The sequence below is a fragment of the Acetomicrobium sp. genome (assembly GCF_059026225.1).
This window is the reverse complement of the sequence record NZ_JBWQOQ010000002.1, coordinates 224856-282526: the sequence shown is the minus strand read 5'-3', so window position 1 is coordinate 282526 and position 57671 is coordinate 224856. Positions and strand designations below refer to the sequence as shown.

Annotated in this window: 50 protein-coding genes and 1 pseudogene (2 of these 51 cut by a window edge); 32 read left to right on the top strand and 19 right to left on the bottom strand. The window is 43.6% G+C overall.

Annotation, left to right across the window (positions count from 1 at the left end; all coding sequences use genetic code 11):
* Nucleotides 1–1166, top strand: the final stretch of a protein-coding gene (locus AC5SXE_RS02450; protein ID WP_493916485.1) for a hypothetical protein. It extends 2152 nt beyond the left edge of the window; 1166 of the gene's 3318 nt are visible here — the last part of the coding sequence; the start codon falls outside the window, past its left edge; its stop codon occupies nt 1164–1166.
* A gap of 96 nt (nt 1167–1262) precedes the next feature.
* Here AC5SXE_RS02450 and AC5SXE_RS02445 read toward each other — a convergent pair whose 3' ends face one another.
* From AC5SXE_RS02445 to larE, 6 genes are all read right to left on the bottom strand, one after another.
* Nucleotides 1263–2900 (bottom strand): MBL fold metallo-hydrolase RNA specificity domain-containing protein, encoded by a 1638-nt coding sequence (locus AC5SXE_RS02445; protein WP_493916484.1) that lies wholly within the window; start codon nt 2898–2900, stop codon nt 1263–1265.
* A 23-nt stretch (nt 2901–2923) separates the two neighbouring features.
* Nucleotides 2924–3598 carry a nitroreductase family protein gene (locus tag AC5SXE_RS02440; protein WP_493916483.1) on the bottom strand — a complete coding sequence of 225 codons (675 nt, stop codon included), beginning with the start codon at nt 3596–3598 and terminating at the stop codon, nt 2924–2926.
* Nucleotides 3599–3723: 125 nt separating this feature from the next.
* Nucleotides 3724–4200, bottom strand: a complete 477-nt coding sequence (locus AC5SXE_RS02435) for a TlpA family protein disulfide reductase (protein ID WP_493916482.1) — start codon at nt 4198–4200, stop codon at nt 3724–3726.
* Nucleotides 4201–4258: 58 nt separating this feature from the next.
* The gene (locus AC5SXE_RS02430; RefSeq protein ID WP_493916481.1) at nt 4259–4966 is read right to left on the bottom strand and encodes a cytochrome c biogenesis CcdA family protein; all 708 of its coding nucleotides are present in this window, start codon (nt 4964–4966) and stop codon (nt 4259–4261) included.
* Between the two features lie 142 nt (nt 4967–5108).
* A complete protein-coding gene (gene larC, locus AC5SXE_RS02425; RefSeq protein ID WP_310848362.1) occupies nt 5109–6227 on the bottom strand; it encodes a nickel pincer cofactor biosynthesis protein LarC in 1119 nt (372 codons plus the stop codon).
* A complete protein-coding gene (gene larE, locus AC5SXE_RS02420; protein WP_310848364.1) occupies nt 6214–7038 on the bottom strand; it encodes an ATP-dependent sacrificial sulfur transferase LarE in 825 nt (274 codons plus the stop codon). The genes larC and larE overlap by 14 nt, the downstream gene beginning before the upstream one ends.
* Nucleotides 7039–7323: 285 nt before the next feature.
* Here larE and AC5SXE_RS02415 point away from each other — a divergent pair, with 285 nt between their 5' ends.
* On the top strand, nt 7324–10932 hold the full coding sequence (locus tag AC5SXE_RS02415; protein WP_493916480.1) for a hypothetical protein: 3609 nt from the start codon (nt 7324–7326) through the stop codon (nt 10930–10932).
* 103 nt (nt 10933–11035) lie between these two features.
* Here AC5SXE_RS02415 and AC5SXE_RS02410 read toward each other — a convergent pair whose 3' ends face one another.
* Nucleotides 11036–12010: a threonine ammonia-lyase gene (locus AC5SXE_RS02410; RefSeq protein WP_310848367.1), complete on the bottom strand. Its 975-nt coding sequence runs from the start codon at nt 12008–12010 to the stop codon at nt 11036–11038.
* Between the two features lie 278 nt (nt 12011–12288).
* On the opposite strand from AC5SXE_RS02410, the gene AC5SXE_RS02405 reads away from it, so the two are divergent.
* The 5 genes from AC5SXE_RS02405 (at nt 12289) to AC5SXE_RS02385 (ending at nt 15861) form a co-directional block, all read left to right on the top strand.
* Complete coding sequence (locus tag AC5SXE_RS02405; RefSeq protein WP_493916479.1) at nt 12289–12447, top strand: hypothetical protein; 159 nt, start codon at nt 12289–12291, stop codon at nt 12445–12447.
* 93 nt (nt 12448–12540) lie between these two features.
* Complete coding sequence (gene cobT, locus AC5SXE_RS02400) at nt 12541–13539, top strand: nicotinate mononucleotide-dependent phosphoribosyltransferase CobT (RefSeq protein WP_493916478.1); 999 nt, start codon at nt 12541–12543, stop codon at nt 13537–13539.
* Nucleotides 13536–14096, top strand: a complete 561-nt coding sequence (locus tag AC5SXE_RS02395; RefSeq protein ID WP_310848372.1) for a bifunctional adenosylcobinamide kinase/adenosylcobinamide-phosphate guanylyltransferase — start codon at nt 13536–13538, stop codon at nt 14094–14096. The genes cobT and AC5SXE_RS02395 overlap by 4 nt, the downstream gene beginning before the upstream one ends.
* A 24-nt stretch (nt 14097–14120) precedes the next feature.
* Nucleotides 14121–14867, top strand: a complete 747-nt coding sequence (locus AC5SXE_RS02390) for an adenosylcobinamide-GDP ribazoletransferase (RefSeq protein WP_310848374.1) — start codon at nt 14121–14123, stop codon at nt 14865–14867.
* A 181-nt stretch (nt 14868–15048) separates the two neighbouring features.
* Nucleotides 15049–15861: an HAD family hydrolase gene (locus AC5SXE_RS02385; protein ID WP_493916477.1), complete on the top strand. Its 813-nt coding sequence runs from the start codon at nt 15049–15051 to the stop codon at nt 15859–15861.
* Here AC5SXE_RS02385 and AC5SXE_RS02380 read toward each other — a convergent pair.
* From AC5SXE_RS02380 to AC5SXE_RS02370, 3 genes are read right to left on the bottom strand one after another with little or no spacing between them, the layout of a single operon-like run.
* On the bottom strand, nt 15842–17014 hold the full coding sequence (locus tag AC5SXE_RS02380; protein WP_310848378.1) for an aminotransferase class V-fold PLP-dependent enzyme: 1173 nt from the start codon (nt 17012–17014) through the stop codon (nt 15842–15844). The two genes, AC5SXE_RS02385 and AC5SXE_RS02380, sit on opposite strands and share 20 nt — an antisense overlap.
* Nucleotides 17015–17042: 28 nt before the next feature.
* Complete coding sequence (locus AC5SXE_RS02375; RefSeq protein ID WP_310848380.1) at nt 17043–18161, bottom strand: MGDG synthase family glycosyltransferase; 1119 nt, start codon at nt 18159–18161, stop codon at nt 17043–17045.
* A gap of 4 nt (nt 18162–18165) precedes the next feature.
* A complete protein-coding gene (locus AC5SXE_RS02370) occupies nt 18166–19182 on the bottom strand; it encodes a DHH family phosphoesterase (RefSeq protein ID WP_310848382.1) in 1017 nt (338 codons plus the stop codon).
* Between the two features lie 39 nt (nt 19183–19221).
* Here AC5SXE_RS02370 and AC5SXE_RS02365 point away from each other — a divergent pair, with 39 nt between their 5' ends.
* The 8 genes from AC5SXE_RS02365 (at nt 19222) to AC5SXE_RS02330 (ending at nt 27810) form a co-directional block, all read left to right on the top strand.
* Complete coding sequence (locus AC5SXE_RS02365; protein ID WP_310848384.1) at nt 19222–20025, top strand: metallophosphoesterase family protein; 804 nt, start codon at nt 19222–19224, stop codon at nt 20023–20025.
* A gap of 376 nt (nt 20026–20401) precedes the next feature.
* Nucleotides 20402–21739: a chromosomal replication initiator protein DnaA gene (dnaA, locus tag AC5SXE_RS02360; protein WP_310848386.1), complete on the top strand. Its 1338-nt coding sequence runs from the start codon at nt 20402–20404 to the stop codon at nt 21737–21739.
* 218 nt (nt 21740–21957) lie between these two features.
* Nucleotides 21958–23112 carry a DNA polymerase III subunit beta gene (dnaN, locus tag AC5SXE_RS02355; RefSeq protein ID WP_310848387.1) on the top strand — a complete coding sequence of 385 codons (1155 nt, stop codon included), beginning with the start codon at nt 21958–21960 and terminating at the stop codon, nt 23110–23112.
* Entirely contained in the window at nt 23102–24157 is a 1056-nt protein-coding gene (gene recF, locus AC5SXE_RS02350) for a DNA replication/repair protein RecF (RefSeq protein ID WP_323721426.1), read from the top strand. The genes dnaN and recF overlap by 11 nt, the downstream gene beginning before the upstream one ends.
* Before the next feature lies 1 nt (nt 24158).
* Nucleotides 24159–26045 (top strand): tRNA uridine-5-carboxymethylaminomethyl(34) synthesis enzyme MnmG, encoded by a 1887-nt coding sequence (gene mnmG, locus AC5SXE_RS02345; protein WP_310848394.1) that lies wholly within the window; start codon nt 24159–24161, stop codon nt 26043–26045.
* On the top strand, nt 26042–26551 hold the full coding sequence (locus AC5SXE_RS02340) for a DciA family protein (RefSeq protein WP_310848396.1): 510 nt from the start codon (nt 26042–26044) through the stop codon (nt 26549–26551). Before mnmG ends, AC5SXE_RS02340 begins: the two co-directional genes overlap by 4 nt.
* A 29-nt stretch (nt 26552–26580) precedes the next feature.
* Nucleotides 26581–27363: a cell division protein FtsL gene (locus AC5SXE_RS02335; RefSeq protein WP_310848398.1), complete on the top strand. Its 783-nt coding sequence runs from the start codon at nt 26581–26583 to the stop codon at nt 27361–27363.
* Between the two features lie 54 nt (nt 27364–27417).
* Complete coding sequence (locus AC5SXE_RS02330; RefSeq protein WP_310848400.1) at nt 27418–27810, top strand: class II SORL domain-containing protein; 393 nt, start codon at nt 27418–27420, stop codon at nt 27808–27810.
* Nucleotides 27811–27973: 163 nt separating this feature from the next.
* Here the strand turns inward: AC5SXE_RS02330 and AC5SXE_RS02325 are convergent, their stop codons facing one another.
* A complete protein-coding gene (locus AC5SXE_RS02325) occupies nt 27974–28672 on the bottom strand; it encodes a lytic transglycosylase domain-containing protein (protein ID WP_493916476.1) in 699 nt (232 codons plus the stop codon).
* A 382-nt stretch (nt 28673–29054) separates the two neighbouring features.
* On the opposite strand from AC5SXE_RS02325, the gene AC5SXE_RS02320 reads away from it, so the two are divergent.
* Nucleotides 29055–30524, top strand: a complete 1470-nt coding sequence (locus tag AC5SXE_RS02320) for a leucyl aminopeptidase (RefSeq protein ID WP_310849287.1) — start codon at nt 29055–29057, stop codon at nt 30522–30524.
* Between the two features lie 96 nt (nt 30525–30620).
* Here AC5SXE_RS02320 and AC5SXE_RS02315 read toward each other — a convergent pair whose 3' ends face one another.
* Entirely contained in the window at nt 30621–31259 is a 639-nt protein-coding gene (locus tag AC5SXE_RS02315) for a M48 family metallopeptidase (protein WP_310848404.1), read from the bottom strand.
* Between the two features lie 224 nt (nt 31260–31483).
* Between AC5SXE_RS02315 and AC5SXE_RS02310 the strand changes: the two genes are divergently transcribed.
* Nucleotides 31484–32257, top strand: coding sequence for an ADP-ribosylglycohydrolase family protein (locus AC5SXE_RS02310; protein ID WP_310848406.1), 774 nt, complete (start codon nt 31484–31486; stop codon nt 32255–32257).
* A gap of 213 nt (nt 32258–32470) precedes the next feature.
* Here AC5SXE_RS02310 and AC5SXE_RS02305 read toward each other — a convergent pair whose 3' ends face one another.
* Both AC5SXE_RS02305 and AC5SXE_RS02300 read right to left on the bottom strand, forming a co-directional pair.
* The gene (locus AC5SXE_RS02305; RefSeq protein ID WP_310848408.1) at nt 32471–33277 is read right to left on the bottom strand and encodes a family 1 encapsulin nanocompartment shell protein; all 807 of its coding nucleotides are present in this window, start codon (nt 33275–33277) and stop codon (nt 32471–32473) included.
* A 13-nt stretch (nt 33278–33290) separates the two neighbouring features.
* Nucleotides 33291–33668 carry an encapsulin-associated ferritin-like protein gene (locus AC5SXE_RS02300; protein WP_303883192.1) on the bottom strand — a complete coding sequence of 126 codons (378 nt, stop codon included), beginning with the start codon at nt 33666–33668 and terminating at the stop codon, nt 33291–33293.
* Between the two features lie 259 nt (nt 33669–33927).
* Between AC5SXE_RS02300 and AC5SXE_RS02295 the strand changes: the two genes are divergently transcribed.
* From AC5SXE_RS02295 to AC5SXE_RS02275, 5 genes are all read left to right on the top strand, one after another.
* On the top strand, nt 33928–34836 hold the full coding sequence (locus AC5SXE_RS02295) for a DMT family transporter (RefSeq protein WP_310848411.1): 909 nt from the start codon (nt 33928–33930) through the stop codon (nt 34834–34836).
* Between the two features lie 130 nt (nt 34837–34966).
* On the top strand, nt 34967–35944 hold the full coding sequence (locus AC5SXE_RS02290) for a Mur ligase family protein (protein WP_310848413.1): 978 nt from the start codon (nt 34967–34969) through the stop codon (nt 35942–35944).
* The gene (locus AC5SXE_RS02285; protein WP_493916637.1) at nt 35929–36342 is read left to right on the top strand and encodes a poly-gamma-glutamate biosynthesis protein PgsC/CapC; all 414 of its coding nucleotides are present in this window, start codon (nt 35929–35931) and stop codon (nt 36340–36342) included. Before AC5SXE_RS02290 ends, AC5SXE_RS02285 begins: the two co-directional genes overlap by 16 nt.
* 49 nt (nt 36343–36391) lie before the next feature.
* On the top strand, nt 36392–37405 hold the full coding sequence (pgsW, locus tag AC5SXE_RS02280; RefSeq protein WP_310848415.1) for a poly-gamma-glutamate system protein: 1014 nt from the start codon (nt 36392–36394) through the stop codon (nt 37403–37405).
* A 226-nt stretch (nt 37406–37631) separates the two neighbouring features.
* Nucleotides 37632–38762, top strand: coding sequence for a M20 family metallopeptidase (locus AC5SXE_RS02275; protein ID WP_310848418.1), 1131 nt, complete (start codon nt 37632–37634; stop codon nt 38760–38762).
* Nucleotides 38763–38889: 127 nt separating this feature from the next.
* Here AC5SXE_RS02275 and AC5SXE_RS02270 read toward each other — a convergent pair whose 3' ends face one another.
* Complete coding sequence (locus AC5SXE_RS02270; protein ID WP_310848420.1) at nt 38890–39342, bottom strand: GNAT family N-acetyltransferase; 453 nt, start codon at nt 39340–39342, stop codon at nt 38890–38892.
* A 94-nt stretch (nt 39343–39436) separates the two neighbouring features.
* Nucleotides 39437–40399 (bottom strand): UDP-N-acetylmuramate dehydrogenase, encoded by a 963-nt coding sequence (gene murB, locus AC5SXE_RS02265; protein WP_310848422.1) that lies wholly within the window; start codon nt 40397–40399, stop codon nt 39437–39439.
* 985 nt (nt 40400–41384) lie between these two features.
* On the opposite strand from murB, the gene gyrB reads away from it, so the two are divergent.
* The 5 genes from gyrB to AC5SXE_RS02240 all read left to right on the top strand — a co-directional run bounded on the left by gyrB (nt 41385) and on the right by AC5SXE_RS02240 (nt 48286).
* Entirely contained in the window at nt 41385–43298 is a 1914-nt protein-coding gene (gene gyrB, locus AC5SXE_RS02260) for a DNA topoisomerase (ATP-hydrolyzing) subunit B (RefSeq protein WP_493916475.1), read from the top strand.
* A gap of 50 nt (nt 43299–43348) precedes the next feature.
* Complete coding sequence (locus tag AC5SXE_RS02255; protein WP_493916474.1) at nt 43349–45523, top strand: methyl-accepting chemotaxis protein; 2175 nt, start codon at nt 43349–43351, stop codon at nt 45521–45523.
* A gap of 116 nt (nt 45524–45639) precedes the next feature.
* Nucleotides 45640–46839: a M20 family metallopeptidase gene (locus AC5SXE_RS02250; protein WP_310848432.1), complete on the top strand. Its 1200-nt coding sequence runs from the start codon at nt 45640–45642 to the stop codon at nt 46837–46839.
* A gap of 32 nt (nt 46840–46871) precedes the next feature.
* Complete coding sequence (locus AC5SXE_RS02245) at nt 46872–47840, top strand: threonine ammonia-lyase (RefSeq protein WP_493916473.1); 969 nt, start codon at nt 46872–46874, stop codon at nt 47838–47840.
* Nucleotides 47837–48286 (top strand): 2-thiouracil desulfurase family protein, encoded by a 450-nt coding sequence (locus tag AC5SXE_RS02240; protein WP_332636503.1) that lies wholly within the window; start codon nt 47837–47839, stop codon nt 48284–48286. The genes AC5SXE_RS02245 and AC5SXE_RS02240 overlap by 4 nt, the downstream gene beginning before the upstream one ends.
* A gap of 135 nt (nt 48287–48421) precedes the next feature.
* Here the strand turns inward: AC5SXE_RS02240 and AC5SXE_RS02235 are convergent.
* Nucleotides 48422–49663: pseudogene (locus AC5SXE_RS02235) on the bottom strand (IS256 family transposase).
* Between the two features lie 722 nt (nt 49664–50385).
* Between AC5SXE_RS02235 and AC5SXE_RS02230 the strand changes: the two are divergent.
* The 5 genes from AC5SXE_RS02230 to AC5SXE_RS02210 all read left to right on the top strand — a co-directional run bounded on the left by AC5SXE_RS02230 (nt 50386) and on the right by AC5SXE_RS02210 (nt 55389).
* Entirely contained in the window at nt 50386–50907 is a 522-nt protein-coding gene (locus AC5SXE_RS02230; protein ID WP_416358730.1) for a DUF6305 family protein, read from the top strand.
* 55 nt (nt 50908–50962) lie between these two features.
* The gene (locus AC5SXE_RS02225) at nt 50963–52291 is read left to right on the top strand and encodes a C4-dicarboxylate ABC transporter (protein ID WP_493916472.1); all 1329 of its coding nucleotides are present in this window, start codon (nt 50963–50965) and stop codon (nt 52289–52291) included.
* Nucleotides 52292–52296: 5 nt separating this feature from the next.
* Nucleotides 52297–52461 carry a hypothetical protein gene (locus AC5SXE_RS02220; RefSeq protein WP_310848446.1) on the top strand — a complete coding sequence of 55 codons (165 nt, stop codon included), beginning with the start codon at nt 52297–52299 and terminating at the stop codon, nt 52459–52461.
* 17 nt (nt 52462–52478) lie between these two features.
* Nucleotides 52479–53648 carry a succinylglutamate desuccinylase gene (locus AC5SXE_RS02215; RefSeq protein WP_310848448.1) on the top strand — a complete coding sequence of 390 codons (1170 nt, stop codon included), beginning with the start codon at nt 52479–52481 and terminating at the stop codon, nt 53646–53648.
* Between the two features lie 97 nt (nt 53649–53745).
* Nucleotides 53746–55389: a dipeptidase gene (locus AC5SXE_RS02210; protein WP_493916471.1), complete on the top strand. Its 1644-nt coding sequence runs from the start codon at nt 53746–53748 to the stop codon at nt 55387–55389.
* A 106-nt stretch (nt 55390–55495) separates the two neighbouring features.
* Here the strand turns inward: AC5SXE_RS02210 and AC5SXE_RS02205 are convergent, their stop codons facing one another.
* Both AC5SXE_RS02205 and AC5SXE_RS02200 read right to left on the bottom strand, forming a co-directional pair.
* Nucleotides 55496–56275 (bottom strand): hypothetical protein, encoded by a 780-nt coding sequence (locus AC5SXE_RS02205; RefSeq protein WP_493916470.1) that lies wholly within the window; start codon nt 56273–56275, stop codon nt 55496–55498.
* Nucleotides 56276–56299: 24 nt separating this feature from the next.
* Nucleotides 56300–57671, bottom strand: partial view of an ASKHA domain-containing protein gene (locus tag AC5SXE_RS02200; protein WP_310848454.1) — the 3' portion only. It continues 452 nt past the right edge of the window; the window shows 1372 of its 1824 coding nt (coding positions 453–1824); its start codon lies beyond the right edge, outside the window; the stop codon is at nt 56300–56302.

Sequence of the window (57671 nt, the reverse complement as noted above, 5' to 3'; positions counted from 1 at the left end):
TTGCCTTTGCCGGCTTTTCGCTGACGGACGTGTCGACGGGCGTTGAAGGGCTTTGGAATTCGCTACAAATTAAATCATTTAATGCCAAGGCAGGTGGGGGATCATTAACGGCAAGCGGTGATATCAATTACGATAAATCGCTTAAGTTAAAGCTCGACGTCTCCGGTAATGGCCTGGATCTAAAAGAGATGGCAAAAACAATGAAGGGCGCCGATAAATTAAAATTGACTGGCGCCATGGATGTTAAAGCAAACATCATCTACGATGAAAGAGGCTTCGAGGGAACAGGAGAAGCGACGTCCCCAGAAGCAGGAGCTTATGGTCTTAAGGCCAGTAGCATAAAGATTCCCTTTAATATTAAGGATAATAAAATAACTAGTCAAAGCATAAGCGCTGAGCTTTACGAAGGCAAAGCTTCGGGGAAGGGTTCTTTTGCATTGACCAATTTTAATTGGGATACTTCCTTGAACGTCACAGGCGTCAACATAGATTCATTATTACACGACTTATTCCCCTTGGAAGGACACATTTCCGGAAAGGGCAATTTTCAATTCGCGGGTAACGGTGTTTTAGGCAAAAACATAGACGGTAACGGCTCTTTCAGCATTGGCGAAGGGAAAATCTCTGATTTTAAGATCGTAAAAATCGTATCCGCAGCATACGGCAAAAGTTCCATAAATTACCGAGCGATAGAAGGAAGATACATCTTGGATTCAATGGCATTGACGCTTCTTCCGGGCACGCAAGTGTATGCTCCAAAGGGCGATCCCATGTATACTTACTTCGGAGCCGATGGCACCATAAGATACGATGGGAAACTTAACCTCTCATGTTACGGTCACTTGAACGTACAAGCCATAAACGCCATTGTTGGGGGAGTAAAAGGTGGCATACTTGCCGGAGAGGGCTTAGAAACGGCCGTAAAGGGATTCTTGAGTGGTTTGCTGGAAGGATCGAAGCAGTCCGATTTCAGAGATGTGCGCTTTAAGTTAGCGGGAACCCTCGATTCCCCAAAGATTTCCGATTTTAACGTCTCAAGGCCGGAGGGAGAAAAGGATGCTTCAGAAAGCATCGTTCCCGAAGAAGACAAAGCACCTGTAGAAAAGCAAGAAAGCCCCGAAGACGTGATCAAAAAGACCATTCTTGAAAAGATATTCAAGAATTAATCTAATAACTAAACAGAGGATTGCAACACAATAGGGGTCATCGTCCGGTTACGTTTAAAACGATGGCCCCTATTTGCTTGACAGCGAAAATTTACGTTAAAAGGTTGAGGGGGGATAATTGTCTTTTGTCTCGCTTTGTGTAACTTCGATTTTGGTTGCAACCCTCTGGTTGGCCACTTCAAGCAATACCTTGGCTGAAAGAAGGAGCGCTTCCATGTCTTCGACAATTTCTACGCCTTCAAGCGCATCGCTCAAACTTGCCAACAAAATGTCCATGTCCTTGACAATGCCCTGGAGATCCTTAAAAGGCCTTTCGGCAAGGGCCTCGATCTTTCTTTCTACGGTCGGCCGCCCGCGAGCAAGAAGCATTTCATAGCCCTTCTGAGGAACGAGGGCCTCGAACCCAATTTTTTTTAGCTCTCTAGCTAAAAAGTTTGAGGCCTTTCTTTCGCCATGGGTGACGAGAAATACCGGGTTTGTTTTAAAGTTCGAAGCCCAGGCAAGAAGGTCATCTTGTCCGCCATGAGCGGAAAAGCCTCCAATAGTATGTGCTTTGCATTTGACAGCCACTTCTTCGCCTGCAACTTTGACAAACCTTGCTCCGTCTATTATTCTACGGCCCAGTGTCCCTTCAGCCTGATAGCCCACAAATATAAGATGACTTCGAGGATTCCACAGATTATGTTTTAAGTGATGAACAATCCTTCCACCATTTGCCATGCCGCTTCCGGCTAATACTATGGCAAAGGAAACGTCATTGATCTTCTTGGATTCTTGTGGCGTTATGACCTCTTTTAATCCCCTCGGGCTAAAGGGATCTAAATTTTTTAGGAGTCTGTCTTGAACCTCAGAGGAGAGTAGGGAAGAATACTTTCTGTATACTCTGGTCGTCTTTACACCCATCGGAGAGTCAAAATATATGGGAATATCATCGCTTAATATGCCTTTTTCTTGAAGTAATGTCAACTCGTATAGCAATCTTTGCACCCTGTCAACTACAAAGGTGGGGATCAAGATCTTCGAGCGATCCCTCAAGGATTCCTCAATTATGGAGGCAAATTCATTCCTCGTATCATCGAGACTTTTATGGTTTCGATCTCCGTAGGTGGACTCTATTATTACATAGTCCGCGTCATTGATGACAGCAGGGTTTCTATCCAAAACCGTGACCTGCTGTCCTAAGTCACCGGAAAAAACCAACTTCACGCTTTCTTTACCAATCCAAACTTCAATGATGGAGCTTCCTAAAATGTGACCTGCATCTCGGAAGCGTACTTTAATTTCGGGTACAATCTCAAATATATCGTCGTAAGAAAGTGGAGCAAAAAACTCTAAAGCCTTGTCTACTTCCTCTTCCGTGAAAAGAGGCGAAACTGGGGGAAGGCCCTTTCTTTTATTCTTTCTCGTTTTCCATTCGGCTTCCTCCCACATCAAACGGGCGGAATCTCTCCACAAAATTTCGCACAACTCAAGCGTCGGCGTGGTTGCATAAATTTTCCCCCGAAACCCTCTTTTAACGAGCAGGGGAATGCGTCCAGAATGGTCTAAGTGGGCATGGGTTAACAATGCAGCATCAATTGTACTTGCATCAAAGGGGAAGGGTTCGCTGTTTTTCTTGTCCTCGTCCTGTCCCTGAAAAGTTCCGCAATCTACGAGAACTCTTCTTCCGTCGTGCTCCAATAAATATAACGACCCGGTTACTTCTTCAGCAGCACCATAAATCCCAAGACGCACGAAAAACACTCCTTTCTAAAGAGTTAGGCAAATGGATTGCGGTACCTTTCCAAGGAGACGACCTCATCAAAGGGCTTGCGGGGTCGAGGTTGCGGATCTTCCAGAGGATACCCCAGCGTCACTAGGGTTAAAATCATCATATCTTGAGGAAGTCCCAGATCACGACAAGTTTTATTGTAGAGATCCATATTGACGGCAGTAATTTCATTCGCAAAAGCTCCAACGATGCAACTTCCAACTCCTTCGTGTTTAGCCTGCAGGATCATAAAGGCTATCGCCAAAGACAGCTGCTCATACAATCTAGCAACCAAGACATCCTTGCCCCTTAAAAGGGGATTATAGGCCGGATCATTAAGCGATTCCTTTGCCTTTTCTTCGTTGAAGCTTCGTCCTAAAGCTTGCGATAAGGAGCGCATCTGTTTCAACCTTTGCTCCTTGGACCAAGCCGACATATCGCCGCAGCAAACTACAACGCTATCGGCGGTCTCAACGAAGGGTTGGCCCACAGCTAATTGGCGCAACTGCGACTTCATTGCCCTTTCCCTGACTACTATAAAATGCCAGGGCTGGACGTTGGCCCAGCTGGGAGCGCGCCTTGCCGCCTCCAAAATTCTTTTTATGACGTCCTTTGGAACAGGACGAGTGTCATACCTTCTAATACTCGCCCAGCCTGCTATCTCAGGAAGCAGCCCGTTCATCGCCCTATCATCTCCTCGTTTAAGCTTAACCTTTATTTAAAGTATAACATACAACTATCCTATGTCCACGAAATCTTTGGTGAAAATATTAAAGGGATAAAGTTAGAGCTCTTAGGTCAAAGCAGTCACAAGCCAAATTTCTGCACTATTTCTTCATACCTTAAAGGCCCGATATGAATCTCTTTTACTTCGAGGTTCTCGTCCAAAAAGTAGCTGGTTGGGACATAGCGCACAAGATAATGTTGCGCTGTTAAACCATGAGAGTCCAGATAAACAGGGAAGGACAGATTCTTATCTTCTAAAAACCTCTTAACGTAATCTACGGATTTTTCGGAGACGGTCAAATTTACGGCAACCAGATGCACTTCTTGCCCATGTTCTTTGAAGAAACGCTCAAACTCAGGCAGCTCGGACAAGCAGGGAGGACACCAAGTTGCCCAAAAATTGAGCAATACAGGCTTCCCATTGAAATCGGAGAGCTTAAAGGTATTGCCTTTTAAATCAACCACCTCAAAATCAGGCGCTATTTTTCCTTTTTGAGCATTCGCTAGAGCCACCACATTGGGAAAAAGGACCAAAGAAATGATTAATGCCAGTGACACAAAAGAAACCCCTCGGTTTATTTTCATAACATATCACCTCGCGATTATGATTCTCTAACTACAAAAGGGGCGTCCATAGGTATGACCTTGAAAAGAAATCGAAAAACATCAAGATCCCAACTGCGACTAGAATCACACCCGCCACTTTTTTAATATGTATTATCTTGGTTGTATGTTTCTTGATTAAGCTTTCAAATATATCCACGAACAACGCAACGGCCAAAAACGGCAATCCAAGCCCCATGGAGTATGCAAGTAAAAGCAGTACGCCTTCCTTAACGGTCTCGCTATTGCTTGCCATGACCAATATCGAAGCCAATATGGGGCCAACGCAAGGCGTCCAACTGGCAGAGAAGGCTATTCCCATAAGGAAAGCCCTCACCCAAGAGGTTTTGACCGGCTTTATCCTGAAATGTCGCTGGCGCTCGAGAAAAACTAGATCAAATAAGCCCATCATATAAAGCCCAAGAAATATAACTATCACAGCTCCCAACCTTTTGACCAAGACTTGATTCTTGATCAGTTGTTTGCCAAGAGCAGTGGCGGAGGCACCAAAAAGTACAAAGATAACGGAAAAACCGGCGACGAAAAGCAAGGCGTGCAAAAAGGCCTTAAGGTTAATTGGACTTTCCCTTCTATCTGACGGTGCTACAGTATCTCCGGCCAGATAGGCGATATAAACCGGGACCATGGGCAAAAGACAGGGTGAAAGAAAGGACAATAAACCTGCAATAAAAGCAATCGTAAAGGTAATTTCTGGCATCATCTCAACCCCCCCTTTATACCTATACCTGGATATGTATATCCTACAACACCCAAGCATTTTTGTCATCACCCAGGGACGCTAAAAAATAGGGGAACACTGGAGAGGTTCGCCTGCAATGACACATCTCCATAAGCTATGGGGTTCACTGATCGCCTTTGTCAGCCATTAAATCGTTGAACTCAATTTTTTCTTTCTGTAGGTCACCGTGACGAGAGACCTTGACGCGCACGAAACCATCACCATAAGGAATCGCTTCAACGGCCCTTTCCATCTTTGCCCTCGAAACGGGCCAATACCTTACACCAATGGTGGTGGTATGTTCGAACAAAGCCTTTATTGCCAGATCTAATTCTTTTAAATCTACCAAAAGTCTTAAGACAAAGACGGGCCTGTTTTTCTTGCCCAAGCCTTGAAGGAGGTGAACTTCCTTTGATGTTTCTTGCAGCTTGGAAATGGCATACCCAATTTCCTCGCCCGTTATATCGTCCAAGGTAGTCTCAATCAAAATCGTTTCTTCTACGTTTTCCTCACTGGCAACTGTCGCCCTGAGCACGTTTGACACTTCAAGGTTTTTACTGCCGGCACCATATCCAACCTTTAACGGCACAATCGAAGGAAGGGCCTTACAAAAGACGGCCGAGACGGCAAGAAGCGCGACTCCGGTTGGCGTGGCCAACTCTTCTTCGACTTTGCTTCCGACGATGGGAATGCCCTTACTGCAAGCCATAGCAGTTACTGCAGGTACGGGCACAGGGAGCAACCCGTGACAAGTGTTTACAACTCCGCTTCCTACGCAAATGGAGGTGGAAAGGATTTCTTTTTCGCCCAAGCTTTCAAGGAGCATGAAATAGCCCAAACAGTCCAAGATGGTGTCAAAACTGCCAGTCTCATGCAGGTGAACTTCTTTTGCGTTTTCTCCGTGAACATTTGCCTCGGCTTCAAGCAAACAAAGAATCGCTTCTTTTGCCTTTTGCTGTGCCCAGCTTGAAGCACTTACGGCTTCTGAGGCATGATCTAAAATTTCAAACATCTCGTGTCCGTGTCTCCCGCGAGCCTGTTCATCAAGGATAATTTCGATCCTGGTAGCAGATATTCCTTTCTTTTTTAACTTCTCTTTTTTTATCTCAAGGCCCGACAGGCCCTTCACATTTTTTACGGAAACAAAACGTTCAAGCAGGGAAAAATCAGCGCCAAGGTCCACGAGTGCGCCCAAAAGCATATCCCCGCTTACTCCTGACAAGTGAGGTTCAAATATTATCACGCTCCACGCCTCCCCTTAAAATGTAATCCATCTTACCGCTTTTATGACCCTCTAAATCGACGGCCACCACTAGAAAGCCCAACTCGAAGAGGGCGCTCTTGACATCGTCTTTTATGGCCCATACTTTTTCTACGTCATTTGGCGATACCTCCACAACAGCAACACTGCGTTGGTAGCTTCTGACCCTTACATTTCTAAAGCCAAGAGAAATCAAATATTCTTCAGCCTTGGCAACTCGAGTTAGATCTTCTTCGTTTAAGGTCGTACCGTAGGGGAATCTGGTAGCAAGGCAGGGCGAAGAAGGTTTGTCCCAAAAGGAAAGGCCGAACTCGCGTGCCAACTTTCTTATCTCTTCTTTTTTAAAACCCATCTCCCTCAGGGGATGAAGCACCCTGTCTTCTTCCGCTGCCTCAAGGCCGGGCCTGTATTCGCTAAAGTCCGAATCTGTCGCGCCATCCATTATGACAAAGTTTTTTGAGGCAAAGCAGCCATCCATCCATTTTTTAACCAAATTATCTCTGTGCTTCCTGCAAAAATAGCATCGCCTGTGATGGTTGTGTCTTACTTCACTTACGCTCAAATCATCCGAATTGATTACGAAATGTTTAATCCCGAAGTCTTTCGCCACTAGCGCTGCATCTTCTACCTCCTTCTTGGGCATAAGGGGAGAAGAAAATGTGACGGCTACAACGTTGCTTTTAGCTTTAAAGCATGCGTACGTCAAAAATGAGCTATCCAGCCCACCCGACAGCAGGACAACAATATCTCGATGGCTGCCTATATAATCTAACAACGAAGTCCATTTTGACACCTTTCGTCCCTCTTTTCTGTTGCGAAGTTACCTTGAAATTTATTATACATTTTCATCGTATAATGAAGGTAGCAATATGAACAAAGTATAAGGCATATCAATGCGCACCATAATTGGCCTATAATTAAATGGCGTCGAAAGAGACGGTTTTTTAGTAACCTATTAAGCAAAAATACGCTTTTCGCCGGCGAAATTAAAAATTAGTGTTAAGGACAAAGTTCGCTAATGAAATTTGCAATTCCCGTTGTGGGCATGTAATAATTTTTTTGTCAAAGGACTGCTTCAATGTTGAAAATAAATTTGAGCAAAAAGGGCGTCAAAGTTTTTGTAATCCTTGCTCTTGTTTTAATATTATTTTCCTTTTTAGCCATTGAAATGCTATGGAAAAACAAGGACAATCTGGGGGCAGATTTTGTCGCCCAAAAGTTTAGACATGCCGTTAAAAGCAATATAGGTGTGGATGTCATTTTTTCGTCCATTTCAGGCAATCCCTTGGTCGGCTACGTTGGCAAAGAGGTTAAACTAGACATCGACGGCAATATAACAAACCTCGCCAAGTCCATTAACATCAAGCCCTCGCTTAGATCACTGTTAGCGGGAAAACCGAGGGTTACAAGCATTGAGATAAACTCCGCTAGAATCGCAAGCGAAGATGCTTTAAAGCTCTTCAACCTCCCCTTGGCTGACAAAGAGCCGAAACAATCCATATCGATCGAGAATATAAGTTTATATGACACGGAAATATTGGGCAAAAGAAGAATTTACATCGAGAGGGCTCATCTCAAGCCTGAAGACAATCTAATGGAATTTGACGTTCACGGCGCGATTAACTTACTTAAATTTCAGGCCAAAGGACGCCTTTCTGCTTCCGATGGCAGGGTTTCTCTGGAAGATTGTTTAATCAAAACCAATGAAGGAAACGGAGTCTTAGAAGGAGAAATAACGCCCCTCTTTGGCTTAAGGGGTGAGCTTCATAACATAAGTACTGACGAAATAGCAGCAATATTTCCCAGATTCACATCGACAAAACCGAAAGGCACCATTTCGGGTTCAATAGGCTTCACCATGGGCGAAAAAAGATCGCTCAAGATCGATGGACAATTTTACCTGCCCTCGGGCGAGATAGTGGGCATTCCGCTAAATGACACTTCCTTTACCCTTCTTTTCAGCAATGGAGTGCTTGATTTTAAAGTACTGCAAAATAAATCCTTTGAATCAGAGGTTACGGGATCGGTAATGGTCTTTTTTAACCCCTTAAGGTTGAAATTGGAGCTAAATTCAAAGGTAGCATCGATCGAGGCGTGGAAAAATCGATTTGATTGGCTTTCCCCCCTGAGCGGAACTGCCGAAAATATCGCTTTGTCCTTGGAAGGACCCCCAAAATATTTATCGGGAAGGGTGAAATTCGGATCACCCGAGCTGAAGATTATGAACCTCGCTTTAACAAATGCCGATATGACCGCAGAAGTGTCCGGCAGTCAAATTTGCTTTAACGGCAAGGGCTTCTGGAAGGACATACTGCTTGAGCTTCAAGGAGCAACTTCACACGACGGTTCGCCAATGCTTGACGCTACTATCAGTGCCAGATCTGTGGACGCAAAAAAATTAAAAAATTGTTTTAAAGATAGCGGAGAACTCGAACTGGAAGGCAATTGTGATATCTTTTTAAGCATGCACGGCAAAGCCGGTAGCTTCGCCATTGATGGCACTGCACAATCCGACCGACTTAAAGCGGGGTATTTGAACTTAAAGGATTTAAAGGCCGAGTTTGCATTGCAAAAGGGAAATTTAAACATCGCAACTTTGCGCGCAAAACTTTACAGCGCTGATCTTAATGGCAAAGGGATCGTGTCAGATATTTTTTCCTCAAATCCAACCTTTGGCATATCTGGAGTCATTAGAAACCTCGAGTTGGGCGAGATATTCGATTCAACAAATACAAAAATTTCCGGTGAGTCCGAAATAGAATGGAAGATTACGCGAAACGGCGCAGATACTTCTTTAACTGCTCATATCAATGCACCGTTGCTTTGCTTTGACGATTTACTATCGCTCACTGATATGTCAGTTGCGGTAAAATCTGTTAAAAATGGGTTATTTCTTTCCGGTGAAAGTCTTTGTTCGGAAGGCAGGATTGATTTTGAGGGCAACATAACATTTGCAAACAATTCTCCTCTGATGGATATTTCTGGCAAGATGACAAACATAAAACTCGAGTCACCGGACTTTGCACTAGATGGAACAATTAGGGGCGATTTTCAGATAACGGGACATCCCGGCAAATTGACGTTATCTTCAGAAGTAATTAGCGATGACATCGCTATGCGAAACATACCTTTAAAAAACTTCAAAGCCAATGTGGAAGTGCGCGATTCTTTTGCAGAGGTAAAGACTTTGTCCTTCGATTTATGGGAAGGGATCGTCATGCTAAGGGGAACTGCGCAAAAAGATGCATTAGATCTTAACGGACAGTTCAATGCCATCAATTTGTCACATCTTCCGCTACCCCCTAAGTGGTTTCCGCAGGGTCTGGCGGGCGGCATGTTAGAAGTAAAGGGAAATATTGCTTCACCTCAAATAACGATTGAGGGCGTCATAAGAGAAGCAGCTATCGGCGGTCTTTCATTTGATAAAATTAACTTTTTGGCAAAAAGCGATATGACAAACTTCAAGGTTGACTATTTCGAAGCATGTAGCGAGGAAGGAGTTTTAAAGGGCGAACTTGAAGGCACTTTTAAGCCAAGGCCTTCCCTTAAATTTGACCTTCAAGGAAAGAAATTGCCCACAAGCATGCTAGCACATCTTTTTTCGCCAAACCTCAAAAACGCACTGCAGGGATTGGTACAAGTTAATCTTAAGGGCGAATATAAAGACACATTAACGGTACGCGGCAACATTGACGCTGATGAACTGTTGCTTTTCGGCTTGAAGATCCAAAAGGCAAGCATCCCCATCCAATTTACTGGTGATGCATGCCAGATTGGCGATTTAAGGGCTAAGATTTCTGGGGGCAGATTGCAAATGCACCTGACTGCTAAAAGAAACCGACCTCTACAATGGAAAACTATGATTTCCGTCGAAGACGTACCTCTGGAATTTCTCCTTCAAGACTTTTTAAAAGAGGCTTACTCGGTTTGTGGCTCTACAAACCTTTACTTAGACTTAAAGGGCGAAGGGGCGCGTTTGGTGAACATGTCAGGATTGGGCAAGCTAGAAATTACCGATGGTCAGATTCTTGCATTTCAAAAGTCTGCTAAAACCTTAGAAGACCTCGGTATTGAAGGTTTTAAGTTTCATCGAGCTTTATTGCACTTCAATATAAACGGGCCTTCCCTTTACATCTTGCCTGGAAGCATGATTACTTCTCATCCTAACGATTCGCTATATCGTTATATCTCTTTCGACGGAGTCATAGCTTCAGATGGCAAAATTGACCTTTTTTGTTTAGGGAACGTCAACGCTAAGGCTTTAAATGCCTTGACAAAAGCCTTAAAAGAGGTAGCGGCGCTTGAAAATCCGACGGAACAGGAAATTGCGCAAAATTTGCTCAAAGGCTTTATTGGAGGGTTTTCAGTAAAAGATTTCAAGGACGTCTCTTTGCGCATCAAAGGTACATGGCCTTCGGTAACGCTTTCCAAATTAAGCGTCGGCGAACCTTCATTGGGCAAAGACGCCACTTCCCACAGATTAAATGGTGATGAAGACGAGTGGAACGTTAAGTTGTTCTTTACCTTTCCCACCGGTGACGGGAGCTCGTCCGATTACGATTTTGGCGATCAATTTATATCACAGCTATTACAGGGCCTTTTAGATCAACTTTTCAGCCCTGCGTCTCATGATAATGAGAAAAAGGGAACCTTCTCTACAGTCAACGAGTTCAACGGCAGTCATTAAAGCCTATCAAAAACACAAAAGCACATGGATGAAGCATGTGACGCTTCAGTTTAATTGACGAAGGATCAACCATCGACTAAAGCTAAATGCCTATTTAAGCCTTTTAAGGTTGGTTGTTTAGTAGAACATTTAACAAAACATCGTGATCGATGTTGCCTCCCGATATAACCACTCCTACATTTCGCCCCAAAGCCGAAATGCGACCCGATAGCAAAGCCGCTACGCCTACAGCACCTGCCCCTTCTACTACTTGATGGTGTTTTTGATGGAGGAAGGCAATCGCCTTGGCTATTTCTTCTTCCGTGACCGCTATAAAATCATCAACGCATGTTCTAGCCAGGTCCAGCAGAGACTGTGGTATCGTGCCTGTAAGACCGTCTGCCAACGTCTCGGAATAACAGACATTCACCACCCTGCCGGACTGCCATGACACCACCCATGGCATTGAGGCAACTGATTGAACCCCAATGATCTTTATGCCAGGCGATAATGCCTTCGCAGCGATGGCAATGCCCGTTATCAAACCTCCGCCCCCGGCCGGAACCACGATCATATCAAGATCCGGTTCATCAAGCAACATCTCCAATCCAACAGTACCAGCGCCGCTCACTATGTAGTGATCTTCGTAGGGAGACACATAGGTCAAGCCTTCCTTTTTTGCGAGATCCATGGCTGCTAGTTCAGCATCATCGTAGAGATGCCCAACGACTCGTAAGTCGACCGCATCGCCGCCCAATCGCTTTATAGCCTTCTGCTTGGTAGCGGGACATACGCCTGGAACGAAAATTACAGCCTTGACATTGAGCATCTTTGCGGCAACCGCCACGCCTTGTGCGTGATTACCGCTTGAAGCCGTAACAACCCCCCGCTTACGCTCTTCCTCTGACATGTGAAATATCTTGTTCAGAGCCCCCCTAATCTTGAAAGAACCGCAGAATTGTAAATTTTCCCATTTCAAGTAAACATTCCCTCCGGTAACTTCGCTCAAATCAAGGGACATTTCCACAGGCGTGCGTCTTACCTTTCCATTTAAAAAGCTGGCTGCCAATAAGACATCTCTAACTTTGGGCCATATCATTTATTAATTTCTCCCCTTTTTCGCAAACTTTATTAAGACTTTTTTCACCAGTTCATGTTAACATTATAATGGCTCTTAACCCATATCAAAATCATAAAAAACAGAGGTCCAATACTTAGGCATAATGCGAGAGATCCCTTTAACTTTCAAGAGCTGATAACAGCATTTAGAGACCATCTAATTTGTTTTCTGTGTCTTTAACGTGATTGCAGAGACGAGTTTGTTTGCATTCAAACAAAAACTTTATCGTGTCAACCGTAGAGGTGAACTTCACCTAAATGAAGCTAGTAAATGCTGATGAGCCCAAAACTGATACGGCAGTAGCCCGCCCGATAATTTCCGATAGGGGCGCCCTTCTTTTAAATAAAACCGTCTTCCGGCCTTGTAGGGCCGGCGACATAAATAAAAACCTGGCGAGGTCTTATGTCCAAAGGTGACCATATAATGCATCGTTGGCAGGAAATGCCTTTTTATCGATAAAAGAAGTAATTAAGCAACCAGTATAACGATCTTTGAAAGGAGCTTTTGTCATGTTCTTATTATGTATAGCCAACACCGAGCTTAGCAAGATACCGAACCTTTCTGCGGCTGGAGAAAACCCTGAAGCTATCCGATACACGGTCCCTTCCGATGCAGAACTTCTTTTTTGGGGGAAGTGCCTCACAGCCTCTACTTTGCCTCTCGATCCAGAGGGACATCCCACTCCAGCTATTTTTACGAGAGCAGCCTATATAAAGGCAAACTTCCCCGTCATGGTAGTAAGGACGGGAAGCTTCCTGCCTCCGGCCTGTCCTTATATAGAAATCCCCTCGAGCCCGGGATCCAATCCTCTAGAAAAACCGGCAGTAGAGGAAGCAAAAAGAATATATTCCTGGGCAAAAGCCCTGGGCGATCATTTATCCTCCTTGGATTCTCTTATGGTGATTGGAGAATCCGTACCTGGCGGTACTACCTCTGCCTTTCTGGTTTTAAAGGCTCTTGGTTATGACGGCATGGTATCTTCTGCAAGTCCCAACAATCCGTCAAACTTAAAGATAAAAATTTGGGAAAGTTGTCGCAAACGTTACAATATCACAGAAGGCACTTTTTGTAACAAAGGACTCGATGCGGTAACGCTTCTTGGTGATCCAATGCAGGCAACAGTAGCTGGTATAGCAATGGGGTCTTTTAATAAATCCAGGGTAATACTGGCCGGAGGAACGCAGATGCTTGCCGTGGCCGCCGTATTGAGACACGAAGGGTATGACGGAGATATCGAAATTGCAACGACAAAATACATAGCTTTAGACAAATCAGCCCACTTTGCCAGTTTGGCCGAAAATCTCCGCGTGAAAGCTCACGTAGTTCCCATGGATTTATCCAGATCTGCTTATAAAGGGCTCTCGGACTACGAGAAAGGCTACGTCAAAGAGGGGGTGGGCGCAGGAGGAGCTTTATGGTACGCCAACCACCTTGGAGTTCCAACAGAAGTAGTCGTAAACGCGGCAGAGCAGATTTACGCTAATTTGTTAGAAGGTATCTCATCATGAAATTAATACTTGTACTTGGAGGAGCAAGAAGCGGTAAGAGCAATTTTGCCAAAAAAATAATCTTGGACAATTATGAGGGCCCTGCCACCTTTCTTGCCACCGCCAGACCCGGGGACGAGGAAATGAGACGACGTATATCATTACACAAAAAAGAAAGGCCCGCTACGTGGAGCACTTGGGAGGGAAATCCGAGCGATTTGATTGATTTTTTGTATACTGTTAGTGGTGCAGCACTGATGGATTGTCTTACCACCTGGTTATCGGAACTGATCTTCGATAAATACGATGACATGGAAAAATTATCGGAGGACGAATGGAGCGCAGCGCAAAAAAACCTTCTTCGAAAAGTTGAGGAGCTATGCAAAGTAACGGGACCGGAAGTTTTAGTGATTGTGAGCAATGAAATTGGCATGGGAATAGCGCCCGCCTTTATAATGGGCCGAAGGTTTAGGGACCTACAGGGCAGGGCCAATCAAATGGTCGCTTCCCGAGCTGAAAGTGTAGCAATGATGATAGCTGGACTGCCCTTGTGGTTAAAGGGAGGCAGAGTAGAGTAAATCAATCCGAAAGGAGGCGCAACCTTGCGTTTTATTGAAATATTAGCGGCCTCATTTTCTTTTTTTAGCAGGATTCCCGTACCGAAGATCCTTTTGCCCGAAAGGGAGCCGCCTTACCCCATGATGCTCGCCGTCTCTCCTTTGGTAGGAGGCATTTTGGGCGCGATATGGGGAGGAATAGGGGCAATTCTCAGTTTGAGGTTTGCAGCCCTCGGTGCTGCATGGGCATCGGCATTGATATACGTATTATTGGGTTGGGGATTGCATTTAGACGGGCTTAGTGATGTAGCAGATGGCTGGGGAAGCGGAGAAAGCGGGGCAACGCTTAAGGAAGTGATAAAAGACTGCCATTGTGGGCCCTACGGTGTTGTAGCGTTAGTATTGACATTGGGCTTCTGGACATCGCTTCTTTTTGCCCTTCCAACATGGCGCTGGATAACGATAGGCATAATGGTGGGGGCATCAGGCAGGTGGGCGATGTGCTGCGCATCGTGTATAGGCCGTTATCCTTGGAAAAGTGGTATGGCGCTTCCATTTGTTCAAGACTTTTCGGTAAAAGAAATTCTTTATGCCTTTTTGTGTTTTGCTCTATTTTTTCTACTTGGACCGTGGCTGTGGATCTTATCATTCTTTTCAACCACCTTCATTAGCGCTCTTGTCGCATTATGGGCACATAGGCGAATTGGAGGGGTTAGCGGTGACGTACTAGGTACCATAGAAGTGTTGGCGGAGCTTTGTGCACTTGCGGCCATTGCTTTGTTTACATCGTAATTAAACAAGAGATTACAAAGGATCCATATTTTACCCCGACTCTTTTTGTTGCTTTACCTAAAGTTAATTTATGGTAAAATTACGCATATTGTGGACAATGTTAAATGGCATCTTTATGATGTTGGATTTTTTAATGTATTTTTTAAAGATTCTTAAAGCAGGGTAAAGAGTGAGGTAAAAATTGAGGAATAAAATTAAACTAATAGCTATTGATTTGGACGGTTCACTTCTTACATCAGAAAACACCATTACGGAAAACACAATCAGGGCTATTAAAGACTTAATCTCTCGAGGTGTAACCTTTCTCATAGCTACAGGAAGGATGTTTTGTTCTGCCCGAAAGTTTGCGCTAATATTTGGGCCGCAAACACTCATCATCTCCTACAATGGAGCTTTAATAAAAAGAGCTCAAGGCAAAACATTGTTACATAGGCCAATCGCTTTAAGCCTGGCCAAGGAGGTCTTAAGCTTCTTCAAAGAAAAGGGTTGGTATGTCCAAAGTTATATCGATGATGTGCTTTATGTCAAGGAATTAAACGAGAAGGCGATAGCTTACGCCAAAAACTCAGAGGTAACTCCGATCGTCGTAGGAGACAAACTATATGATCCTCCGAAGGAACCAACAAAGCTACTTGCCATGACCGATGACGAGAATTTAACAGAGACAATGAGAGATGAGATAAAATCGCAATTTAACGCTCGCTTATTTGTGGCAATTTCGTCCCCCACCTACATAGACATGGGAAATCCCGAAACAAGCAAAGGAAAGGCATTGACTTATATCGCAAAACTCCTTGGGGTTAAAAAAGGGGAAGTATGTGTCATCGGCGATTCGGAAAATGATGTAGAGATGTTTGAGGCAGCGGGATTATCTATTGCTATGGGAAACGCGCGAGAAGATGTGAAAGCGAAAGCTTCTTTCGTGACTGCTTCGAATGACGAAGAGGGGGTAGCCATCGCCATCAAAGACATAATCATTCCCGATTTTCTTTAGCGAGATTAGACAAGGCATCAAGTAAAAGCTCTATTTCGCTCTCAGTATTAAACGGTCCAAGCGAAACTCGAAGAGAACCTTGTGGGAAAGTGCCAAGCGTTTTATGGGCAAGCGGAGCACAATGCAGTCCCGGGCGTGTCTCGATGCCCCATTTCTCGTACAGCTCAAAGGCTAACTCGGCATTATCCCATCCTCTTAGGTTTAGGGCAAAAATTGGCAACCTATTCTTCATCTCCTTGGGCCCATAGAGGCTAACTTCTTCCATTCGAAGTAATTCCTTCAACAACTTCTTCCCAAGCTCGTCCGCTTTCTTTGTCACCTTCTCCATGTCCTCAGCCTCGATCCATTCGAGCGCCGCCTTTAGTCCCGCAATGCCCGGTAAATTAGGGGTACCGGACTCAAATTTATCTGGCATTTTTTGAGGTTGCACCTCTTGGTGAGAAAAACTTCCCGTTCCTCCCTCTATTAAAGGCAATACGATATCGGCGAAATCGGGCCTCCATACTATCCCTCCGGTGCCCTGCGGTCCCAAAAGTCCCTTATGTCCAGTAAAACAGAGGGCAGCGATATTATTTTTCGATACGGAGATTGGAACGCTACCCGCGGTTTGAGCTACATCTACCACAACAGGAGCATCGTTTTTATTGCAAATTTGACACAACGCTTCTAAATCTTGTAAAGTTCCACAGACGTTACTCGCGTGATTTAATACCACCAGGTCGGGTTTATGTATATTTATTTCTCTTTCAAGAGCAAATTCAGACATACGCCCATCTATATCACACTTAACAACGATGACCTTGACGCCCTGCTTTTCTAAGCCCCTGAGAGGCCTGATCACGGCGTTATGTTCCATTGAAGAGGTCAGGGCAATCATGCCCGGCTTCAAGAAACCCTTAATGACTATATTTAAGGCTTCCGTAACATTTGAGGTAAAAGTAACATAGCGTGGATCTTGATGTAAGTATCCATCGAACATCCTTGAAAGCGTGACACGGCAATCGGTAACCAGATCCAGCGTTTCAATGTCCCTGGAAGAAGCACCGCCTCTTGCAAGGTTGCCACCGGTCCTCAAGATGAAATCTGCCATTCTCTCGACTACAACTTTCGGCTTGGGCCAGCTCGTAGCGGCGTTGTTGAGATATACTGCCATAACCACCACTTCCTTTAAGTTTTTAGCATCAAATAAATTCTAAAACTTTTTTAACAATGGCCTCGCCGGCTTTTGGCCTTGCCAGTTTTTCCGATGCCTCTAATAACTTGGCCTGCTCTCCTTCGTCTCCGAGGACTTTTAAAAGCGTATGGGCTGCTCTCCTGGGTTCAAATATAGTTTTAGCAGCCCCTCGATCGAGGAGATAATCGCTGTTCCTCTGTTCCTGCCCCGGAATGACACCGCATAAGAAAAAGGGACGCTTCATGCATAACACCTCTGAGGTCGATAATCCCCCCGGCTTCATGACAATGGCATCGGAGGCAGCATACACATACTCCATCCCCTTAACAAAGCCAAAAACTTTGACATTGACGCTGTCAAAAAACCTCTCCTCCATAGCCTCTCTTAACTCCTCGTTATTTCCGCATAACGTCAACACTGTAGCTTCTCTTATTTGAGAAAGGGATTCCACCACGTCCTCAAGAGGCCCAACTCCTATTCCGCCTCCCATTACCAAAAAAACAGACCCCTCTTGCGATAACCCCAACCTATCACGAGCTGACCTTTTTGACGGAGGCATCACAAAACAAGGCTTGATCGGTATCCCTGAAATGTAAACTTTTTCTATATCGATGCCGTCTGCTTCGTACTGCAATAAAGCCTCTTCGGAAGCTATAAACCACCCGTCGTAAACATCACGATCGCGGTGAAAAACGTGGCTCAAAAAATCTGTATTGACCAAAAAAATCGGGGCCTTTCCCTTGTATTCCTGGGCCACTGCTGAAGCAGCAAAAAAGTGAGTAAATACAATGGCATCGGGAGAAAAGTCCATTAAAATCTTTAGCAATTTTCTTGCGTTTAACTTAACCGTGAGCTCGTGAAGCCCTCCCAAGAGTCCGATGGCCGCCTCAGGAGAATCTGTTGATTCATAAAAATATCCCCAAATTTGAGGAGCTTTACGAACCATCTCAAGATAAGACCGTGCATATATGCCTCGAATGATGGGGTTCACGTATGCCAGCGCATCAACGCATATCGTATCTACGTTAAACTTAGAAAACCATTCACATAAAGCGTTTGCTGCCGTCTTATGTCCGGTGCCTATGGAGGAATAAATGATCGCTGCTTTTTTATTGCGATCTTTCATGAAATTAACTCTCCTCGTTTTGTTTTAATTTACTTTTAAGAACATCGCCCAACGTCATCGAGATGGGCTTTTCCTGTTCTGAAATTAAATCGATAGCCGATAAAATCGACTCGCTTATCTGTTCAAGAGGATAGTGAGGCGGAAAGTAAAGAGCGGCGGCATCTCCATGACCGCCTCCCCGTATTTTCTTGCCATCGCGCAACATACCCGTAATCTTGCCCGCTAACCCCGATCTGCTCCTGAGAGATACGGCCCATTCCCCCGTTACCTTTTTATTTGCCACAGCTACAACCTTTGGCGGGTTTTTGCTTCTATCTAAAATCAAACCGCAAAAATCAGAGACATCTCCAAATCGTAACAATTCAGGCCCCACGACTATCAATTCATCTCCGAAACGTTTAACTCTTTTTAAGGCCTCAGCAAAGCGCTCCTCCTGCTCTTTAACAAAACTTGTAGTCGCTTCGTATTCGCCATCTGTCAATGAAGAAGATGGATTTGCTAAGAGCCTACAAAGCACGCTCCAAGGCCCACACATAGTAATCATGGCCTGCCAAAGCCTGCTTTCAGGGATTTGGCCTAACCACAGATCCCGATCGTTTGCCACTTCCACGATGTCAGACAGGACAACGAGGCGATCTTTTACGTTTACAGGAAGTTCTTGCGACATGAGCCAGCCATAGTATACCTTAGCAGCACAGGAAGAGGTGTCAATCTTGAGCCAGGGCCTGTTGCCCCAACGTTGCAACGTCGTTTCATGATGATCAAAGCATATGGGGGGTTCCCCCTCAAAGAAGCTATCGATCAAATCAATCGTTTCCCTTTTTTGACAAAAAAGATCGAGGATCAAAACATTCCTGCCCGATTGGATGGAATCGTAAACGACATTATCCACCTCCCCATACCCAACTAAATAAATTTGAAGTGGCGCATTCTCGGGGTAGAGCGCATACCAAGCTACAGCTGCCGCCACTACACCATCTAAATCCGTATGACTTATTATATTAATTAGAGATCTTTCCAAGGCAAATGACACCTCCAAAAGTAAAAGGAGTGACCACTGATGAACTTAAAGGAGCTTTTATCCTACTCTATAAAGCTTAATCTAAAACTTCCATTTCGTCACGAAAATATGGTCGAAAGGAAAAGGGACAGGTCATTAGTAATTATAGGGGATCTCCACGGCGAACGCGATTCCTTTGAAGAAATTAAATACATAGTTGGCGGTGAGAAGGAATCCTTGTTTGTGTTCTTGGGCGACTATGTGGACAGAGGGCCGGACTGCATCGGTTTGCTTAAAAGTATACTTACGTTTCAAATGGAAAACAAAGATAGGGTTATACTGCTCCGCGGCAACCATGAAGACTGGGACATGAACGTTCGCTATTCATTCGCAAGCGAATTGATCTCAAAGGGCTACGAGAATATCATCGAAGACATCATAGGTTGGTACGAATCTCTTCCGTTAATAGCATTGCTAGAGGACATAGTAGCTCTTCATGGGGGAGTCCCGAAACCAATTCCTTCAAGCATGAAGACCCTAGCTAAAGCCAAGGCGTCCGATTCTGTTGGTCTTCAGATTTTGTGGAACGATCCCCTAGACGAGCAATACTGGCCACGTGGAGGAGGAACCAAGCCCTTTACCGCCGATGATCTTACGCTTTTTTTAAAGCTGGCCAACTCTAAACTGCTTATACGGGGACATCAATACGTACCCAATAAGGGATATAAGCTGAATTTTGATAACAGGTGCGTAACTATTTTTTCAGCGAGCTACGGTTACAGCTGGCCTCGATGCTTCGTTTACTTTCCACGTTCATGCGAACTCAAGCTTGAAGATGTGGAAAAGTACATCATATGTATATAAAACCCCGATCTAAAACGTAAAGAAAATTATCAACAATACTAAAAATGCTAAGAAAATTATGAAAATAAGAACATTTAAAGCTGTCTTTCATGAAAACCCTTATAGAAGCGGTTAAAACCTTTATTGAATACACCTGTCAAGTGCCTTATCCACACCTTGTGAATAACCTGTGGATAACTCTACAATCCCGCCTGTTCACTGCATGTTATATTTTTCGCTAAATTGATTTTAATTTCAATAAGCCCATGGTTGACGAAAAGGCAGATGAAAAGATATCCACATTAAAAACTAAATACCCGTGGACAAGTGGATAACTTTTGTGGAAATTATGTGGTAATATTGGGTATAGCTTGTGGACAACTTGGGGGGGGTTTCCTTGAACGACAGGTTAAATGAGGTGTGGAAAGAAGTGCTATCAAAGGCTCCTGAAAAACTCCCTCAAGGGGCAACCGAAATATGGCTTAAAACATGTCTACCCATTTCCTTAGAAAATGGCAATTTAACCTTAGACGTCCCAAACGTATTTGTTAAAGAACAGATTCAATCGCGCTTCTTGGATAGCTTAAAAGAGCTGATAACGAGTATGAATATAGCCGAAGAAGTTGAGCTGGTCGTTGGAACAGAAGTGAGGGACGGGGAACAAAAGAGAGCAGAAAGTGCCTTAAAACATAGCCCTCCTTCTGTTGATGGGCTAAATCCCAATTATTACTTCGATACCTTTGTAGTGGGAAAATCAAACAGACTTGCCCATGCTGCAAGTCTTGCCGTCGCAGAATCTCCAGGGGCCGCCTACAATCCCCTATTTATCTGGGGAGGGGTGGGATTGGGTAAAACTCACCTAATGCATGCTATAGGACATTACGTGCTAGAACATCTTCCAGGAGCTCGCGTCGTTTATGCAAGTTCAGAAAAATTCACGAACGAACTCATATCAGCCATACAAAACAATAGAACTCAAGATTTTAAGGCTAAATTCAGGAATGTGGATATCCTTTTAATTGACGATATTCAGTTTTTAGCCAACAAAGAAAGTACTCAAGAAGAATTCTTCCACACATTTAACAGCTTACACAATGCAAAACGGCAAATTGTGTTGAGCTCCGATAGGCCCCCTAAAGAAATTCAAAGCATCGAGCAAAGGTTGGTATCGAGGTTTGAGTGGGGGTTGGTAACTGATATACAACCTCCTGACTTGGAGACCAGGATAGCTATACTTCAAAAAAAAGCCGAGATTAGGGGATATAACATACCGGAAGACGTTGTTTATTTTCTGGCTCAAAATATCCCAAGCAACATTAGGGAGCTTGAAGGAGCGTTAAACCGCATTATAGCCTGCTCTCAATTAAATATGGAACCAATAACAATTGAGAATGCAGCGGAATGGCTCAAAGATATTATAAAGATGCAAGAGCAAGGCCCTATATCCATAGATGTAATTCAAGACGTGGTGTCATCATATTTCGGATTCGAAGTGGAAGACCTTAAAAGCCCCAAAAGGACCGCCGATCTTGCCTTTGCAAGACAAGTGGCCATGTATTTATCCAGGGAGTTAACAGATTTAAGCCTCCAGCAAATAGGCGTAGCATTTAATAAGAAAGATCATACTACGGTGCTGCATGCCTGCAGAAAGATCGAGGAAATAATGAAAGATGATTTAAAGATGAGGAAAATTGTGGACAACTTAGTGGATAACTTGAAGATATCTCGTGAATAAGTATAATAATATCCACTTTATTTTTTTATTTTTATAGTGTCTTACACATATTGTGGACAGATGGGGATATATTAAAACATATACACACCCTTATCCACAGTGGAAAACTTTCTATCCGCCGTTTAAGTTCCTACTTATCCACAATATACACTATGCCTACTACTATTCCTACTAGTTTTATATTATTAATAACAATAGTAATAATAGGGGGCCAAAAAATGAGGATAAAGGTATGCGACCCAACACTCATGAAAAACTGGCAGATTGTAGAAAGGACCTCGAGAGGACCAAAAACAATGTCAATATTATCCGGTATCTACGTTAAAGCCTACGATAATAAAATCACGCTAATGGCAACCGATCTTAAAACGTCCATAAAATGCACTGTCCATGATGCTGTTATCGAAGAAGAAGGAGAATCTATATTTCCTACTAAGGGAGTAGGAGAAATAATAAAGAAGCTATCCTTAGATTTTCTAATCGAAGCCACAAATGAAAGGATAACAATCAAGCATGAAAGGGATAAATTCTCTTTTACTACTTATCCGACAGAAGACTTCCCGAAACTACCTGTATCTACTTCAGCAACACTTGCCTGTCGCATCGATGCAAAGGAGCTGCTTAGAATAATTTCCGAGGGATCCTTTACGGGTTCAAGTACTGAAGAATTTCCACAATATCTATCGAGCTCCTTACTTGAATTTAAAGAAAATACAGCTAGGTTAATAGCAACTGATGGCAAAAGACTATCTCTATCTGAAGCAGAGTTGATAGAAACAAATGTTGATGAGCAAACTATTTTAATCCCGATAAGGGGTATTAATGAGCTTGAAAGAATATTATCCACTTTGAGCGGAGACGCTGTTGTTGAGATCTTATATGATGATTCGCAGTGTTATTTTAAGACAGATGATATAGAGCTTGTGATTAGGCGGGTTGAATCTGTCTTTCCTCCCTACGAGAGGATTATTTCATCGGATAAGACCACTTGGATGGTGGTAGATCGACAAAAATTAATAGACGCTCTTGAAAAGGTAGAGGTTGTAGTCCGTGATTATAATAAAGTTGTGATTTTGGATTTGAATCCTGCCGGCAATCTGTTCATTTCGGCTTATGCCCAAAATATAGGGGAGGCCTTTATGGAGCTTGATGCCGATATCGATGGAGAGCCTTTAAAGGTTGGTTTTAACGTATCTTATTTACTACAAGGTGTTAAGGTAATAGAAGATACCACAGTCCGACTTAGTTTTAACGGCCCTCATGGACAAATGAGGCTAAGAAAACTTGGAAGCGACAATTTTCTCTATATCTTAATGCCTGTTATTTTACCAGATGATATGTTGAAGGAGAAAGAAGAAATAGATGAGGTTTAGCCAAACATATTGGCTAAATTATAAAAACCTCAAACCAGAACGTGTTTCATGGCATGAGGGTTTAAATGTAATAATCGGCCCAAATGCCTCTGGGAAGACAAATACTTTAGAGGCTTTGTCCATGCTCTGCGGATGGGGGCAACCTCGACGCACAAAACTCAAAGACTTAATAAATTGGGATGTTAATGGGGGAGCCAAGTTATATTCAAGGTTTAGTGGCGAAGAAGAAATTTCTGTACTTATAAAAATTAATGAAAGGCGTTCCATAAAAATATCAGGGAAACAAGGAAACGCATCGGTCTTGCGCGTATACGTTCCTTCCTTATCATTTTGGAGTGATGATGTACGTTTAGTGGAGGGTCCTCCCGCTGTACGACGCAACTTTTTAAATCAATTATGCGCTGTGTTGGTGCCTTTGTATGCTAGAAAATTATACGATTATAAAAAACTTTTGCGGCATAGAAATTACTGTTTAAGGAGGGGTCAACCTGACGGTCTTATAATAAAAGCCATGGCTCCACTTGCGGCGTGGTTGTGGTCTTACAGGAGAACAATTACAGATCTTCTCAAAATAGGCCTAAAAGAAGTATCGAATGACTTGTTGGAGTTTGATTTTGATATAGATATAAAAGAAGGTAGCGAAGGTTTTTTTGATGACCCCCTAGAAGGATTTTACAAATCACTTTTTGCACTTAAAAAAGAAGAGCTAAATAAGCGTGTTTCTTTGGTGGGGCCGCATAGGGATGACTTAATTATAACTGTTGCAGGCAGGTCAGCCACTCAAGCATTGAGCAGAGGGCAAAGAAGAAAGCTCTCTGTTGCGCTTATGCTTGCCGCGGCGAAGGTTGTGGAATGCAAGATGAAAAGAAGACCTATAATATTACTAGACGAGGTTGCTTCTGAACTTGATCAAGAGGCTAAGTTGGATTTAATTAAAGCGCTCTTGAAGGGTGGCTGGCAGGTTATTGCAGCTACAGCAGATGATAGGGTGAGTAATTTTCCGGGAAAGGTATTGCGCATTTATCAAGGAGGTATATCTACCTGAAATGGCATTGAAGGACGAAAATACGTATGATGTGATAGTTGTAGGTGCAGGGCACGCCGGGTGCGAAGCTGCACTTGCTTCAGCTAGGATGGGCGCACGTACACTGCTCCTCAACTTATACCTTGATAATACCGCGTTGATGCCCTGTAATCCCTCTATAGGGGGTCCCGCAAAGGGCCATATTACGCGGGAAATTGACGCCTTGGGCGGAGAACAGGCTAAGGCCGCCGACAGCTCTGCCATTCATATGCGTTGGTTAAACACTTCAAAGGGGTCTGCCGTGAGGGCGTTAAGGGCTCAATGTGATCTATTGGATTATCACAAGCACATGATACGAGTTTTGGAGTCTACCGGTAATCTTTACGTCCATCAGGCCATGGTTACGGATTTATTGGTAAAAGATGGAAAAGTAAAGGGTGTTAGAACTTGGTTGGGCGAAACTTATAATGCTTCCTGTGTCATTATTACGACGGGACCTTATACCAATGGCAAGGTGTTTATAGGCCCGGTTAGTTTTCCTTCTGGACCTCTGGGACAAATGCCGTCGCTTCAACTGCCTCATTCACTGAGGCAAATTGGATTTAAAGTGGGCAGATTAAGAACTGATACGTCACCCAGGCTTCACGCAGATACCATAGATTTTAGTTCATTAAAAAGTCAACAATCATCCGATGAGCCCTTATGCTTTAGTCATTGGGGGAAGCCTCGCATATATGGCGGCTATTCCTGTTATTTGACGAGGTCAACACAAATGACCCATGAAATAATAAGATCGTCCCTTTATAGATCACCTCTCTTTAAAGGTGATATAGAAAGTCCGGGACCTCGGTATTGTCCATCTATAGAGGATAAGGTCATTAGGTTTCCCGACAAAGAATCTCATCTTATATTTTTGGAACCAACTGCGCGTCACTCCAAAGAGATATATATGCAGAACTTCTCAACTAGCTTGCCCTACGATGTTCAGGTGAAGATGGTAAGAAGCGTTCCGGGATGTGAAAGGGCGCATATCCTTAAACCCGGATATGCCATCGAATACGATTATTTCCTGCCAACACAACTTTATCCCTGGCTTGAGACCAAGTTGGTTGAAGGACTTTTTTTCGCAGGCCAAATAAATGGCACTTCCGGTTATGAGGAGGCAGCGGCTCAAGGGTTGATGGCGGGCATCAACGCTGTTTTAAAGTTAAGGGGTGAGGAACCTCTCGTGCTTGCCAGGCATGAAGCTTATATAGGTGTCTTAATTGATGATTTAGTGACCAAAGGTACTGAGGAGCCTTACAGGATGCTCACTAGTAGGTGTGAATACAGGTTGTTAATGCGCCACGACAACGCCGACAAAAGACTTGCCCCGATAGGCAGGAGACTAGGACTCATCGATGACGATTCTTGGAATGTCTTAATAAAAAAATGGAGGATAATGGAGGAGGAAATCGATCGTTTAAGAAAGATAAAGATTTATCCTTCACAACATGTGAACGATTTACTCCTTCCCTTAGGTCAGGCTTCTATTGTAGAACCCATAAGCGCCTACGACTTACTGAAAAGACCAGGTGTTGATTACGAGATTTTGTCTAAACTTGCACCTTTGTCTGAAGGTCTAGATAAGGAAATAAAGTCGAGGATAGAGGTGGAGGTCAAATATTCGGGATATATTCAAAAGCAAAATGCTTTAGCCTCTAAGATGAAGAGGATAGAGCAACTGCGCATACCTCGCGAACTAAATTATGACGAGGTGGTTGGTCTTTCTTCGGAGGGCCGCGAAAAGCTAAAAAAAATTATGCCCAATACCTTAGGGCAAGCAAGCCGTATATCGGGCGTAACACCATCGGATTTACAGGTTTTATGGATGTACCTTGAGACGAGGGAGAGAAATATAGCATCATGAGCAATAAAAGCAATAAGAGCAGTAGAAGAGAAATAAAGGGAAATCCAGAACACCTTTCTAAGGTTTTTGAAAGGTTATCGTCAACTCACATGAAAAATTATCTCGATTTTTACAAGATTCATAATGCATGGTTTGAAATAACTGGAAAGGTGTCAAAAAGATCTAAACCTATTAGCTTGCAAAGAGGGAAGCTAAATATAATAGCTGATTCACCGTCCGTAGCTCAAGAGATAAACATGATGTCGGGGCGTATAATTTCCAAGGCGCTTTCCCTGGGGGTTCAAATAGATTCTCTATGTGTTTGTATCGGTAATTTTAAAGACAAAGCTAAAACACCCAAAAGGGATAATAATTTACAGTTAAAACCTTTTACAGAAGGCGATATCTTAGAAGAAGTCGAGAAAGTAAAAGATATGTTTAACGATTATGGTTTGCCAGATGACGTGGCGAATAGTTTGCGCAGGTTGTATGTGGTATACAATAAAAGATTTAATTTAAAAGGTTAGTTTTTAAGATATATTGAGGAGATGATACCTTGAAAAGAGATTTCTTTTTTATTACGAGAAAAATGATTTTCGTGGTCACGATCTCTTTTTTATCTCTTCTTTTAATTCAATTCTCACAAGCAAGCGAGTTTGATGATCTCTTTCTACTTTACGAGATTAAAGAAGCGGGAGAAAGCGAGGGATTAAAGCTTCATGAGCGCCTATTAAAACAAGCTCCTGAGGGCATCCCCCAGTACGAGATGTGGAAGTCCCTTTTTAGCGAAGATTTAAGCGATGAAGAAAAGGCTTCAATTGCCCTAAAACTTGTTGACGATATTTTCCCTGAGGGAGATCCTTCCCAGTGGGATGCCGTGGAAGGTTTATGGATACCACAACTTATGCCAAAACCTTTGGCTGCCCTGGACGGCATCTATGTGGCAATGCAATCTTTGCTATCAATGGACGAAGAAGGAGCGCCGTGGCTTGCGAGGGATTTGTTTTTAAGGCTGTATGAATCTCGTGGTGCAAGGTTTTATGGGATACGGATCGCCCCAATAGAAGTACTTGATATATTAGAGAAACTTAAAGCGAGGGCGCCTTTGCCTCCAATTGGAGGTTGGCCTAATCCTCAGGTCATTGGAAGACTTCCCTTTGCAAGAAAAATTTACGGGTGTATTTCCGTTGATACTGCTTTAATGTATAATATGACATTTCTTGATTCCCATGGAAGGCCTAGGGGCGGTGCTGGGGTTTTTGCCTGGGATAGGGCGAGGGGAAGGATATTTTATGTCAGAAGCGGTCCATCGGAGGACGAGATATGGCCAAAATTTTGAAATGTGTTAAAATAAAAATGATTTCAAATCCATTTAAAGGGAGGAGGTTTGGATATGAGGTTTGAATCCTTAATGCAATCAGGTGATTGGAAAGGCGAAAAGCACGTTCCTGTCATCGAGGCTCCCGAGGATGTAACTTCTGGGGAAGTTTTTACCGTTACAGTAAGTGTGGGAAAAGAGATTCCTCATCCCAACACTACAGAGCATCATATTAGATGGATTAAGCTGTTCTTCAAAGGAGAAGGCGAAAAATTTCCCTTTGAGATAGGATCCTATGAATTTAACGCTCATGGAGAGCACGTAAATGGTCCTAATACAGGTCCGGCATATAGCGAACCTTACGTAATCACAAAGGTTAAGCTAACTAAATCGGGTACGCTTTTAGCAATGTCATATTGTAATATTCATGGGCTTTGGGAAAGCTCCAAGGAAGTGAAAGTGAAATAATTTTTTCTTCACCCTAGTTGATTAAAATATTTAGTTAAATCATCCCTAAGTTAGATCTAACTTAGGGATGATTTTTTGAAATGCTCGGAATGAAAGCACGTGTATGCTACAAGTTAATTTAGTTGGCGTGGTAACTAGTTTTTGCTTTTTGCAGAAAGCTTATCTACAATGAGTTCTTAAGTGCCCTTAAGTTCTTATTTACTAAATTCCTATATCGAGACGATGTGGTACCATAGTATCGATCTAAGGCCTTATGCTCCGATCCGTATGCCCTAATGTAGCGGGATAATAACAACGCGCCAGCGGCTATTCCAAGCTCGGGATCATGTAATAGATTTTTGGATGTTATCCCGTTCGCCGATAGCAATCCAGCATGTGTATTCCATACTACCTGCATTACGCCCACCGCTCCCTTTTCGCTCATTGCTTTAGGATCAAAATGACTTTCTGTATTGGCGACTGCAACTAGAAGATCTCCCGGAGCGCCGTATTTTTTTGCATAATGAACGAAAGCGCAAGCTTCTCTCCATATTGTTTTGGAGGAAAGCTCTGGGTTTGTCATTTTAATATATTTGACCAGCAATGCTACCGCTTCCTGTTCTTCTGAAAGCATCTCGCTTAAAAATCGAAGCGATGAGTTGGGGTGTTCTTTTTGCCAGCGAAGCACATCTTCGGGGGAATTGCCAGTTTCGGCCAGGGTTCTAATTATCTCTTCATGAAAGGTAATGTCTTTCGCAGAAGTATTGTCATTTATTTCACCATCTCCAGGGGTTGTGATAGACAATAGCAAGGTGAAAAATAAAAGTGCCGTTGAAATTTTTACTATATTGCGCGATCTTGTACAAAATGGTTTCTCCAACATCGCAACCTCCTTTTTACAAAGGGTTTATACCTCCTGTACCATTACCTGACTAGGTTATTTTACTTAGTTCTAGATACTAAGAACGTAATAGATCGCCATTTACGGCGATCTATTGTATACATTTGGTGATATAATTTAAGTTGTAAATTTAATTATACATATTTTTTTGCAATTTGAAAACCCATGGCAGCGCTTTTATTCCAAGGAATGTCCAAAAGTGATTTCTAAATGCTAACTACGCTAAAGCCTAATTAGCTTTCCTCGATTTGTAAGACGCGAAGTTAAAGCTATATAATTTAAATTGTCCCCTTTGGGGAGATGGCTTTGGCAATTGGCTATCCATAATTAGCGTGACCCTTGGACCGCCGATATATTTTTGGAGGTGTTTTTGTTGAAAGTTTTAAAATCCGATGCAAACTTGAGTGAATTGAGGGCTCAATCCTTGGGAGTCCTTGTATTTGAGGGCAAAATGGACGAGGCGTTAGATGCCTTAGGTGATTTAAAAGGTCCGATTAAATTACAGGCTGACATCGAAAATTTTAATGGAAAAAAAGAAAAAGCGTTCAAGGTTACACTTCCGGGAAGTCGCATTCCAAGGGTCTTTTTAGTGGGACTTGGCTTGGAATCCGAGGTAAAGCTGGATGATTTTAGGGTGGCTGCTGCAATTTACACCAAAGAGGCACAAAAATCTTGCGCAGAAGAGCTGTATTTGTTTTTTCCAAAGATCAGCGCTCCCCTTTCGCAAGCTATTGCGGAAGGGTGTTTGCTTGGGTCCTACCAATTTGACCTATATAAGACTAAGAAAGAAAAAGGCGAAAGTGGAATAAAAGATGTTTACATTATTGGCGGTGATTACGAATTCATCGAAAGAGGTGTGCATTTGGCATGTGGGCAAAATTATGCCAGAGGCCTAGCAAATGAACCGCCCAACGTGATCAATCCCCTTTCCTTGGCTAATATCGCGTCCGAATTGGCAAATGACATGAAATTGGATTGCAAAATATACGATGAGAAAGAGCTTGAAGAGATGGGCATGAATGCCCTGCTCGCTGTGGGTAAGGGTTCGGTAAATCCGCCGAGATTAATTCATCTGACATATAAACAAGCCGCCGATTCCAGGGTCAAGGTGGCTCTCGTAGGCAAAGGGCTTACCTTCGATAGTGGGGGTTTAAATATCAAGGCTTCAGAAAATATGAGGACGATGAAAGGCGACAAAGCCGGAGCTTGCACCCTTTTAGGAGTCATGAGGACACTGCCCAAATTAAATCTTCAAATTGAAGTACATGCATTAATTGGAGCTGTAGAAAACATGCCGAGCGGCTCGTCTTATAAACCTGATGACATAATTAGGGCATACAACGGAAAGACCATAGAGATCGATAACACCGATGCCGAAGGGCGCGTTACAATGGCCGATATTTTGAGCTTTGCTTCTGGGTTAAGTCCCTCTTGCATCCTTGACGTAGCTACTCTAACGGGTGCCTGCGCTGTAGCGCTTGGTCCTTATACTGCTGGTTTATTTTCAAATGACCAGGCTTTTTGTAATACCTTGCTTGAGATATCCTCCTTCACAGGAGAACGGCTATGGCAACTTCCCCTGGACGATGTGCGCCTGAGAAAACGCCTTGATTCACCATTTGCCGATGTGCTCAACTCCGCAGGAAGATATGGGGGCGCGATCACTGCAGCTATGTTTTTGCGAGAATTCGTGAGAGAAGGCATATCTTGGGCACATTTAGATATAGCAGGGGTAAATTATTATAAGGATCCCTTCGGCTACTATCCAAAGGGTGCTTCTGGGTTCGGCGTAAGAACAATATTAGAATGGCTTTCCAAGTTACAAGGACCGTAATTGTCTTATCCGTGTCATTTTAAATTTTAAATCCTTTGGTTTAGCCAAACTCGAAAAGGCTCACATTTAAAGCAGCAGGTTTAAGGCCATGTTTTTTTAATAACGTTTCGACACTTCTGCGGCTCTAGCTCTTACGTGCTGAAGTCTTCTTTCTGTTGGAGGGTGCGAGTTAAACCCGCTGGGGCTGGTTTTATATCCTGCCTCAGCCATCTTTTCCAGTGCATGCACTAATCCCCACGGATCATATCCGGCTTTAGCGGCCAGCTCTATGCCGTAGTCATCGGCTTCTACTTCTTGCTCTCTGCTAAAACCGGATTCCGCCAAGGCGTAACCCAGATCCAGGGGGTCAATTTTGGATGAACTTCCTGCTGCACGAAATAGGAGGCCCCACAGGATGCTTCGGGTAACGGTTCTGCCGTAATGGTTAAGCTTTATATGTCCAATTTCATGAGCCAGTACACCTGCAAGCTCATCTTCGCTGTCAAGTAATTCGAGCATTCCTTTTGTGACGGTTATCGAATATTTATTTAAAGAAAAGGTAACCCATGCATTTGGTTCCTTTTGATCAACTACAGCAATAGGTGCAGAGGGATCTAGGCCGGCTGTCTCGGCCAACCTCTGCCATACCTTCTTTACAGACTCTGGTTCAAGCGAGGCCATGGAGACACATGATGCAAATAGTATAAGTAACACCGCTCCAATAAGAGAGCGCCATATAGCTTTTTTCACTTTCATCCCCCCTTAATTCTAGAGCGGGGCAAACCAATTGTCGTACAACGAGAAGAATATTCTTCAAAATTTTCATAATAATTGTAATGCTTTATATTAAGTTTGAGAATGCATGATTTACGTAAAAACGAAAAAATGAGTTCGTTGCCCATACTGTTAGCGCAGTTCGTTTCTAGACAAGGTTTTGGGTTAAAGCATATCTATAAGAAAAGAGGGGAGGATTTTATTTTATGTTAGGGGCCATCGTAGGAGATATAGCAGGATCTGTGTACGAGCACAGGCCAATTAAAAAAGAGGATATAGACCTTTTCCCGCCAGGTTGTACATATACGGATGATACGGTGCTCACGGTGGCGGTTGCAGATTGCATTTTAAATGAAGGATCTTATAGCGATTACTACCTCAAATATGCCCGTCAATATCCTGATGCCGGATATGGTCGTATATTTAAGCTATGGGTTAAATATGAGGGACGACGAATTATAAATAGCCTTGGCAACGGTTCGGCGATGCGGGTGAGCCCAATAGGGTGGGCCTGTGAAGATGTAAAAAATGTAATAGAAGAGGCTGAAAAGAGCGCGCAGTCAACACATGCTCACATAGAAGGCGTAAAAGGCGCTCAAGCCGTTGCATTGGCTGTTTTTTTCGCGAAAAAGGGTTCTTCTAAGGAGCATATAAAGTGCGAAATTGAAAGGCGCTTCGGATACGATTTGTCAAGGAAGTTAGATCTTATTCGTCCTTCTTATAAATTCGATCCTACCTGTCCCGGCTCGGTCCCTGAAGCGCTCATAGCCTTTTTGGAGTCCGAAAATTTCGAAGACGCACTGAAGAAAGCGATCTCTTTAGGAGGTGATGCCGATACCCAGGCGGCCATTGCAGGAGCCGTAGCGCATGCTCATTATGGCGGCATTCCTGAGGAAATGACGAAAAAGGCGCGTTCTCTTTTACCTCAAGCATTTTTGGACGTGATTGACGTCTTTGTCGAACGTTATGATGTGTTTTGATCCGAAAAGACCATGAAAGAGGCTGTGAAGAAGCATAAACTAAAAAATAGTTAGTGCACCTATGCTAGTAGCAAGCAATGTTGTAAAAAGCGCGGTCTTGGTGCATGTTCGGCGGAACTTTCCGACTCATTGATCCTTTAAAATAACTTGTGGATCGACTTTATGAAAATAAAAAAAGACGAACCGATGTGTTTCCTCGGTTCGTCTTTTAACTTATTGGTCGACGAGCTTCAGTGGCACAGCTGCCTCGGGGGTAACTACGTTAAAAGTGAAACTTTCGGTAAAGTAAAGCAAAACTACCCGATCTTTGTGCTCTTTATAGCCAATGGATATATCCTGGCCCAGGATAAGTTCGAAGTCACCGCCGCGCAAGGAAACTACTATGCCATCATTTACGTTGGGAGAAAAAACTATTTTGCCATCTTCGAGCACATCGCCAATTTTTTTGTACAGTGGATACCCCTCTCCGATAGAGTAAATTCTGCTCCAAAGGGCAAGACCTGCTACAAGGGCGTAGGGGCCTTCAATGCCATGCTGTGTAAAGTGAAGTTTTACTTGGGTTAGGCTGGCTAGTAAATCCGAAGGATCTTGGAGGGGCAGCTCTATGGTAAATTCTTGAGACGCGCTAAAGAGACCTTCTACGGAAGCGTCTTCCAATCCATAAAAGACTGATTTATCTTCAAAAGAGGCCAACTTTCTCGCTGCTTCTTCCAGGTTTGTCAAATCTGGAGATTTTAAGCCTCTAGATATGGCATCAAGTTCGCATATGGAAAGTTCGAATGGTACGTATAGCTCAACTAAGGGCAAACTCAGCCGCGTTGCATAGCAGACCTCTTTTGAAGCATCACCCTTCTTAAGCCTTCCCGTAGGATACGCTGCGTAATCCCAACCAAATGGACCTAATACATCGGCAAACTTTCTCGCTGAAAGGTTGGCAATTAACACCTCTTTTGCCCTTTCGTCAATTTCTTCCCAAGCGAAACTATGCAGTGGTGCTAATTCCTTTTTAAGGAAATCCATCTCCACCCCTCCCTTACTTTTTATTTTTAAGAGAGCCAATGTTTAAGCTAGAGGTAGGTGCACTGGTTTTTGAAGATGATTCACCCGATGTCCCCGAAGTCGCCGCTTCCTCTATTTCTGTTATGGGCTCTTCGGTGAAAAGGTAAGTGCCTAGGGCATCATCCCATCCAGGCATGTTACGCCTCAGCCATTCAAGCAGCATAGCGGCGTGCTCAATTTCCTCATCTCGATTGTGTTCTATGACGGATTTTATCGTGGGGTCTTGTGTTGTTGCCGCCCTGTCGTGATACCACATGACCGCTTCTATCTCTTCCTTAAGGCTTGCAAGAGCTCGATGAAAGTCCCTATCCTTTGCGGTGAGCTCTTCAACGGGCTCGTGATACTCAGCCACCGGCAATCCCTCCTTAATTTAATATGATTTTCAAAATTCATTATACCTTATCATTCGCGATTGGAGCAAAGTCATGAGCCTTCAAAGGACATCGAAAAAAGAGAAAGTCGTTACCACGCAAAAGTGAAATACGCACTAAATTCCTCCTTATCCTGAAATGATCCAGGCAGTCGCTGATAACGTAAAACCACGAAAATTTATGGTATATTTTAATTGATCCTACTTAAGTTATCTTGCAAACAGCAAGGAGAGCAATGTTATGAACTTCGGAAAGTCTCAATTTGCAGAAAGTGGTTTAAAAAGTTCGATTGACTGGCTTAGTATGATAGCCTTGATCGTCACGCTTCTAGCATGGTCAACTGCTTTTGCTGCCATAAAAGCGGCACTTTTTCATTATTCGCCTCTTCATTTAGTGGTGCTTCGTTTTATTATATCGTCACTCATGTTACTTCCCTTTGTGCTCTTTAAATTTGGATTACCGGATTTCAGGGATATTCCCTTCATATTGTTTCTGGGTGCAACGGGCATGCTTCTTTGTCATATACCGCTTTGCATTGGTGAACAAACCGTTTCCGCCGGGGCTGCAAGCCTACTAATGGCCACGGCTCCTGTCTTTACTGCCATCATAGCGGCTGCCGTATTAAAAGAAAAAATGACCTTTCTTGGCTGGATCAGCATTGCCACAAGCTTTCTTGGTGCCGCTGCAATTGCTCTGGGAGAAGGAGAATTTGGGCTATCTTTTGGGGCTTTATGGGTATTGTGTGCGGCTTTCATGGAGTCCTTTTATTTTGTATTTCAGAAAAAGCTTTTGCCCAAATACGGCGCTTTTAGGTTAACCACTTACGTCATAATCAGTAGCACAGTATTGATGTTATTCTTTGGAAAGGGTCTTTTAAATGCAGTTGCGATGGCGCCTCTATCTGCAACGTTTACCGTAGCCTATCTCGCGATCTTTCCGACGTGCATCGCTTATGCCAGCTGGGCCTACGCGACATCAAGGAACCCCGCATCACTCGTTGCAGGAAGTCTGTTTTTAAAACCAGCTCTAGCTATTTTCATAGCCTGGATATGGCTTGAAGAAATACCTTCTCTTTTGTCTATTGCCGGTGGAGCTATTGCTATAATGGGAGTGTGGCTACTTCAAAGGTCTAGTAATTTAGAATGTTAGTATAGACTTCTTTGCGGTTGTGGAGTATGCTTAATTTTCACATTTGCTTTTCGATAGAGAGCTAGTTTGGCCACTATCGTGCAGTTTACAATAGTTTCGGGAGTGTGTAATAGATATTACAAAATATAGAGTGCTCGTTACGGGTACAAGAGGTAAAAGTAGTTTAGTCAGGTTAATAACGGCTGGATTCAGGGCGCGAGATATATCCTGTTTTTCACGCATAACAGGAGTTATTCCCACTGAGTTATCTCCGCGAGGCCTTCGAAGGATTATAAGATCAAGAGAAGGTCATATAAAAGAACTCCAATGGTGGCTTTCGCAAATACCTCAGGAAGCCGAGGCAATAGTTGCCGAAAATAGCGCAGTGGCAGTAGAAGTTCAACCTTTAGCAGCCAGATGGCTAAAACCAAACCTAGTGGTTTGGACAAACCTGAGGGAGGACCATTTCGAGGCTTGGGGTCCTACAAAAGAAGAAGCAAGGATTGCCTTGTTTGCTGGAGTCCCAAAGGGAGTTCCAGTTGTCTTGGGACCCGGGTTGGAAGAGGATGGGGCACTGCTTGAGCTTTTAAAGAAGAACCACAACGAGGTTTATTTCACGAAAGAAAAAGTTTTGAATTTTGAAGATGCCAACATCGCCCTTGCTATGCGGTCTCTTAATCTATTTGGCTTAAATGTTAGCGAAGATATGCTTGATCATTATTTGGAAGATGACCCTGGTAGATTTAGGATTCTTAAGATGAATAACGGCGTTTTGGCATTTGGCTTTTCAGTTAACGATTTAGAAAGCACTGTCAGCCTTTTTTCATCGCTCAAATGGGATGAGAATAACACATCCGTCCTTTTTAACAATCGGCGAGATAGGCCCGGGAGGCTTAAAGCTTTTGAACCATGGCTCAAGAATAAACAGTGGAGAGGCGTTTATATTTGCGGAGCCCATCCGTTGCGATTGATTAAAAATACCCGATGGGTCTGCTTTAAAGATATAAATGACATCGTTTCTTTTGTAAATAAACGTGGTTTAGTATTTGGTTGTGGCAATATAGCCGGGTTGCCCTTGCAAGAATTAATTGCATATGAAGAGGTGGATCATAACTGCGACAAGATTTAATCATTATCGCACTGAGCATAATTTTAGGCATGATTTTTTATCAAAGGACAGGGGTTGCTACGGGAGGCATCATATCGCCTGGTTTATTGGCCATTAGGTCATTTTCACCTCAATTATTCGCTACAACGATATTAAACGCGCTCATCATATTATTCATATTGGAAGCTCTCGTGAGGATCTTTGGTTTGTATGGAAGACAAAGAATTTCTGTTGCTTTGTTGCTTGCAGTCTCATTGCGGCTTGTTTCGAGCCCCTATTTACCATGGATTGGATGGGTAGTTCCTGGACTTATAGCTGCTGACATGCAACGTCAAGGAGTTGTGCCGACAGTGCTAGCATTGCTCATCGTTTCGGGATTATCAGTTTTAGTAGGGTCCTTGTTTTATGAGATATTTTAGTGCTTTCTTTCGCGGCTTATTTTCGATATTTTGGGGAAATAATACGGCCTTGTCAAAGAAGTGCAACTTAGAGCTCCTCCTTCTTGCCGGCATTATTTCTTTGTTGATGTGGGTATGGCCTCTAGGAAATCTTGCCGCTGAAGAGGAAAGAATTTGGGATAGAGTCAGGGAGGCTCAAACCTATCTCTACAATCTCAAAACACAAACGGAAGGGAGCGCCCCTTCTGAGGAATTGGATCCATCGCGGTGTGGTTTAATTGGGATTGAGTGGAGTCCAATAACCACTACGGTTGGATCCCTTCATTCGAAGCAGATATCGTGCAATCCAATTTGGGCAGTCATATTTTCACGTTGGTTTAATGAGGCAGGTTTAAATAAGGACGATCGAATTGCAATCCTAAGCTCTGGTTCATTTCCTGGCTTTTTAGTCTCTTCGATCATTGCGGCAGAAGAAAAGGGCTTAGACATATTTCTTCAAGCCTCGTTGGGGGCATCCTCCTATGGCGCTAACGATCCGAATTTCCCTCTTCCGCGCATTCTTATGGAACTTAGAAAGGCCGGGTTCATTTCTACTAAAGCAGTCTTTTATACCCTAGGCGGAGATTATGAAATAGGAGGAGGCATACCGCAAGAGGGAATAAAAATATTATTGCGATCGGCACAATTAGAAGGCGTTCCTGTGATACAAGCTAAATCGTTACAAGAGGTTATCAATACCAAGATGAGTTACTTACAAAAATTTAATCCTTCTTTGGTAGTTCAAATCGGAGGTTCCCATTCTAACATGGGAACTGATGAAAAAGTTTTATCATTACCTCCAGGATTTCTAGATCCGAAATATAAAGAAAATGCGGGCAACGGGATAATAGCTTTGACACTTAAAAACGGGATTCCCGTTATACACGTGCTTAACGTAAAAAAATTATGTAGGATAACAGGTGTTCCTGAAAAAGTTGATATCGTCAAGCGCGGGCCAATGCCTTTAAAGCTAGAAAGGGCTGTTTTAGGGATGATAAGTTTTACCGTTTTTTTATTGAAGTATAAGCGCTGGACCATAGTGTAATTTCGCCGATTAATTTACTTCTAGCCCATATTGAGAAGTAGGCTACCCTGGAATCCAGGCACATTAAAGAGCAGTTCAAATGTAAAGAATGATAATTATCTTGTAAAAACAGATATTATTTTTTAATAATTAATGGTATCATGGCATTGACCTCTAAGTTGCTCTTTTTAGTAGAAAGTGTTGCGGAGGTGATTCGGAAGCGGGAGCTTCAAGGGGGGTGTTTTAATTGAAAGACGATCGCTTTGATCGGCTGGCAAATGAATTGTTGAGGTTAATAGAAATTCCGAGCCCGAGTGGAAACGAAGGTCCTATCCTTGAATACCTCGAAAATAGGCTTCGGTTTCTTAAAGTGCCCACCAAGATACAGCCTATCTTAGGAAAAACTGGGAATTTAGTGCTTAACCCTGGTTCAAAAACCTTGCTGGACCTGCACGTGGATACAGTTCCAGGGGTGATGGAGGGCGTAAGGTGCTCCGCGCGCCTTGAAGGAGACTTGGTCTATGGCAGGGGCGCAGCAGATGTAAAGGGTTCTATTGCGTCTTTGATAATTGCTTTGGAGGATTATGTAGAAGAAGTGGGAAATAATCATGATTTTCCTGCAAGCATCGTTTTTACCGTAGATGAGGAACAGGGTGGCAGCGGTGCCTATGAAGCGGTTAAATTGTGCCCCGAGGAAGTTGTCGTTTTTGAGCCAACGGAGCTTGATATATGCACCATGGAAGCAGGAGCGATTGGAGCGAGGCTCAATTTTTTTGGTCAGACCGCTCATGGGAGCGATTTTGAAGCCGGTCAAAACGCAATATCGAAGGCGGTTGGTTTTCTGTCAAAGTTAAAAAAATTGCCCTTCCTTGAAGGCGAGCACCCCTATATTGGCGAAGCCGGTTTTAATGTCCAGTCTCTAAGCGGTGGTTCGCCCAATGAGCTAATCATACCGAGCAGGTGCGAAATGTACATAGACGTCAGACTATTGCCCGATGTAGATCACAAAGAAGCCGAAAGACAGTTAAGGTATCTTTTCGATAGGGAGGGTATCGAATACGAAATGGACGACATCTCTCCTCCCTTTAATTTAGGAGAAGATGTTCCGATTGCCGATAAACTCATGGGAGTTGCCTCAAATGACCTGGGGTTAAACCTGCAGTTCGGAGCGTTTAAAAGCTGGAGCGATGCTGAGCCATACGTTACTGCAGGGATTCCTGCCGTAGTTTTTGGTCCAGGCAAGCTTTCGGTAGCGCATACGCCTTTTGAGCACGTTTCCCTCAAGGAGATGGATTTGGCAAGTCAAATCCTAACGGCGTTTTTGACGAACTTGTTGACCTTTTCGGAGCATGAGTTAGACTATCTGGAAGCTCGTTAGTGCTTTACAAATTATTTAAGGGCAGTTTTTGCTGTGTCTAGGATTAGATTTCAGCAAAAGACTGCCCTTGTTGTTTGTAGCAACATGAATGAGTAAAATAGGTATTTTTCGATATCTCAAATAAGACTCATGCTCGCTCTTGCTCTTCGAGGTCCTTTATAAACCTGATCCATCTTCCCCTTCGTTCCATCTCCAGGAAGCCTTGACTTTTGTAAAAATCTTGAGCGTGGAAATTTTTTTCGCCCGCCCATAGCTCTATGATCTTTACTCCTTTTTGGGTGAGTAAATTAATAGCTTCCATCAAAAGTAACTTTCCAACCCCGTGGCCCTGGTAGTCGGGGTCAACTACTATCTCATGGATCTCCCCCACTATATGTCCCTCCGGAGATGCCCATTTATGGTCTGTCGACACGAAACCGACAATGTGCGAACCCTCAAAGGCGGCTAAAAATCCTCCTTCAGCCCGTCTGTATAGCCATTTAAGGTATCTTTTTATATCTTCGGGGTCAGTATCAGCATATTCCTCCAAGCCTCGGTATGCGCGTTCGTAAAGCCGAGTGATCTCAACTTCAAAGTCCATCGGGTTCACACTTTGTACCTTTATCGAATCTGACGTATCGCAGGGTTCAAAACCCCATGAGCAACCATCCCCTTTGCACTTGTAATTTGTCCAATTAAATAAATTTATGCAGCGGAGCAATGTCTCCTTCAGGGGTCACGTATCTGACCTCACATTCTAGCCAATATCCTATCCGTTTGTAGACTATATCTCGAATTTTCGCTACCAATTCGAAAGCATCCTTTGATGTTCCACCTCCCACGTTGACTATAAAGTTGGCATGAATAGGACTGACCATTAAACCACCAATGCGAAGGCCTTTTAGCCCAGCTTCTTCGATTATCTTTCCTGGTGGCCCAGCTGCTTTGTATATTTCCGGATTATTTGTAAATACAGAACCGCAGTTAGGCTGTTTTAGTGGGAACTTGTGCTTTCGTTCGGCTAATATATCGATGGCGCGCCTTCGTATGTTGTTTGGTTCATCCAAACTTCCTTCTAAGTGAGCTCTTAATATTATAAGGTTTTTGCGTTGAAATACGGAACTCCTATAGGAAAATTCACATTCCTTTCTGGTCATTTCTACGACTTTTCCATTTTCGTCTAAAGCCCATATGCGTTTTATTGTATCGCCAATCGACTGTTGCAAGCTGCCACCGTTCATGTAAATGAGTCCACCTAATGTTCCTGGAATTCCTGCGGCGTGTTCAATTCCGGCTATACCCCTTGAGGCGGCAAGCTTGACGAGAAGAGGAACCCATACGCCTGCATCAGCGATTATGTTTGCCCCATCAATTTTGACGTTTGCAAAGGCTTTGCCAAATTTTGCGACGATACCGCGAAGACCTTCATCGGAAAAAAGGATGTTACTGCCTTTGCCTATAACAATCAAGGGAATGTCATACTCCTTTGCAAAGGCTACTAGCCTTTGCAAAGGAGATACGTCTTCTACCTCTACAAATATGTCTGAAGGGCCCCCTATTTTCCAGCTCGAGTGCATTGATAAAGGTTCCTTTACCTTCACGTTGTTTACGCCTATCGCGCGGAGCTTGTCTGCTAATTTCTTCAGTTTCAATTTCAACTTCAACCCCTCAAATCTTGTCAAATCACAAAAATCCCGAAATATTTTTATATTGTAGCTTTTAATAGGATATCAAACTTTTAGGATATTTGTAGTGGGTAATTCCTCCAAAAGAGTACAAAAATTTAACCGCTCTAAGATCGCTGATGTAAGCCCGTCTTAAGGATATTGCCATTAATCTTCTTTTGTTTTATCATGTTTTTGTTTTACAGTTTCCTTGCAATAGTATCATCAATGCAATTATTATATTTTGCAATTATTTTATTGTCTGCATAATAAATCTGAACGACAAATATTAGCTAAAAAAATTAAACATATATCATAAATAAAACTTCAACAGTGATTTTATGGAGCAGTATATACTAATGAAAATAATATATGGTCAAGCTTTTAAAGATATTCCATTTGTCTCTGCGAGTTGCATTTCTTGAAACTAATTTCCTTTCTTAATCTTTAGATCCATGCAATAGTGCTATCATGGGGTTCTACAAAAGGGCACCTTGAATAAATTCATTGTCAGCCTTGTCTTATCTTTTAAGCTTTTGCGAGTCTGACGCAAGAAAAGTTTTTTAAACAACACTGCGTTATCCCTCTTCTAAGGCATGATCTTATTCAACCTGGTTGTCAGATAGCCCGTTTATTTACAGAGACTTGCTCTGCATTTTTGTATAATGAAGAGCAACCCCCCTTTTTAGCCTTTTTTTGTTATAATATATACGGCGCAGTAGAGCGCAAAGGTGTAAGGGAGGCCCCATCTTGAGTCATTTGTCCAAATGTAAGGATTTTGTCTCACTGGATAATATTGTGGCCTTAATAGGGGTCGAAGGTAAAACGTTGGTTTTTACGCGCGGTGGTGATGTTTGTTACGTTGATAAAAGCGTAAGAACCGTAGCGAGAAAATTTGAAGAATTGTGCGCATTTTATCAAAGCGCATTAACTTCTAAAAGGAAGGAATTAGGCCGTAAAAAGAGGAAGTGGTGTGTTAATGAAGGGGACATTTGCTGAGGCTAATGAGTATACAGCAAGCGATATACAGATTCTGGAAGGCCTTGATGCTGCTCGTCGCAGGCCGAGTATGTATATTGGGGATACTGGCATACGAGGTTTGCATCATTTGGTCTACGAAGTGGTGGATAACGCAATAGACGAAGCCATGGCCGGCTATTGCGATCACGTGATTGTGACTCTTCATCCTGACGGTAGTGTCTCTGTGGAGGATAACGGCAGGGGTATACCTGTGGATGTGCATCCTAAGGTCAATAAATCAGCCGCCGAGGTGGTATTAACTACGCTTCACGCTGGAGGTAAGTTTGATAATAAAGCCTATCAAGTCTCCGGCGGGCTTCATGGCGTTGGCGTATCGGTAGTTAATGCTTTATCATCATGGCTTGAACTTACTGTGTGGCGTGATGGTCTGGAATGGCATCAGCGTTACTCCAGGGGCGTCCCTCAGTGCGAATTAAAGGCGATCGGAGAAGCTAATCGTACAGGGACGAAAGTGCACTTTATGCCCGATGACGCAATTTTTGAAGAAAGGGATTTTTCCTTTGATATATTAAGTGCCAGGTTGAGAGAAATTGCTTTTTTGGTGCCAGGTTTACATATTGAACTAATAGATATAAAAAACAACAAATCGTCTTCTTTTAAGTACGATGGTGGGATAGTTTCCTTCGTAGAGTATCTAAATAGGGATAAAACACCGCTATTTAAGGAGCCAATTCACATATCTGGCGAAAAAGACGATGTTTTAGTGGAAGTTGCTCTACAATACAACGACTCATATCAGGAACGTCTTTTCGCCTTTGCAAACCTCATTCATACCATGGAAGGCGGCACTCACGTGATAGGTTTTAGGGCGGCTTTAACGCGAGCAGTAAACGAAATGGCAAGGAGGCAAAAGCTTTTAAGAGATAAAGATCCAAACCTATCTGGTGACGACTTAAAGGAAGGCCTGACTGCCATAATTTCAGTAAAGCTCAAGGAACCTCAATTTGAGGGACAGACCAAAACTAGACTTGGTAACAGCGACGTTAGGGGTATAGTGGACTCGATTGTGTACGAAGGATTAATGGCCTTTCTCGAGGAAAAGCCGGACTACCTAAGGCCAATTGTGGAAAAGGCCATCAAGGCAAGACAAGCTAGGGATGCTGCCAAAAAGGCCAGGGAGCTGGTAAGGCGCAAATCAGCTTTTAGCGGACTTGATTTGCCGGGCAAGTTGGCCGATTGTTCAAGTAAAAACCCTAAGGAGTCCGAGTTATACATCGTTGAGGGCGACTCTGCCGGAGGGAGTGCAAAGCAGGGTCGAGACAGGACTTTTCAGGCGATATTGCCCTTGCGCGGCAAGATATTAAACGTTGAGAAGGCGCGCCTCGATAAAGTGCTCTCCAATGCCGAGATAAGAACGATCATTCAAGCCTTGGGTTGCGGAATAGGAGAAGATTTTAATATTAACAAGCTGCGCTACCATAGGGTAATAATTATGACCGATGCTGATGTGGACGGCGCGCACATTAGGACGCTTCTTCTCGCATTCTTTTACCGATTCATGCCCGAGATAATAGAGAAGGGGCATCTCTACATTGCTCAGCCACCACTTTATAGAGTGCAAGCCGGCAGGAGTGAATATTATTGTTATTCTGATAAAGATTTGCGCAATGCAATGGAGCAACTGTCAAATAAAAAGGTATATGTACAGCGTTATAAAGGACTTGGCGAGATGAACCCAGAGCAGCTGTGGAAGACGACGATGAATCCCGAAGAAAGGGTATTAAAAAGAGTGGATATTGAGGACGCTTTGGCAGCTGATGAATATTTTACCATATTGATGGGAGATAAGGTCGAACCGAGGAGGGAGTTCATAGAAGCACACGCTAAAGAAGTTAGAAATCTGGACGTGTGATTTTGTTATAATTGTTTCGCGTAGCAAATCATAGGTGAGGAGGCTTTGTCATGTCTAACAACTCTGACAGTAGAGGCGCATCTTTGAGGTTCAAGGTTCTTTTAGTCTCTGGTCTTATTACTTTGATAGTTGTTATGGCTGTATTTGTTGGCAGTTTTTTCGCTGCTAAAAACAGACTACTGCAACACGCGAACGAGCAAGTAAATAGCTTTGCGGGGAGCTTAAAAGACACCCTAGAGCTTCAGGTAACATTATTTCAAGATCGCAACACGTCAAATTTATCCATTGCTTTAAACCAACTGCCTGGCGAAAGGGTGATGGAGTCTGTTAATAGAGTTGAGGTGGGCGAATTTGAACTTCCAATTCTATTTGTGAGCGGTGTTGGAGGAATTGGAATAAAGCAAATTACTGCCTCTAGTGAGCTCGTGGATCTATTGAGAGAGCAGCTAAATGGTCAGTTTTCAATATACCAGATAGAAAGAAAAGAGGGCGGAGAGCGGGCTATTCTGGTCTCCACTAGCTTTAAAAACTCTGAAGATGCGATGCTTGGCAAGGTCATGGATTCCGCCTCTCCTATATATCAAACTGTCGTCAAAGCCGGAAACCTTTATCAGGGCTTTCTTGATATTGATGGCATTCCTTACTGTGTGTCATATGGACAGGTTAAGGACGCCGACGGTGTTGTCATATTAATAGTTAGCACCGCCGTTCCGGTCGAGCCAATAATGGATTATATAAGCACTGCTTCATTCACGGAAGGCAGTTATGCTTTTGCTGTAGACAGAGAAGGAAAAATTATCGTCCATCCGAGTATGGAAAAGGGGACCTTGGTTTCTCAAGCGATGCCAGGATTCTGGGAATCCCTTAAAGAGGCAGAGCAATTCTCATTGAATGAAGCCGGACAAATAAACTTTAATTATGGATCGAACTCAGGCGAAGGATATCTAGCGTCTCTTTTTGAAGTAGGAGCGTTAGGCTGGCGGGTTGTATTAAACATTCCAGAATCATATATACTTGCTCCTGTCTCAGCGATGAGGAACGGAATGATCATATATGGCTTACCCGCCTTGATAGCAGGATTAATTATAATGGTTTTGCTATTAGGAAAATTTCTTGCACCTTTGAGAGCTGTAGTGAAAGTAGCCAGCTTAATCGCAGGAGGAGATCTTTCCGTTGTAGTTAAAGGAGATATTGACAGCAAAAACGAGGTTATAGCTGTCCTGGGAGCCTTCGAACGCATAAGACAATCCTTTAGAGGGTTGGTCGAAAAGTGCAATGAACTTTACAGCAAGCTTGAAGAAAGAGACGCAGATTTAAGACAGATCGAAAGCCAAATTGAAGATTCCAGTAATAAGGGCTTGAAAGCTTCTGGTGAAATAGTCTCGGTCGTTGCTTCCATATCGTCTGCCGTCGAGGAGACCAATGCCGGCATTGAAGAGGTCGCCTCAGGTGCTCAAAATACGGCAAAGATCACGACAGATCTCAGTGAAAGATCAGCCGCCGTAAACGAGAGCGTAATGGCGGGGAGTGAGTCGGTGTTTGAGACAGTAGAAAAGATTAATAGCGTAGGTGAGTCGGGAGAGCGGATACGAAGTGCCATTTCTTCTTTAGACTCCGCGATAAAGGGCATAACCCAATTTGTAGACACCATTACCAACATTGCTGACCAGACAAACCTCCTTGCTCTTAATGCTGCAATAGAGGCTGCAAGGGCTGGTGAGGCGGGCAAGGGTTTTGCCGTGGTTGCCGATGAGGTGAGAAAGCTTGCCGAAGCGTCTGCCGAGGCGGCAAAAAGAGTTCAAGAAGTGATCGGGAAAATTGAAGAAAGAGGAGAAGAGGCAACGAAAGAGGTCAATGAAGCTGTGCGCCTCATAGAAGAAGCTGTGGCTTCCTCGCAGGAAACCAGTGCTCAAATACAGAGCATAATTGAACAGGTTAAAGGCATAAGCGATGGAGTCCAATCCATTGCAGCTGTAGCAGAAGAGCAAGCGGCTTCAGCGGAGGAGATTGCCTCAGCCATGGAAGATATATTAAATAAAGTAGCGCAAGGACAAGTACAAGCTGAGGAAGTGGAGGATTCATCGAAAGAGCTCATGGAGCAGATAACTGTCCTATCTCACATAAGGAAAGAACAAAGTGCTTTGGTGGAAGATCTCAAAGAGGCCCTGGCTTTTTATAAGTTAAACGGAGTTTCTGAGAAGGCCGGGCTAGTCCCTTTAGATTAGGGGTCAACAACCTTTTACTTGGAGTTGGATTGTTGATATGGTAAAAATAAATGAGAGGAGACACATATCCTCTCATTTATTATTTTCAAAAAGTTGACGAAGGAGGAACACTTATTGTGGATGATCTTTATTATGAACGGCTTTTGTCCAAGGTTGAAAAAACCATCGATAATTGCTCACATGAAGCAATTGCGTTGAGCGATCATTTAGCCAACCATCCCGAAGTTTCAGAACATGAGTTTGAGTCCAGTAAAAAGCATGTGGAGCTTCTTTCTCGCCATGGTTTTGAGGTGGAATATCCTTTTCTAGGTATTCCGACGGCTTTTTGCGCTACCAAATCTAATGGAGAGGGAGCAAAAGTTGCTTTATTAGTGGAATACGACGCACTTCCAGAAATTGGCCATGCTTGCGGCCATTGCCTTCACGGGGCGATGTCCACGCTTGCGGCCATTGGACTAGCTTCCGTCTTTGATGAGGTAAAAGGAGAGCTGCGTGTTATAGGAACGCCTGCCGAAGAAACAAACGGCGCGAAGGTTGCAATGGCTGAACAGGGCGTCTTCGATGACCTGGATTTTGCCATCATGATCCATTCTTCGGGAAATAAAAGCTACGTCAGATACAAAAGCCTTGCAATGGATGCGATAGAATTTAGCTACAAAGGAAAACCTGCTCACGCGGCGAGCGCTCCTTGGGAGGGACGAAATGCCCTAAACGGCGTTCAACTTTTTTTTCATGCCATTGACATGTTAAGACAACATGTAAAACCTGATGTACGGATGCATGGAATAATTTACAAGGGTGGCGATGCTCCAAATATCGTTCCTGAGATGGCGATTTGCAGGTTTTATTTTAGAGCGCCGTCCAGGGCCTACTTAGACCACTTGGTCGATCGCGTGAGAAAAATTGCCCTTGGTGCAGCTATGGCCTCTGAAACGAAAGTCACCATGAAGAACTTTGAATTTAGCTTTGATAATATGATAGGAAATAAGGCAGCAGAGGAGAAAATGGCTGAGATAATGAAGGAACTGGGCATTGAGCTCAGCGAGCCGGAAGGCTATGAAGGCTCTTCCGATATGGGCAACGTAAGCTACAGATGTCCTGCTTTGCAGCCCAAGCTTGCAATAAGCGATGTGCCTTTGGTAACGCACAGTCGGGAGTTCGCCGATGCCGTGGTAACTCCTAGAGCGCACGAAGCTCTAATTTTGGGCAGTAAAGCTTTAGCCAGGATGGCCCTTGCCGTTTATTTGGACGGCGATTTAAGGAGCGCCATCAAAGAAGATTTTAAAAAAGCCAAGGAGCAGGAAGAAGTTTTCTGAGCCAATCTTAGCTTTAAAAAGGAGATGAAGAAATGCTTTCACTGGAGGAAATAAGGCAAGCACAGGAGCGCACGAAGGCATGGGTTCACAGAACTCCCATATTTTCATCGGCAACCTTTAGTCGAATTGCTGGGAACAAAGTTTATTTAAAAGCAGAAAATTTACAAAAAAGCGGAGCCTTTAAGTTCAGAGGGGCTATGAACTTCATGCTTTCCATGAGTGAGGAGGAAAGATGCAAGGGCGTTGTTACGGGATCCTCGGGTAATCACGGTCAAGCCCTGGCATGTGCTGCCAAGATTTTAGGGGTAAGGGCGGTTGTAGTTGTGCCAGAAGATGTCTCTCCTGCTAAGTTAGCAGCAATTGAAGGATATGGAGCTGCGATAGAAAGATGTGGGCGTTCCTCAACGGAGCGAATAGCCCGTGCAATGGAGATTGCTGAACTTGAGGGCATGACATTTGTCCCTCCTTTCGATCATCCTTGGATCATGGCAGGCCAAGGAACAGCTGGCCTGGAGATCGTCGAAGATATGCCTGATGTCGACGCCGTACTAGTCCCTTGTGGCGGTTGTGGCTTGATTTCTGGAGTGGCCACAGCGCTAAAGGAGTCTCTGAAAGGGGTAAAAGTCTTCGGCGTTGAACCAGAGGGCAGCAATAGCACTTATTTGTCCTTTAAGGCAGGTCACATAGTCGAACTGACAGATATCAATACGATCGCAGATGGCCTAAGGACTGCAAGTCCCGGTAAGATTACCTTTCCGGTTGTCCAGAAGTATGTCGATGATATCCTTTTGGTATCGGAAGAAGAGATAAAAAATGCGGTTGTTTTGCTATTAGAAAGGGCAAAATTGCTCGTAGAGCCCTCGGGTGCAGTGCCAGTGGCTGCGCTCCTTTATGGCAAGGTACCTTTAAAGAACAAAAAGGCAGTGGCCCTGATGTCCGGTGGCAACGTAGACTTATCATTGCTTGGCAAATGGATCGAGGAAGTAAAGGCTAAAAAGTGAAGCTTTTGGTCAGCGCCTGTCTTGTTGGGTGTCCTTGCAGGTATGACGGAAGAGCTTTTGAGAACGAAATCTTGAAAGCCTTAGTGAGAAAAGGCTTAGCTGTTGCTGTATGCCCTGAAATATTAGGAGGGCTTTCCATTCCGAGGCCTAAAGCTGAGATAGTTGGCGGGACAGGAGATGACGTTTTGTCTGGCCACGCCAAGATTTTAAACGAATGGGGCGAGGATGTAACGCCCCATTTTTTAATTGGAGCTTTCAAGGTTTTGGATATCGCCCTAAGGGAAGGCACAAGATACGCAGTTTTTAAGGATAAAAGCCCTTCCTGCGGAGTGTATCGCATATATGATGGCTCCTTTACTGGAAAAATCTGTGAAGGTAGAGGTGTCACGACTGCAATTTTGCGTAAGTATAGCATAAGTTTATTTTCTAATGAACAGATAAGATGAAAAAAGGCTCGTGTGCTCAATAGGTCAGACCAGTTAATATATGACTGATGATGCATTTTCTAAAGGTCAAATAACCTGCCTCTAAAGGGTCAAGTCCACTTTTGTGTGTAAAATCCCTCTGGCATCTTTTGCAGCCTAGTGGAGTCCCACTAGGCTGCATTCTTTAGATTTGTCTTCTCCATCTGATCTCGCCTTTTCATGCTTATCTCTCCATAATAGGTATTCAGTCATATCCAAATACCTATTGCCGGTTGTCCATGACTCATCTATCTCTATGAGCACTGCGCCAATTAGCCTTAACGCCGATTCTTCGTTCGGAAATATACCTATGACCCTTTCTCGCCTTCTGATCTCACGGTTTAGACGCTCTACGGCGTTTGTAGTACGTAACCTACGCCTGATGCATTCGGGAAGCGCCATTATTGCCATTGCATCTTCAAAGCCTGCTTCAAGCCTTTCTATTGCCTTGGGTGCTAGCCTTTCAAATTCTGTTACTGCTTCATCCAAGAGCTTTCTTGCCGTATCCATATCGGGAGCTTCAAGGATGTGTTTTACACGAGCATGCAGTTTACCTTGAAGCGACTTTGGACAGGCCTCCAAGATGTTACGAAGGAAATGGGTCTGACACCTCTGCCAGCTTGAACCTTGAAAATGCGTCATTATGGCCTTCACCAACCCCTTATGATCGTCTGAGACCACTAAATCTACGCCTTTAAGCCCTCTTCTTTTGAGCTCGATGAAAAATTGAGACCAACTTGCCTCCGATTCCCCGTCACCTAATCTCAAGCCCAATATCTCACGGTAGCCTTCCCTGTTTATCCCACAGGCTATAAGCACGCTTTAAAGGTTTATCCTACCACCCTTTCGCACCCTTATGACCAAGGCATCCACCAAGATAAAGGGGTATTCCTTTTCGTTTAAGTCCCTCTCGTTCCACGCATTCACGGTCTGATCTAGCTTCTTACAGAGCTCTGATACGCTTGATTTGGAAAAAACAACTCCACACAGCTTTTCAACTACGTTTTTCACCTTTCGAGTGGATACGCCATTTATTACCATCTCCATGAGAGAGATAAGCAGCGCCTGCTCGCTTCTTTGGTAGCGCTCGAAGATATCCGTCGAAAACTCACCGCACCTCAGGCGTGGTACATCTAAAACCAATTTACCTATCCTAGTCGTAAGCGACCTTTCCCTGTAACCGTTTCTGTATCCTTGTCTTTCATCGGTTCGTTCGTAAGGCTCTGCCCTTAACTGCTCCGAGGCTTGAGCTTTAAGTATCTGGTTTAAGACTTGCTCTGCTAGCTTGGCTAAACCTTCGTCTTTGGAAAATAAGTGTTGCAACATATCAGTGTCGATGATAACCTGGTATTGGGCCATCCATAATCCCTCCTGGTATTGGTGTTTGTTCAAGCTTCATCTTACCAGAGGGAGGGTGGCCCTTAAAACTTTTTTGCCTTACCTTACCCAACCCTTTTTACACACTATAATGGACAGTACTCTCTAAAGTATCCAAATCAATGTGCAGGCTGTCCTCTTTTCGATAACATGATTGAGTACCAATGCATGTCTATAGCTAAATATTGATTGCAATCTAAACTGATGTTAAAATTTGACGACGAAAAATTTTGGTGTATAATTAATACGATCATGTTATTTTGATAACATATCAGATTTCCGCACAACAAGATATGTGTCTTCTTGCCTCGATCAATCGTGACCAGTACAAACTGCTCGTGCATATTGTAAGGGTTTTGGCAAACTCGGCGATAGCGACTCTTCTAATGAGGATCGCCTGATGAAAGATTAGTTAATACGATAACATTAACGCAGTTATAGTACAAAGGCCTCTAGAAAGTTATTTTTTGGGCCAATAATTGAAAGAGTCAAGCGACATGAAAGAGGGCTTTGCGGGTGATCTGCGAAGAGAAAAATGATTCTTTAAAATATCAACAGGTCGTATTAAAAGATCGGGTTGCTCTAAATTTTGCAGAGCTCGACTATATTAATTAATCGAACGGAGGTCTTGGAACATGAAAAGAATTATCAAAATTTTGGCATTTGGAGGTTTGGTATGCATCTGTGGTTTACTTTGCCTGCCGATGACTGCCGTATCAAGTGAAGTGCCAACAATTGAGCCTCCTGTTATCGTCACAACTTGTGGTCAAAGTCCGGGCGCTGTAATGGTCAAAATGTCCCTTATGCAAGCACAAATTGTACCTGTGGAAAATAATAACACTATTACAGCTTCCGAGCTAAAAGGCAAGGGTTATAAAACGTTAATTGTTACCACTGGGACTAGTGGGAAGGGAATGGGGGCTGCTGGAACTAACATCAATAAGGAGATCGCACGTTGTAAGGAGGTTATAACTGCTGCTAAGGAGGAAGGAATGGTCGTAATAACAGCGCACGTTGAAGGAATGGCGCGTCGTACCGATAGTGCGGATCAACAATCAATTGATGAGATCATGCCACTAGGGGATGTTATGCTAGTTGTAGCTGAAAGCGATTCCGATGGGTATTTTACTAAATTAGCTCAAGAATATGACAAGCCTTTGATAGTTGCTAAAGATGCTTTGGAGATTGGGAAGAAATTGAAGGAATATGTCAAAGTAGAGAAGTAAGAACAAGTCCTACCCCGCGGGGTAGGACTTGATTTTTTGGAAAGGGAAGGTTTATATGTTTGTACATTCTGGGATTATTCTGTTAGTTATCGTTGCGGCCTTCATAATATTCAAGTTAACAAAATTTACGACGGAACTGTCCATGTTTTTTTCGGCAATAGTAGCTGCCTTCGCACATTCCCTTCTTTTACGATTAGCATCCGAGCCAAGGGATATCGTACCACTTATTCCTATACGCCATATTGTAGAGGGCGCTTTTACTTACTTTGATGTGTGCTTAATTTTTTTGTCAGCCACATTTTTCATGGCGCTCTTTAGAGACAGTGGCGGTGTTGCATTTATAGTGCGGAAGATAGTAACTGCTTTTCATGCAAAGCGAAATCTGTGTTTGCTCTTTTTGACGCTGGTATTGTTACTTCCGGGAGCGATTACGGGGTCAGGAGCGACTACAGTTCTTACTGTGGGGGCATTGGTCAGTTCAGTGCTTTCTTCGATGGGAATAGATGAAACCAGGCGAGCAGGCATCATTTATATGGGAGCAGTTATGAGTGCGGCTGCACCTCCCATAAACCTTTGGGCTATGATGGCTGCTGCTGGCGCTAATATGCCCTATGTGGGATTTGCTAAGCCATTGCTGGTTCTTTCCTTGATGGGAGCCCTGTTTTCTACTTATTGGTTGGCGGGGAAGGGAAGTAAAAAATTAGAGTTAGAAGAAGCTTTAAAAATGCTTCCTGATGTGCCAAGCGAACAAAATTGGTTTAGGGTAGGTTTCCCCTTTGTTTTGCTGTTAGCGTTGATATTGGCTGGAAGGATATGGTTTTTCAATATGCCAGTATTAGGCTTACCGCTGCTCTTTATGATTGCTTCCTTTTCGGTAATACTTTTAAGCCCGAAACCTCTTCCTATATGGCAGATTGCACGTTCTACCGTGCATTCGCTGTTACCATTGGTAGGTATCATGGTGGTTGTAGGGGTATTGATTCAAGTTATGGCGCTAAGCGGTGCCAGAGGCTTAATCTCGTTGCTAATAGTCACTCTTCCATTAAAGATGTTGTACGCAACGCTTTTCTTCATATTGCCACTGTCCGAGGGCTTCCTTCAATATGCAGTAGCTCCTTTGATAGGCGTTCCCCTTATCATGCTTTTCAATATGCGAGGAATGGATCCAATTATCGCTTTATCGGCAATGGCTGTGATGTGGCCAATAGGCGATTGTTTACCCCCTACCGCTATTGTGGGCCGCGCCACTGTTATAGAGCTTGATTACAAAGGCAGATATTATGGTGATTTTGTAAAGGCATGTCTTATTCCCATGGGATTTGTAGCTTTAATCGGTACTTTATTTCTTATTTTTAGTACAAATTTGTCTTTCTTGGAGGTTTAATCAAGATGATAATGGCAAACGCTATCATCATGTGGTTATATTACGGTATTGTACTTTTTTTCATGGGGGCTATTTTACACAACTTTATAAAATCGACTAACGTTCAAGATATTATTTTGTACGGTATTGTTTTGCTTCCTTTTGTCTTAAGAATAGCCAGGCTTAAATAGCAATAGGAGGCTTTTTTATGTCGAACAAACTGAAGTATGTAAAAATTTTGACTTTACTATTTACGGGTATTTTTGCTGCAATTAGCGGGTATGATTTTCACATTCACAGACATTTTAAAGAACCTGTCGTTCCCTCAACGGCTTTAACAGAAGTTAGGCATTTGTCCGATTATGAACCGTCTCTTAAAGGTACAGTTAATGATAGCAACATATATATATTCGATAGTGGTGTTCCTGGGGGTACCGCTTTGCTCCTAGGCGGCACTCATCCTGAGGAGCCTGCAGCAAATCTCACCGCTCTTCTCGTAGCGGAAAATGTCAAGATAGAAAGAGGACGTTTATTCGTGATAATTAGAGCAAATAGAAGTGCCTCAACATGTACGAGGATGGGGGAAGCCTATCCAGCATTTTATCGCATTAAGACGCCTTGGGGGACTAAAGTTTTTCGTATGGGAGACAGATCTTCTAATCCTCTTGATTCTTGGCCGGATCCCGAAGTGTATATTCATTATCCCACGAGGCAAATGTTGGCTTACATGGATTTTAGAAATCTTAACAGATGTTGGCCCGGGAGAAATAATAGCGCCATAACCGAACGTACTACGTGGGCTATGATGGAGCTTATTCGCGAGGAACATATAGACATAGTAGTCGACCTTCATGAAGCCGAATTAGAATATCCCGTTATCAATACTATAGTGACGCATGAGAAAGGGGAAGCGGTAGCTGCTATGACATCGATGACCCTCACGGCGGAGCTTTTTGATGTGCCCTTAAGCATGGAGTTTTCTCCCAAGGCGCTTAGGGGATTATCGCACAGAGAGATCGGAGACCACTCGGATGCCATGTCTTTGCTCGTGGAGTCAGCGGAGCCGATGCTCGACCGAATAAGAGGGATTACCGACGAGTACTTGCTCATGACCGGCAAAGACGAATTTGTCATGAAGGCAGGAGAACATAGATTACTTTATTCCCCCATAGATGAAAGAGGATGGCCAATTGATGTACGAGTTGGACGTCATTCATCAACTTTTCAAACAATGTTACAATTCTTCTCATCAATGTATCCAGATAACCAGATAATCATTTCAGGGATACCGGGCTATAAAGAAATTATTGCAAATTCGCTGGGAACTTATCTCCACAATCCTCAGGAAGCAAAGGAAGATAATGTTTACTACGATTAGTTAAGGGGGGGGGTGGGTTACGTCATTTAACTGACAAGAATGTTTGCCTCTATATTTGATGGGCAACTGGTAGCAAGGCAAAAAGGAGGAGGTAAAAATGAGCAAGAGATTGGCGAGAATGTTGGCAGTATCTATACTAGCTGTTTTCTTATTTAACTCAATGGGTTCAGCTTGCACTACTATTTTAGTGGGCAAAAAAGCATCTGTAGATGGATCGGTTATGGTAACGCATACCTGTGACGGCTGGTATGACAATAGGGTGAGGGTGATCCCCGGAGGAAATCATCCTGAAGGGGAGATGGTACCTGTTTACAAAGAGATTTGTCATGGTACAAGACCTGATCTGCCGCTGGTAAAGGTTGGTGAAATTCCTCAAGTTAAAGAAACCTACACTTATTTCCATGTAGCATATCCCTTTATGAACGAACATCAGGTAATAATGGGCGAGGCAACGTGGACGGGGCGAGACGAAAACTATTGTCCGAATGGGTGGATGATGATAGAGCAACTTCAGGTCTTCGGACTTCAACGGGCTAAGACGGCTCGAGAGGCTATCAAAGTCATGACAGGGCTTGCAGAAAAATATGGATACGGCGATGGGGGCGAAACCCTTCTAGTGATCGATAAAAACGAAGGCTGGATATTCGATATATGCGGCCCGGGTCCTCTTTGGACTCCTGAAAGCAGGAAACCGGGAGCTATCTGGGTTGCACAGCGTGTCCCCGACGATTGTATTACCGTCGTTGCGAACCGCACAAGAATAGGGACAATTGACTGGGATGACAAGGAAAACTTTGTGTATTCTTCAAATATAAAAAGCTTTGCTCAAGAGATGGGATGGTGGAAGCCTGGAGAGCCCTTCGTTTTCCACAAAATCTATAATCCTGAACCATACGGAACTCCTTACTATCAACAACGCAGGGAATGGAGAGTTTTAAGTTTATTAGCTCCCTCTTTGAAATTGAAAGAGAATGCTGCAGAAATGTATCCTCTTATGGTTAAGCCGGACAAAAAAGTATCCGTCAAGGACCTTATCAAAATAAATCGAGACTACCATGAGGGAACGCGTTTTGATCTCACAAAGGGGCTTGCAGCAGGACCTTTCGGTACACCAAACCGATATTCAACTCCTGCAGAAGTTCGTCCTGAAGGCAGGAAACACGTAGACTGGACTAGAGCCATTTCCATGTTCCGTTGTTCCTATAGTTTTGTAGCCCAAGCCAGAAGTTGGTTGCCAGATCCTCTGGGAGGAGTGCTGTGGTTTGGAGAAGACGCACCCCATTCCACGGTTTATATGCCAATTTATGCTGGCGTAACGTCTCTTCCCAAGAGCATTACCGAGTGCACTCGAGCGGAGTTTGATAGGGATTCTGCATATTGGGCATTTAACTTTGTTTCTAATTGGGCTGATTTGAAGTTTAGCTACATGATTCAAGATATAAGGGCAGCGCAAAAGGCATTCGAAGACGAATTCTTCATGTATCAACCCGTAATTGAGGAAGAAGCGTTTGCTCTTTACAGAGAAAATCCTGCAAAAGCTAAATCATACTTGACTGAGTATGTTAATAAAAACATCAACAAAGTGGTAAATAGATGGTGGACTTTAGCTCGGGAACTTGTCGGTAAATATTGTGATGGGTTCATCACCTATCCTGATGGCAAACAGGAATCCGTAGGTTATCCTACGTGGTGGCTAGAGACCGTTGAATTTGGAAAAGAGGAGTTAGAGCCGAAAGAATAAAATTTTCTAACTGGCAGCTCAATAGGAGTGACTAACATAGCTCTTATTGAGCTGCTTATTCTAGTTGGGGGAAGGGCAGTTTGCATCGCAAAATATAGAATGCACGTTAACCGGGACAAGGGGTAAAAAGATGACACCCTCCTAATTGATAATAAAGGCATCTATTCCCTTGACAAGGGGCGCAGGGCCGTATAGTCATTTTAGCTTTTTCTTTTCCCAATAACATGATTGAGCATTCGGATTTTTTGGGATACATCATTGTCATTTCATTAACTCTTACGCCGATAATCCTCTCTGCATTGGATAGTTTTAAGATGATCGGGATAAGTTTTAAGCTTTGTCCTCCGATACCCGGATAGCATTCATACATTGGATATAAACTAAACCTTGACTCAGCTATTTCGCCTATCAGCTTTCTCAGCCTGACGTGCATTTCATAGAGCAATAAGGAAGACGCTGTATCGACGAGAAGACAGATAATGAATTTGGCTCTGGTACGCAGTTTTATAAACAGCTCATCAATGGCAACGCCCAGGGTAAGCACCGTCAGGGCTACCGTGGAAGACTTTTCGAGAGTGTCTGCTAGATTCGTTTCTATTTCTTGAGGAGACTGGTCATTTAGTACATTAATGAGTCTCCTTGTTGGCATAAATGTGATTACTGCCCTGGGTTGAAGGACATCTTGGCATAGGCTACTTTGCCAAAATGCGTAAAAGTCAGTGAATGCCTCATGCAATCGATCACCTTGTCTTTTATAATATCTTTCCAGCGAATCCAAGTTAAGGTTTATGTCATCAATAAAGACTTTCTCATAATGCCCTCGTTCGATATCGTTATTGTTCTTAACATGATTTTCATACTGGATATAAACTACGAATTCTTTCATCTGTTAACAATCCTTAATATCCCTTTAATCAATTTTAAAAACAAGATTTTTGAGAAAAATATTCGTGAAATCCTTGAGTGTCGAGAGCTCCACAACTTTTGTACGGTCAACAATCGCTTTTACTTCCTGTAGAGCGTCCTGTGACATGAGAGCGCGATATGCTCCCCTTATAGCGGAGTTGCCTATGTAGTGTATTTTTTCAAGGGGTACTTTTGGCAAGATGCCTATGGTCATGGCATTTTCGCTGTTCAAGTAATTTCCAAAAGCTCCTGCCACGATGACACGGTCGATATCTTCCATGGAGATGCAAGTTTTTTCAAGAAGAACTTCTATGCCCGTCGCAATTGCTGCTTTCGCCAGTTGTACCTGCCTGACGTCCCTTTGGGTAATGGCCAGTCCAGTGCCTTCTATGGGGGATAAATTACAAAACCGAAAACCAAGTATGCCGGACTCATCCCTGAAGATACGATAGCCAAGATCTTTGGATCCCGATTCGTTGAGCTTTCCGGATTCATCGATGAGCCCATGGCGAAGCATTTCGGCGATAAGGTCGATGAGCCCCGATCCACATATCCCGAGGGGGTCGCATTTTCCAATTACTTCGAGCTCTATATTCCCATCCCCGAAGCGGACCTTTTCTATTGCCCCTTCCTTGGCGCACATGCCACATGAGATCTGGCCCCCCTCAAAGGCAGGTCCAGCTGCTGCAGAGCAAGCGATTAAAAATTCCTTGTTGCCGAGCACGATCTCGCCATTCGTGCCTATGTCAATTAAAAGGGTTATCTTTTCATCCTTGAACATCCCCGAGGCCATGACGCCGGCCGCGATATCGCCTCCAACATAGCCAGAGATGCAGGGCATCACCAACACCCTGCCCTCAGGGTTAACGGTCAATCCCAGGGAAGATGCATCTAGCAGGGGAAAGAAGCGCGAAACCGGTATAAACGGGCTCCGTCCAATGGTCAGGGGATCAATCCCGAGGGCGATATGTTCCATGCAGGTATTTCCCACGATGACTGCGGCATATATCTCTTCCTCTGGAAGGTGGTTGCAAGATGCGATGTTGGCTATCATTTCATTTAGCGATACTAAAATTGCATTCCTCAACGTCTCTAGCCCCTTCGGGTGTTTCTGCAGATAGCTTATCCTTGAAAGAACGTCTGCACCGAAGGAAATCTGGGGGTTAACTTCCAAGCAACGATCTATCACAATACCTGTGTTGAGATCCACCAGCCACACGACCAGAGAGGTCGTCCCGATATCGATGGCGACGCCATAAAGGCTGTGGGATGTGTCTCCCCTCTCAATGGCAATTAAATCCGTCTCCGTAAAGACCATGGTAGCCAGCTCGTGATTTAAAAAGAGGCTCCCCATTTCCTTCAACAAGTTGAGGGAA

Excerpts from the sequence above, each read along its gene's own strand:
- AC5SXE_RS02440 (WP_493916483.1), bottom strand. The coding sequence starts at position 3,598 with ATGAACGGGCTGCTTCCTGAGATAGCAGGCTGGGCGAGTATTAGAAGG.
- AC5SXE_RS02430 (WP_493916481.1), bottom strand. The coding sequence starts at position 4,966 with ATGATGCCAGAAATTACCTTTACGATTGCTTTTATTGCAGGTTTATTG.
- AC5SXE_RS02415 (WP_493916480.1), top strand. The coding sequence starts at position 7,324 with ATGTTGAAAATAAATTTGAGCAAAAAGGGCGTCAAAGTTTTTGTAATC.
- AC5SXE_RS02410 (WP_310848367.1), bottom strand. The coding sequence starts at position 12,010 with ATGATATGGCCCAAAGTTAGAGATGTCTTATTGGCAGCCAGCTTTTTA.
- AC5SXE_RS02405 (WP_493916479.1), top strand. The coding sequence starts at position 12,289 with ATGAAGCTAGTAAATGCTGATGAGCCCAAAACTGATACGGCAGTAGCC.
- cobT (WP_493916478.1), top strand. The coding sequence starts at position 12,541 with ATGTTCTTATTATGTATAGCCAACACCGAGCTTAGCAAGATACCGAAC.
- AC5SXE_RS02395 (WP_310848372.1), top strand. The coding sequence starts at position 13,536 with ATGAAATTAATACTTGTACTTGGAGGAGCAAGAAGCGGTAAGAGCAAT.
- AC5SXE_RS02380 (WP_310848378.1), bottom strand. The coding sequence starts at position 17,014 with ATGGCAGTATATCTCAACAACGCCGCTACGAGCTGGCCCAAGCCGAAA.
- AC5SXE_RS02375 (WP_310848380.1), bottom strand. The coding sequence starts at position 18,161 with ATGAAAGATCGCAATAAAAAAGCAGCGATCATTTATTCCTCCATAGGC.
- AC5SXE_RS02365 (WP_310848384.1), top strand. The coding sequence starts at position 19,222 with ATGAACTTAAAGGAGCTTTTATCCTACTCTATAAAGCTTAATCTAAAA.
- dnaN (WP_310848387.1), top strand. The coding sequence starts at position 21,958 with ATGAGGATAAAGGTATGCGACCCAACACTCATGAAAAACTGGCAGATT.
- recF (WP_323721426.1), top strand. The coding sequence starts at position 23,102 with ATGAGGTTTAGCCAAACATATTGGCTAAATTATAAAAACCTCAAACCA.
- mnmG (WP_310848394.1), top strand. The coding sequence starts at position 24,159 with ATGGCATTGAAGGACGAAAATACGTATGATGTGATAGTTGTAGGTGCA.
- AC5SXE_RS02340 (WP_310848396.1), top strand. The coding sequence starts at position 26,042 with ATGAGCAATAAAAGCAATAAGAGCAGTAGAAGAGAAATAAAGGGAAAT.
- AC5SXE_RS02330 (WP_310848400.1), top strand. The coding sequence starts at position 27,418 with ATGAGGTTTGAATCCTTAATGCAATCAGGTGATTGGAAAGGCGAAAAG.
- AC5SXE_RS02325 (WP_493916476.1), bottom strand. The coding sequence starts at position 28,672 with ATGTTGGAGAAACCATTTTGTACAAGATCGCGCAATATAGTAAAAATT.
- AC5SXE_RS02315 (WP_310848404.1), bottom strand. The coding sequence starts at position 31,259 with ATGAAAGTGAAAAAAGCTATATGGCGCTCTCTTATTGGAGCGGTGTTA.
- AC5SXE_RS02310 (WP_310848406.1), top strand. The coding sequence starts at position 31,484 with ATGTTAGGGGCCATCGTAGGAGATATAGCAGGATCTGTGTACGAGCAC.
- AC5SXE_RS02305 (WP_310848408.1), bottom strand. The coding sequence starts at position 33,277 with ATGGATTTCCTTAAAAAGGAATTAGCACCACTGCATAGTTTCGCTTGG.
- AC5SXE_RS02295 (WP_310848411.1), top strand. The coding sequence starts at position 33,928 with ATGAACTTCGGAAAGTCTCAATTTGCAGAAAGTGGTTTAAAAAGTTCG.
- AC5SXE_RS02270 (WP_310848420.1), bottom strand. The coding sequence starts at position 39,342 with ATGGACTTTGAAGTTGAGATCACTCGGCTTTACGAACGCGCATACCGA.
- gyrB (WP_493916475.1), top strand. The coding sequence starts at position 41,385 with ATGAAGGGGACATTTGCTGAGGCTAATGAGTATACAGCAAGCGATATA.
- AC5SXE_RS02255 (WP_493916474.1), top strand. The coding sequence starts at position 43,349 with ATGTCTAACAACTCTGACAGTAGAGGCGCATCTTTGAGGTTCAAGGTT.
- AC5SXE_RS02245 (WP_493916473.1), top strand. The coding sequence starts at position 46,872 with ATGCTTTCACTGGAGGAAATAAGGCAAGCACAGGAGCGCACGAAGGCA.
- AC5SXE_RS02230 (WP_416358730.1), top strand. The coding sequence starts at position 50,386 with ATGACTGCCGTATCAAGTGAAGTGCCAACAATTGAGCCTCCTGTTATC.
- AC5SXE_RS02225 (WP_493916472.1), top strand. The coding sequence starts at position 50,963 with ATGTTTGTACATTCTGGGATTATTCTGTTAGTTATCGTTGCGGCCTTC.
- AC5SXE_RS02220 (WP_310848446.1), top strand. The coding sequence starts at position 52,297 with ATGATAATGGCAAACGCTATCATCATGTGGTTATATTACGGTATTGTA.
- AC5SXE_RS02215 (WP_310848448.1), top strand. The coding sequence starts at position 52,479 with ATGTCGAACAAACTGAAGTATGTAAAAATTTTGACTTTACTATTTACG.
- AC5SXE_RS02210 (WP_493916471.1), top strand. The coding sequence starts at position 53,746 with ATGAGCAAGAGATTGGCGAGAATGTTGGCAGTATCTATACTAGCTGTT.
- AC5SXE_RS02205 (WP_493916470.1), bottom strand. The coding sequence starts at position 56,275 with ATGAAAGAATTCGTAGTTTATATCCAGTATGAAAATCATGTTAAGAAC.